The sequence below is a fragment of the Methylomicrobium album BG8 genome, from assembly GCF_000214275.2.
In the GTDB taxonomy this organism is placed as follows: domain Bacteria; phylum Pseudomonadota; class Gammaproteobacteria; order Methylococcales; family Methylomonadaceae; genus Methylomicrobium; species Methylomicrobium agile.
Genome location: NZ_CM001475.1, coordinates 2,827,217 through 2,884,887, shown reverse-complemented (window position 1 = coordinate 2,884,887; position 57,671 = coordinate 2,827,217). Strand labels below are relative to the sequence as shown.

Annotated in this window: 54 protein-coding genes and 1 pseudogene (2 of these 55 running past the window's edge); 24 read left to right on the top strand and 31 right to left on the bottom strand. The window is 56.5% G+C overall.

Translation table 11 applies throughout. The features are described 5' to 3' along the window. Positions 1–1,530: the 3' portion of a cation:proton antiporter domain-containing protein gene (locus tag METAL_RS12320; protein ID WP_005372809.1), read on the top strand. 18 nt of this gene lie to the left of the window's left edge; the window shows 1,530 of its 1,548 coding nt (coding positions 19–1,548); its start codon lies beyond the left edge, outside the window; it ends in the stop codon at positions 1,528–1,530. 37 nt (positions 1,531–1,567) lie between these two features. On the opposite strand, the gene METAL_RS12315 is transcribed toward METAL_RS12320, so the two are convergent. From METAL_RS12315 to hslV, 8 genes are all read right to left on the bottom strand, one after another. Further along, on the bottom strand, positions 1,568–1,957 hold the full coding sequence (locus tag METAL_RS12315; protein WP_031431938.1) for a glycine zipper family protein: 390 nt from the start codon (positions 1,955–1,957) through the stop codon (positions 1,568–1,570). Between the two features lie 260 nt (positions 1,958–2,217). Continuing rightward, a complete protein-coding gene (locus METAL_RS20930) occupies positions 2,218–2,391 on the bottom strand; it encodes a hypothetical protein (protein ID WP_005372805.1) in 174 nt (57 codons plus the stop codon). Between the two features lie 3 nt (positions 2,392–2,394). Further along, positions 2,395–3,945, bottom strand: a complete 1,551-nt coding sequence (ubiB, locus tag METAL_RS12310; protein ID WP_005372803.1) for a ubiquinone biosynthesis regulatory protein kinase UbiB — start codon at positions 3,943–3,945, stop codon at positions 2,395–2,397. A gap of 33 nt (positions 3,946–3,978) precedes the next feature. Next, positions 3,979–4,614, bottom strand: coding sequence for a ubiquinone biosynthesis accessory factor UbiJ (locus METAL_RS12305; RefSeq protein WP_005372801.1), 636 nt, complete (start codon positions 4,612–4,614; stop codon positions 3,979–3,981). A 1-nt stretch (position 4,615) separates the two neighbouring features. After that, a complete protein-coding gene (ubiE, locus tag METAL_RS12300) occupies positions 4,616–5,365 on the bottom strand; it encodes a bifunctional demethylmenaquinone methyltransferase/2-methoxy-6-polyprenyl-1,4-benzoquinol methylase UbiE (RefSeq protein WP_005372800.1) in 750 nt (249 codons plus the stop codon). 4 nt (positions 5,366–5,369) lie between these two features. Next, positions 5,370–5,762, bottom strand: a complete 393-nt coding sequence (locus METAL_RS12295; RefSeq protein ID WP_005372797.1) for a gamma-butyrobetaine hydroxylase family protein — start codon at positions 5,760–5,762, stop codon at positions 5,370–5,372. Between the two features lie 76 nt (positions 5,763–5,838). Next, a complete protein-coding gene (gene hslU, locus METAL_RS12290; RefSeq protein ID WP_005372795.1) occupies positions 5,839–7,164 on the bottom strand; it encodes an ATP-dependent protease ATPase subunit HslU in 1,326 nt (441 codons plus the stop codon). 4 nt (positions 7,165–7,168) lie between these two features. Next, the gene (gene hslV, locus METAL_RS12285) at positions 7,169–7,717 is read right to left on the bottom strand and encodes an ATP-dependent protease subunit HslV (protein ID WP_005372792.1); all 549 of its coding nucleotides are present in this window, start codon (positions 7,715–7,717) and stop codon (positions 7,169–7,171) included. A gap of 209 nt (positions 7,718–7,926) precedes the next feature. On the opposite strand from hslV, the gene METAL_RS12280 reads away from it, so the two are divergent. After that, positions 7,927–8,565, top strand: a complete 639-nt coding sequence (locus METAL_RS12280; protein WP_005372790.1) for a DUF4126 domain-containing protein — start codon at positions 7,927–7,929, stop codon at positions 8,563–8,565. A 551-nt stretch (positions 8,566–9,116) separates the two neighbouring features. Further along, positions 9,117–9,722 (top strand): NAD(P)H:quinone oxidoreductase, encoded by a 606-nt coding sequence (gene wrbA, locus METAL_RS12275; RefSeq protein ID WP_005372789.1) that lies wholly within the window; start codon positions 9,117–9,119, stop codon positions 9,720–9,722. Between the two features lie 286 nt (positions 9,723–10,008). Here the strand turns inward: wrbA and METAL_RS12270 are convergent, their stop codons facing one another. From METAL_RS12270 to METAL_RS12250, 5 genes are all read right to left on the bottom strand, one after another. Continuing rightward, complete coding sequence (locus METAL_RS12270) at positions 10,009–12,816, bottom strand: EAL domain-containing protein (protein WP_005372787.1); 2,808 nt, start codon at positions 12,814–12,816, stop codon at positions 10,009–10,011. Between the two features lie 6 nt (positions 12,817–12,822). Beyond that, on the bottom strand, positions 12,823–14,022 hold the full coding sequence (locus tag METAL_RS12265; protein ID WP_005372785.1) for a TonB-dependent receptor: 1,200 nt from the start codon (positions 14,020–14,022) through the stop codon (positions 12,823–12,825). Beyond that, complete coding sequence (locus METAL_RS12260; protein WP_005372783.1) at positions 13,991–14,422, bottom strand: type 2 periplasmic-binding domain-containing protein; 432 nt, start codon at positions 14,420–14,422, stop codon at positions 13,991–13,993. The genes METAL_RS12265 and METAL_RS12260 overlap by 32 nt, the downstream gene beginning before the upstream one ends. Before the next feature lie 111 nt (positions 14,423–14,533). Continuing rightward, on the bottom strand, positions 14,534–16,765 hold the full coding sequence (locus METAL_RS12255) for a heavy metal translocating P-type ATPase (protein WP_005372781.1): 2,232 nt from the start codon (positions 16,763–16,765) through the stop codon (positions 14,534–14,536). Between the two features lie 33 nt (positions 16,766–16,798). After that, positions 16,799–17,008: a heavy-metal-associated domain-containing protein gene (locus tag METAL_RS12250; RefSeq protein ID WP_005372780.1), complete on the bottom strand. Its 210-nt coding sequence runs from the start codon at positions 17,006–17,008 to the stop codon at positions 16,799–16,801. Between the two features lie 135 nt (positions 17,009–17,143). On the opposite strand from METAL_RS12250, the gene hflD reads away from it, so the two are divergent. The 4 genes from hflD to METAL_RS12230 are packed head-to-tail and all read left to right on the top strand — an operon-like array spanning position 17,144 to position 20,808. Continuing rightward, complete coding sequence (gene hflD, locus METAL_RS12245) at positions 17,144–17,767, top strand: high frequency lysogenization protein HflD (protein ID WP_005372778.1); 624 nt, start codon at positions 17,144–17,146, stop codon at positions 17,765–17,767. 7 nt (positions 17,768–17,774) lie between these two features. Beyond that, positions 17,775–18,710 (top strand): ABC transporter ATP-binding protein, encoded by a 936-nt coding sequence (locus tag METAL_RS12240; RefSeq protein ID WP_005372776.1) that lies wholly within the window; start codon positions 17,775–17,777, stop codon positions 18,708–18,710. Next, a complete protein-coding gene (locus METAL_RS12235; protein ID WP_005372774.1) occupies positions 18,707–19,465 on the top strand; it encodes an ABC transporter permease subunit in 759 nt (252 codons plus the stop codon). The genes METAL_RS12240 and METAL_RS12235 overlap by 4 nt, the downstream gene beginning before the upstream one ends. Further along, positions 19,462–20,808: a GldG family protein gene (locus METAL_RS12230; protein ID WP_005372770.1), complete on the top strand. Its 1,347-nt coding sequence runs from the start codon at positions 19,462–19,464 to the stop codon at positions 20,806–20,808. The genes METAL_RS12235 and METAL_RS12230 overlap by 4 nt, the downstream gene beginning before the upstream one ends. 243 nt (positions 20,809–21,051) lie before the next feature. On the opposite strand, the gene METAL_RS12225 is transcribed toward METAL_RS12230, so the two are convergent. The 5 genes from METAL_RS12225 to lptF all read right to left on the bottom strand — a co-directional run bounded on the left by METAL_RS12225 (position 21,052) and on the right by lptF (position 25,071). Then, positions 21,052–21,264 (bottom strand): hypothetical protein, encoded by a 213-nt coding sequence (locus METAL_RS12225; protein ID WP_005372768.1) that lies wholly within the window; start codon positions 21,262–21,264, stop codon positions 21,052–21,054. Further along, positions 21,261–21,527 (bottom strand): DUF4177 domain-containing protein, encoded by a 267-nt coding sequence (locus tag METAL_RS12220; RefSeq protein WP_005372766.1) that lies wholly within the window; start codon positions 21,525–21,527, stop codon positions 21,261–21,263. The genes METAL_RS12225 and METAL_RS12220 overlap by 4 nt, the downstream gene beginning before the upstream one ends. Before the next feature lie 44 nt (positions 21,528–21,571). Then, entirely contained in the window at positions 21,572–22,111 is a 540-nt protein-coding gene (locus tag METAL_RS12215; protein WP_157203506.1) for a hypothetical protein, read from the bottom strand. Positions 22,112–22,846: 735 nt separating this feature from the next. Next, entirely contained in the window at positions 22,847–23,917 is a 1,071-nt protein-coding gene (lptG, locus tag METAL_RS12210) for an LPS export ABC transporter permease LptG (protein ID WP_005372762.1), read from the bottom strand. Then, positions 23,914–25,071, bottom strand: coding sequence for an LPS export ABC transporter permease LptF (gene lptF, locus METAL_RS12205; protein WP_005372760.1), 1,158 nt, complete (start codon positions 25,069–25,071; stop codon positions 23,914–23,916). The genes lptG and lptF overlap by 4 nt, the downstream gene beginning before the upstream one ends. Before the next feature lie 105 nt (positions 25,072–25,176). On the opposite strand from lptF, the gene METAL_RS12200 reads away from it, so the two are divergent. The 7 genes from METAL_RS12200 (at position 25,177) to METAL_RS12170 (ending at position 34,154) form a co-directional block, all read left to right on the top strand. Beyond that, the gene (locus METAL_RS12200) at positions 25,177–26,664 is read left to right on the top strand and encodes a leucyl aminopeptidase (RefSeq protein WP_005372759.1); all 1,488 of its coding nucleotides are present in this window, start codon (positions 25,177–25,179) and stop codon (positions 26,662–26,664) included. Between the two features lie 18 nt (positions 26,665–26,682). Next, positions 26,683–27,135 (top strand): DNA polymerase III subunit chi, encoded by a 453-nt coding sequence (locus tag METAL_RS12195; protein WP_005372757.1) that lies wholly within the window; start codon positions 26,683–26,685, stop codon positions 27,133–27,135. Positions 27,136–27,405: 270 nt separating this feature from the next. Continuing rightward, positions 27,406–27,729 (top strand): hypothetical protein, encoded by a 324-nt coding sequence (locus tag METAL_RS12190; RefSeq protein WP_425357669.1) that lies wholly within the window; start codon positions 27,406–27,408, stop codon positions 27,727–27,729. Between the two features lie 3 nt (positions 27,730–27,732). Continuing rightward, a complete protein-coding gene (locus METAL_RS12185; RefSeq protein WP_005372753.1) occupies positions 27,733–28,218 on the top strand; it encodes a PIN domain-containing protein in 486 nt (161 codons plus the stop codon). A 90-nt stretch (positions 28,219–28,308) separates the two neighbouring features. After that, a complete protein-coding gene (locus METAL_RS12180; protein ID WP_005372752.1) occupies positions 28,309–31,104 on the top strand; it encodes a valine--tRNA ligase in 2,796 nt (931 codons plus the stop codon). A 111-nt stretch (positions 31,105–31,215) separates the two neighbouring features. Beyond that, positions 31,216–32,928 carry a type IV-A pilus assembly ATPase PilB gene (pilB, locus tag METAL_RS12175; protein WP_031431933.1) on the top strand — a complete coding sequence of 571 codons (1,713 nt, stop codon included), beginning with the start codon at positions 31,216–31,218 and terminating at the stop codon, positions 32,926–32,928. Between the two features lie 5 nt (positions 32,929–32,933). Next, a complete protein-coding gene (locus tag METAL_RS12170; protein WP_005372748.1) occupies positions 32,934–34,154 on the top strand; it encodes a type II secretion system F family protein in 1,221 nt (406 codons plus the stop codon). Between the two features lie 249 nt (positions 34,155–34,403). Here the strand turns inward: METAL_RS12170 and METAL_RS12165 are convergent, their stop codons facing one another. After that, positions 34,404–34,616 carry a transposase gene (locus METAL_RS12165; protein ID WP_051040375.1) on the bottom strand — a complete coding sequence of 71 codons (213 nt, stop codon included), beginning with the start codon at positions 34,614–34,616 and terminating at the stop codon, positions 34,404–34,406. A gap of 88 nt (positions 34,617–34,704) precedes the next feature. On the opposite strand from METAL_RS12165, the gene METAL_RS12160 reads away from it, so the two are divergent. From METAL_RS12160 to yacG, 5 genes are all read left to right on the top strand, one after another. Next, complete coding sequence (locus METAL_RS12160) at positions 34,705–36,375, top strand: calcium-binding protein (protein WP_005372746.1); 1,671 nt, start codon at positions 34,705–34,707, stop codon at positions 36,373–36,375. Positions 36,376–37,041: 666 nt separating this feature from the next. Then, a complete protein-coding gene (locus METAL_RS12155; RefSeq protein WP_005372744.1) occupies positions 37,042–37,932 on the top strand; it encodes a prepilin peptidase in 891 nt (296 codons plus the stop codon). A 12-nt stretch (positions 37,933–37,944) separates the two neighbouring features. Then, positions 37,945–38,577, top strand: coding sequence for a dephospho-CoA kinase (coaE, locus tag METAL_RS12150; RefSeq protein ID WP_005372734.1), 633 nt, complete (start codon positions 37,945–37,947; stop codon positions 38,575–38,577). Then, positions 38,555–39,325, top strand: a complete 771-nt coding sequence (zapD, locus tag METAL_RS12145) for a cell division protein ZapD (RefSeq protein WP_005372732.1) — start codon at positions 38,555–38,557, stop codon at positions 39,323–39,325. The genes coaE and zapD overlap by 23 nt, the downstream gene beginning before the upstream one ends. Then, complete coding sequence (gene yacG, locus METAL_RS12140) at positions 39,325–39,528, top strand: DNA gyrase inhibitor YacG (RefSeq protein ID WP_005372730.1); 204 nt, start codon at positions 39,325–39,327, stop codon at positions 39,526–39,528. Before zapD ends, yacG begins: the two co-directional genes overlap by 1 nt. Before the next feature lie 263 nt (positions 39,529–39,791). Here the strand turns inward: yacG and METAL_RS21980 are convergent. The 6 genes and pseudogenes from METAL_RS21980 to METAL_RS12110 form a co-directional block, all read right to left on the bottom strand. Next, positions 39,792–40,190, bottom strand: a pseudogene (locus tag METAL_RS21980) (IS5 family transposase); the annotation flags it as partial. Then, positions 40,082–40,558: an IS5 family transposase gene (locus METAL_RS21975; RefSeq protein ID WP_031429487.1), complete on the bottom strand. Its 477-nt coding sequence runs from the start codon at positions 40,556–40,558 to the stop codon at positions 40,082–40,084. The gene METAL_RS21975 and the pseudogene METAL_RS21980, both read right to left, overlap by 109 nt. Positions 40,559–40,631: 73 nt before the next feature. Continuing rightward, a complete protein-coding gene (locus tag METAL_RS12125; protein ID WP_005372728.1) occupies positions 40,632–41,582 on the bottom strand; it encodes a Nudix family hydrolase in 951 nt (316 codons plus the stop codon). 18 nt (positions 41,583–41,600) lie between these two features. Continuing rightward, positions 41,601–42,815: a bifunctional glutamate N-acetyltransferase/amino-acid acetyltransferase ArgJ gene (gene argJ / locus METAL_RS12120; RefSeq protein WP_005372726.1), complete on the bottom strand. Its 1,215-nt coding sequence runs from the start codon at positions 42,813–42,815 to the stop codon at positions 41,601–41,603. A gap of 430 nt (positions 42,816–43,245) precedes the next feature. Beyond that, entirely contained in the window at positions 43,246–43,479 is a 234-nt protein-coding gene (locus tag METAL_RS12115; RefSeq protein WP_005372724.1) for a sulfurtransferase TusA family protein, read from the bottom strand. Next, positions 43,476–44,516: a tRNA (5-methylaminomethyl-2-thiouridylate)-methyltransferase gene (locus METAL_RS12110; RefSeq protein WP_005372722.1), complete on the bottom strand. Its 1,041-nt coding sequence runs from the start codon at positions 44,514–44,516 to the stop codon at positions 43,476–43,478. Before METAL_RS12110 ends, METAL_RS12115 begins: the two co-directional genes overlap by 4 nt. A 120-nt stretch (positions 44,517–44,636) precedes the next feature. Between METAL_RS12110 and METAL_RS12105 the strand changes: the two genes are divergently transcribed. Next, positions 44,637–45,806 (top strand): PilT/PilU family type 4a pilus ATPase, encoded by a 1,170-nt coding sequence (locus METAL_RS12105; protein ID WP_005372720.1) that lies wholly within the window; start codon positions 44,637–44,639, stop codon positions 45,804–45,806. On the opposite strand, the gene putA is transcribed toward METAL_RS12105, so the two are convergent. Then, positions 45,803–48,883, bottom strand: coding sequence for a bifunctional proline dehydrogenase/L-glutamate gamma-semialdehyde dehydrogenase PutA (putA, locus tag METAL_RS12100; protein WP_005372718.1), 3,081 nt, complete (start codon positions 48,881–48,883; stop codon positions 45,803–45,805). The genes METAL_RS12105 and putA overlap by 4 nt on opposite strands. A gap of 112 nt (positions 48,884–48,995) precedes the next feature. Here putA and METAL_RS12095 point away from each other — a divergent pair, with 112 nt between their 5' ends. Continuing rightward, on the top strand, positions 48,996–49,331 hold the full coding sequence (locus METAL_RS12095) for an ASCH domain-containing protein (RefSeq protein WP_005372716.1): 336 nt from the start codon (positions 48,996–48,998) through the stop codon (positions 49,329–49,331). Between the two features lie 29 nt (positions 49,332–49,360). Here METAL_RS12095 and METAL_RS12090 read toward each other — a convergent pair whose 3' ends face one another. Beyond that, the gene (locus tag METAL_RS12090) at positions 49,361–50,413 is read right to left on the bottom strand and encodes a GGDEF domain-containing protein (protein ID WP_005372714.1); all 1,053 of its coding nucleotides are present in this window, start codon (positions 50,411–50,413) and stop codon (positions 49,361–49,363) included. Between the two features lie 159 nt (positions 50,414–50,572). Then, a complete protein-coding gene (gene hemF, locus METAL_RS12085) occupies positions 50,573–51,490 on the bottom strand; it encodes an oxygen-dependent coproporphyrinogen oxidase (protein ID WP_005372712.1) in 918 nt (305 codons plus the stop codon). 120 nt (positions 51,491–51,610) lie between these two features. Between hemF and METAL_RS12080 the strand changes: the two genes are divergently transcribed. Both METAL_RS12080 and METAL_RS12075 read left to right on the top strand, forming a co-directional pair. Beyond that, positions 51,611–52,117 (top strand): transcriptional repressor, encoded by a 507-nt coding sequence (locus METAL_RS12080; RefSeq protein WP_005372711.1) that lies wholly within the window; start codon positions 51,611–51,613, stop codon positions 52,115–52,117. Between the two features lie 89 nt (positions 52,118–52,206). Next, a complete protein-coding gene (locus METAL_RS12075) occupies positions 52,207–52,875 on the top strand; it encodes an alpha/beta fold hydrolase (RefSeq protein WP_157203564.1) in 669 nt (222 codons plus the stop codon). A gap of 8 nt (positions 52,876–52,883) precedes the next feature. Here METAL_RS12075 and METAL_RS12070 read toward each other — a convergent pair whose 3' ends face one another. Next, the gene (locus METAL_RS12070) at positions 52,884–53,546 is read right to left on the bottom strand and encodes a lytic transglycosylase domain-containing protein (protein ID WP_005372709.1); all 663 of its coding nucleotides are present in this window, start codon (positions 53,544–53,546) and stop codon (positions 52,884–52,886) included. 337 nt (positions 53,547–53,883) lie between these two features. Next, on the bottom strand, positions 53,884–56,199 hold the full coding sequence (locus tag METAL_RS20005; protein WP_084675403.1) for a M20/M25/M40 family metallo-hydrolase: 2,316 nt from the start codon (positions 56,197–56,199) through the stop codon (positions 53,884–53,886). Positions 56,200–56,379: 180 nt separating this feature from the next. Here METAL_RS20005 and smbP point away from each other — a divergent pair, with 180 nt between their 5' ends. Continuing rightward, the gene (smbP, locus tag METAL_RS12060) at positions 56,380–56,727 is read left to right on the top strand and encodes a small metal-binding protein SmbP (protein WP_005372705.1); all 348 of its coding nucleotides are present in this window, start codon (positions 56,380–56,382) and stop codon (positions 56,725–56,727) included. Positions 56,728–56,779: 52 nt separating this feature from the next. Here smbP and METAL_RS12055 read toward each other — a convergent pair whose 3' ends face one another. Continuing rightward, positions 56,780–57,671 carry the 3' end of a class I adenylate cyclase gene (locus METAL_RS12055; RefSeq protein WP_005372703.1) on the bottom strand. It continues 1,925 nt past the right edge of the window, so the window shows 892 of its 2,817 coding nt (coding positions 1,926–2,817); its start codon lies beyond the right edge, outside the window; its stop codon occupies positions 56,780–56,782.

The window sequence follows — 57,671 nt, the reverse complement described above, 5'->3', positions numbered from 1 at the left end:
GTCGGTACGGCCTATCTCGTCGGTCTGCTCGCCAGCCGTCTGTCTTTTCCGCCGCTGGTCGGCTATCTGGCCGCCGGCTATATCCTGCATACGTTCGGGATTGAATCGGAGAGCAGCTTGACGCATCTGGCCGATATCGGTATCGAGTTATTGCTGTTTACGGTCGGCCTGAAGCTTAAATTGCGCTCCCTGCTGCGGCAGGAAGTGCTGAGCGTCGGCGGCTGGCACCTGTTTTTGGTGACCGGCGTTGCCGGCATCGTTTTTCTGCTGCAGGGCGAGCAGACCGCAGGTGGTCTGGTATTGGGCGCGAGCCTGGCTTTTTCCAGTACCGTGCTGGCGATCAAGGTGCTGGAAGACAACGGCGAATTATCCACCCTGCACGGGCGGGACGTGCTCAGCATCCTGATCCTGCAGGACATCGTGGCGATCGCCCTGCTGGCTTACGCCGACGGCAGGCAGCCGTCGTATTGGGCCTTCGCGTTGCTGCTGCTGCCGATGCTGCGCCCCTTGGCGCACCGCCTGCTTACGTTCAGCGAAGCCGACGAGCTCAAACTGCTGCTGGGCGTCTCTTTGGCGCTGGCGGGCGGCTTGTCCGCCCAGAATGTCGGTGTTTCTCCCGATATCGGCGCCTTGCTGATGGGCGTGATGCTGTCGGCGCATCCTCAAATCGAGGAGCTTTCCGATAAACTCTGGAGCCTCAAGGAAGTCTTCCTGGTCGCTTTTTTCCTGCAGATCGGCCTGGCCGAATTGCCGAACCGCGATCAGATTTTCGATGCGCTCGGCCTGTTGGGACTGCTGCCGTTGCAAGGCATTTTGTTCTTCGCTTTGTTCTTACTGGCCGGCATGCGCGCCCGCACCGCCTTTATCTCGTCGCTGGCCTTGATGACCTACAGCGAATTCGCCCTGATCACTACCGGGGCGATGGTCAAGGCGGATCTGCTGTCGCCGGCATGGAATTCCACCGTCGCCCTGGCAGTCGCCGGATCGCTGGCCATCGCTGCGCCGCTGAACCGCTACTCGCATGAGCTGTTTTCGAGGTTCGAACCGTTCCTGGTCCGTTTCGAAAAAAGCGCCTGGCATCCGGACCGTTTGCCCGAATCCATCGGCGTGGCGGAATGGCTGGTCGTGGGGATGGGCCGCACCGGCCTGTCCGCTTATCAAACGCTGTATCGCATGGAAAAACGGGCCGTCGGCCTGGACGCCGACCCGACCGTGCTGGAAAGCCTGCTGGCCGAGGGGCGACGGGTGATTTACGGGGATGCGGAAGATCCCGAGCTGTGGTCCGGACTGCCGCTGGACCGGGTAAAAGGGGTCATTCTGACGCTGCCCGAATTCGATGCACGCTGTTCGGCGGTACGTCAGCTCAGAAAAAGAGGATATCGGGGGCTGATCGGTACGATCTGGTATTTTCCGGAAGAGCAGCAGCAACTGGAACTGCTCGGTACGGATTTCATGATTCATCCGCTGGTCGAAGCCGGTAATCAGCTGGCTTTGCAGCTCATGCAGAATCCGGCCGGGCCTCGGGCATAACCCTGGCTTTAAAGCCGATAACCCAATCTATTGGGTTTTAGTTGACCAGTTTATGGCCGCGCTGACGCATACAGGTTTTGAATGCCCGTTTAAAATCCTCGTTGGCTTCATAACCTTTCCACAATCCGGCGGGAATCGCTAACAGAGCACCGCCCGCAGCTCCTGTGGCCGCACTGCCCGCTATCGCGCCAACCGCTGCGCCGCCCGCGGCACCCGTAACGGCACCCACGCCGGCGCCCATGCCAACTTCTTTGGTGATATCCGACGCTTGTTTTGCCAGCTCCTTACACTCACCCATGTCGCGCTGCACGGTTTCCGGATGCGGGTCCATGCGAGGATCCACAATCGGATGCCAGCCACTCACAGAGGCACATCCAGTGGCCAATACGGAAAGCACCAAAATTGTCGGTAAATTATTTCTTTTCAAGTTTTTCTCCAAAAAGCATATTTTTTAAATCATGCAATAGAATTTTATAATTTTAGAATTAACTAAAAGTTAACAACGTGCCGTTTTACAGGACAAATTTTTCTCAGCGTTCCAAATTTTCCGCAGAATGCGGCATTAAATAGCCGCTTTCAAGCCCTGTGACGGCGGTATTGAAGGGGGTTTGTCGATAGGCTGCTTAGGCCCCCCATGGCGGAAGCATGTTGAGCCGGAAGGTACGCATTGCGTACATTCGGAAGCCGTCAAGCCGGGCAGACGTGGATGTCCGTGCGTCCCGGTTTTTCGAACAGGGTACGCAGGGCGTCGAGCTGCCGGTATGGGGTTTCGGTGACGGACAGCAGCCGGTCGAGCGGATCGAAGCGGCGGAAGTCGCGGTAGGTCGGTTGCACGGCCGCGCCGAAGCGGTGCTGGATCATCTTTTACCTGAAAAAAATCGCCGCGCCGATCAGGGCCGCGCCGACTAGGATCGTCCACAGCGTGGTTTGATGGTTCGCTTCGATCTGCTTGCGCAGCTCGGCGATTTCACGGATTTGCGCCTCGCTGGTCTGTTTCGCGTAGGCCGCATTGTCGAGCGCCTTGTAAAGCAGCGACGGTACTTCCGGAAGCTGTTCGGCGAGCTCCGGAAAGTGGGACATGAACTGGTTCAGCTTGGCTTTCGGCCCCATCCGCTCCCGGAACCACTTTTCGAGGAACGGCTTGGCGGTTTGCCACAGGTCCAGTTCGGGATAAAGCTGTCGGCCCAGGCCCTCGATATTCAGCAGGGTTTTCTGCAACAGAACCAGCTGCGGCTGCACGTGCATGTCGAAGCGGCGGGCGGTCTGGAACAGGCGCAGCAGCAGCTGGCCGAACGAAATGTCGCGCAGCGGTTTTTCGAAGATCGGCTCGCAGACGCCCCGGATCGCCGATTCGAATTCCTCGATTCTTGTCGTGCTCGGCACCCAGCCCGATTCGACGTGCATCTTGGCGACCTTGCGGTAGTCGCGATTGAAGAAGGCCAGGAAATTTTCGGCTAGGTAGTGCTGGTCGGACAGCGACAAGGAACCGACGATGCCGAAGTCGACCGCGATGTATTTGGCGGGCAGGTTGACGAAGATATTGCCGGGATGCATGTCCGCGTGGAAGAAATTGTCCCGGAACACCTGCGTGAAGAAGATTTCGACGCCGCGTTCGGCGAGCAGCTTGAAGTCGGCGCCGCCGGCCTTCAGCTGTTCGATCTCGCCGACCGGAATGCCCTGGATCCGTTCCATCACCATCACCTTTTGCCGGGACAGCGGCCAGTGGACTTCGGGCACGTAGATGATCTCGGAGTTTTCGAAATTGCGCCGCAGTTTGGCCGCGTTTGCGGCCTCGCGGATCAGGTCGAGTTCGTCGAGCGTGGTCTTTTCGAATTCGGCGACCACTTCCAGCGGGCGCAGGCGCCGCGCGTCCGACCAGAAACGTTCGGCGAAACGGGCCAGTTCGTAGAGCAGGGCGATATCGGAATGGATCCGGTCTTCGATGTCGGGCCGGAGCACCTTGACCACGACGGCTTCGCCACTGTGCAGCTTCGCGGTGTGCACCTGCGCGACCGAGGCCGAAGCCAAAGGACTCGGGTCGAATTCGGCGAATGCCTCGCCGATCGGCATGCCCAGTTCCTGTTCGATGATCCGGCGGGCGACTTCGTTCGGGAACGGCGGCACGCGGTCCTGCAGTTTGACCAGTTCGTCGGCGATGTCTTCCGGCAGGAGATCCTTGCGCGTGGACAGCGCCTGGCCGAATTTGACGTAGATCGGACCCAGGTCTTCGAGCGTTTTGCGGATGCGCACGCCGCGCGATTCGTTGCGCCGCCGCAGCCAGTAATAAGGCGAGAGCGCGGCCAGAAACCGGATCGGACGGAACAGGTGCGTTTTCAGCACGATTTCGTCGAGGCCGTGGAATACCAGCACCCAATTGATATGGATCAAGCGGAGTAAGGTTCTAGGATTGATCACGTTGAATGAGTCGCGTGAAGATAAGGGCGGGGCTTATTCGATCGGCTCCGGCGGTTTGCAGTTCAAGGCGCTTTCCAGGCGTTCGATCCGGCTGTTCAGGCGGTCGAAATCGGCGCGCAGTGCGTCGACCTGGCGGTAAAAAATCTCCGCCTCGGGGCCGGCGGGCAGATCGCGCGTTTCTTCCTGCAGAAATTCGCCAAGGTCCAGTTCGAAAGTCCGGATCGACTCGCGCGTCCAGCGCATGCCGGTACGAAAGAAGTTGCCGATTTGATGCGCGATGATATCGCCGGTGAAACGGGACAGTTGTTCTTCAAGATCGATGTTCAGTCTGTCGAACAGAACCTGGAAAAGGTGGCCGGTCGCGATGTCGCCTTCGATTTTGACTTCGCCTGAAAACACCGAGCGCATCGGTTTGGCGCTGATGCCCATCATGCTCAAGGCCGACAGCGAACCGCTGATCCGGCTATCGGGCAATTCGGGATAGGCGTCGAGCACCTGGACCGCGCTTTCGGTCGGGCAAAGATAGACCGTTTCGCCGAACGGTTCGACCGTCAGCGCGATGACTTTGCCGGCCAGGGGCGCGAGCAGTTCGCCGACGTCCGGGTCGAGATGAATGTAACGGTTCAGCGCGCTTTCGAGCGCAACGGTCAAAAACGGTTTGAACGCCATCTCAGATCTTGTAGCCGCGATGCACCGCGACGATGCCTTGCGTCATGTTGAAAAATTCGCAGCGTTCGAAGCCGGCGTTTTCCATCATCGTTTTCAATTCGGCCTGCTTCGGGTGCATGCGGATCGATTCGGCCAGATAGCGGTAGCTGTCCTCGTCCTTCGCGACGAACTTGCCGATTTTGGGCAGCAGGCTGAACGAATAGAAATCGTAGACTTTCTCGGTGACCGGGTCGGTCGGATGCGAAAACTCCAGCACCAAGCCGCGCCCGCCCGGTTTCAATACCTGGTGCATCGAGCGCAGGGCGGCGTCCTTGTCGGTCACGTTGCGCAGGCCGAAGCCGATGATCACGCAGTCGAAGGTATTGTCTTCGAACGGGAGGCATTCGGCGTTTACCTGGGCGTATTCGATGTTGCCGGTCAGCCCCCGGTCGATCAGCCGGTTGCGCCCGGTGCGCAGCATTTCCGAATTGATGTCGGCCAGTACGCACAGGCCGTCCTTGCCGGCGCGCTTTTCGAGCAGCGTGGTCAAGTCGCCGGTGCCGCCCGCGAGGTCGAGCACTTTTTCGCCACTGCGCACGTTGCAAAGCTGCACCGCGATCCGTTTCCAGATCCGGTGAATGCCGAGCGACATCAGGTCGTTCATGATGTCGTATTTTTCGGCGACCGAATCGAAAACGCCGCGCACCAGTTTGACCTTGTCTTCGGTAGCGACTTGCTTGAAGCCGAAATGGGTCGTTTTGTGATGAGTCATGTTTTTACTGTAAGGGTTGAGGTTCCTGGCGGTCGTAGCCGGCGGTCTTCAGCCGTTCGAGATAGTCGGTCCATAAGCTGTCGTATTCGGCGCCGAGTTGGTAAAGCAGATCCCAGGTATAAATGCCGCTATTGTGGCCGTCGCTGAATACCGGGCAGATGCCGTAATTGCCGACTGGCCGAATCTCCCGGATCGTAACCGATTCCTTGCCGACCTGCAGGATTTCCTGTCCCGGCGCATGGCCCAGGGCTTCCGCCGACGGTGTGTAGACGCGCAGATATTCGCACGGCAGCCTGAAAATCCGGCCGTCGTCGAAACGGATTTCCAGGATTCGGGAAACCTGGTGCAGTTTGATTTCGGTCGGCAAAGCGTTGCAGGGTTGGGTAGAGAGTCGCATATAAAAATCGGGTGCAAGGCGAAAGGCGAAAGGCGAAAGGCTGAACTCTTTTGGCTTTTACCCTTGCGCCTTTTACCTACAATATATACCGGCTCAAGTCCTCGTCGTGGACGAATTCGCCCAGGTGCCGGTCGACATAAGCCGCATCGATCACGACGTCTTTTTCGGGCATGTCCGGGGCGCTGAACGAAATCTCTTCGAGCAGGCGTTCCAGGATCGTATGCAGACGCCGGGCGCCGATGTTTTCGGTTTTCTCGTTGACTTCCCAGCCCAGTTCGGCAATCCGGCGGATGCCGTCGGTCGCGAAGGCCAGATTGACACCCTCGGTCGCCAGGAGCGCCGCGTATTGCTCGGTCAGCGAGGCATCCGGTTCGGTCAGAATCCGGAAGAAATCGTCCGCGGACAAGGCATCGAGTTCGACCCGGATCGGGAAGCGGCCCTGCAATTCCGGAATCAGGTCGGACGGCTTGGTCAGATGGAACGCGCCCGAGGCAATGAACAGGATGTGGTCGGTCTTGATCGCGCCGTACTTGGTGCTGACCGTGCTGCCTTCGACGATCGGCAACAGGTCGCGCTGCACGCCTTCGCGCGAGACTTCGCCGCCGCTGCCGCCGACATCCGAGCGTTTGCAGATCTTGTCGATTTCGTCCAGAAACACGATGCCGTTCTGCTCGACCGCTTCGACCGCCTTCAGTTTGATCTCCTCGTCGTTGACCAGGCGCGCGGCTTCTTCTTCCTGCAGCACTTTGAAGGCTTTTTTGATCTTCATCTTGCGGCTGCGGGTGCGGCCGGTGCCCATGTTCTGGAACAAGCCCTGCAACTGATTGGTCATTTCTTCCATGCCGGGCGGCGCCATGATTTCGACGCCCATCGGCGCCATCTGCACGTCGATTTCGATCTCCTTGTCGTCGAGATCGCCTTCGCGCAGTTTTTTGCGCATTTTCTGGCGGGTCGACTCGCGCGTATCGGACAGCATGCCGGCATCCGCCTCGGGCAGCAGGATGTCGAGAATCCGGTCTTCGGCGGCGTCGTAAGCTTTGATCTGCACTTTTTCCATCTCGGACTGGCGCATCATTTTGATCGCGGTATCGGCCAGATCGCGGATGATCGATTCGACGTCGCGGCCGACATAGCCGACTTCGGTAAATTTGGTCGCTTCGATCTTGATGAACGGCGCGTTCGCAAGCCGCGCCAGACGGCGCGCGATTTCGGTTTTGCCGACGCCGGTCGGGCCGATCATCAGGATGTTTTTCGGGGTGATTTCGTCGCGCAGCGCAGGATCCACCTGCTGCCGGCGCCAGCGGTTGCGGAGCGCGATCGCGACCGAGCGCTTCGCGCTGGCCTGGCCGACGATGTGCTTGTCCAGTTCGTGAACGATTTCTTTAGGGGTCATCTGGGTCATTACTTTACTCGCTCGGTTCTGCGTCCAATTCTTCGATGCGCAAGTTATGATTCGTGTAAATGCAGATATCGGCGGCGATCGCCAAGGCTCTCTCGACGATCTCGCGGGCGCTCAGATCGGTATTTTCGAGCAGCGCGCGCGCGGCCGCCTGGGCGAAAGCACCACCCGAGCCGATGGCCATCAGGTCGTTTTCCGGCTCGATCACGTCGCCGTTGCCGGAGATGATCAGCGAGGTTTTGGCGTCGGCGATCGTCAGCATCGCCTCCATGCGGCGCAGGGTGCGATCGGTGCGCCAGTCCTTCGCCATCTCGACCGCCGCGCGCATCAGATGGCCGCGGTGTTTTTCGAGTTTGCCTTCGAAATGTTCGAACAGGGTAAAGGCGTCCGCGGTCGAACCGGCAAAGCCGGCGATCACCTTGTCATGGTACAGGCGGCGGACCTTGCGGGCATTGCCTTTCATGACCGTATTGCCCAGGGTGACCTGGCCGTCTCCGCCGATCACGACTTTATTGCCGCGGCGCACGGATAATATGGTGGTTCCTCTCAAATTCACGTTTAAAGTCCAAAGTTAAAACGGTGCGTTAACGGCAGCATTTTACATGGTCTGACGCCCGGACGTGCGAAAAAATGCACCAGCAGCCCCCTTTAGAAACGGGAGCCGGACGGCAATGGATGGGCTGGACATGAAGGTTCGGTTAAGGTCGGCGTCCCTCCCGTTGTGCTACCATGCGACATTATTCAATCCACAATCGGCTGACTTCTATGGATTCACTGAACCAGATAACCGCGACTTTGGCGATGACGATGGGTCTGGCGTGGGCCAGCGGTATCAATCTCTATGCGACGCTGCTGGCGCTCGGCTTTCTCGCCAACAGCGGCAACATCGCGTTGCCGCCGGATTTGCAGGTCGTCGCGAACCCGGCCGTGATGCTGGCGGCGGGCCTGATGTATTGCGTCGAATTTTTTGCCGACAAGACGCCGGGTGTGGATACCGGCTGGGATGCGATCCATACCTTCATCCGGATACCGGCCGGCGCGATGCTGGCTGCTGGCGCGGTCGGCGAGCTGAACCCGGCGGTCGAGCTGGCCGCCGCGATCGTCGGCGGCGGCATGGCGGCCGGTTCCCATATGACCAAGGCCGGCAGCCGGGTGTTGATCAATACGTCGCCGGAGCCGTTCAGCAACTGGGCCGCCTCGGTCGGCGAGGACATGGCGGTGGTGGCCGGCGTCTGGGCGGCGCTTCGGCATCCGTTGGTGTTTCTGGTCGCGCTTGTGCTGTTTATTGCGCTGATGGTCTGGCTGTTGCCGAAGCTTTGGAACGGCATCAAGAAGGTTTTCCGGGCGATTGCGCGGTTTTTCGGCTCGGGGCCGGAGCAGCGATCCGGTTCGAATTCGCCTTAATTGCTCCGCTATAGTGCGAGGAGATCGATGTTGGTGCGTTTCTGCAATATCAATGATTTTGCCGTTTCTTCTCGATTCGTACTTAAAGAATATGAAAATTGCGCACATGAGTTTTCGTCGATTCCGGCACATATGCCGTAATGAGAAGACGAACTCTTGCGGTTGCTTCCAATCCCTTTCGGATGATTCTATCGATTGGCGCGCATCTTGCTTAACCTTGGGGCGTCATTAAAGGCGATAAACGATGGCGCTATAATTTTTATGTTAGCGCCAATTGACGAAGAATCATGAAAATGAGATTTAATGGACCCCGCACAACCAATGTCACTCACTTCGCCGGCTTTCCCGAAAAGGAAGGACAGCGTCTCTGGACGAGCAGCGCATTTTGCTGGTCGACATTACTGCCGAATATTGACCCGAAGTGAGAAAAAAGCTCCATAGGTAACCGAATCCGGTGATGATGGAAAGTTTTCATCGGCGGCGTGGTCGAAGGTGTTGCGGCCAAATCCGCGTCATGAAAGAGTTGCGAACTTTACCGTAAGGAGGTAACTATGACGACCCGTATTCTCGTTTTGTATTACAGCATGTATGGCCATGTGGAAACGCTGGCGAAGGCGGTTGCCGAAGGGGCCCGATCCGTCGAAGGGGTTGAAGTCGCCGTCAAGCGGGTACCCGAACTGGTACCGGAAGAGGCGGCCCGCAAGGCCGGTGCCAAGCTGGATCAAGAAGCGCCGATTGCGACGATCGAGGAATTGCCCGATTACGACGCGATCATTTTCGGAACTCCCACCCGTTTCGGGAACATGTGCGCGCAGATGCGCAATTTTTTGGACCAGACGGGCAAACATTGGCTGAGCGGCGCTTTGATCGGGAAGGTCGGCAGCGTCTTTACCTCCACCGCAACCCAGCACGGCGGCCAGGAAACCACCGTCACCTCGTTTCATACGACCCTGCTGCACCACGGGATGGTCATCGTCGGCGTGCCTTATTCCTGCCAGGGCATTCTGAACATGGAAGAGATTACCGGGGGTTCGCCTTACGGCGCGGCGACGCTGGCCGGCGGAGATAATCGCCGGCAGCCGTCGGATAACGAATTGGGCATCGCCCGGTTCCAGGGTAAGCATGTGGCGAAAATCGCCAAAAAATTGTCCGCTTGAACGGGTTCCGGAAATGCCCGTTTTTGAAGTGGGGCGGTTGCGGACCGGAGCGGTTTTCAATGTAAGGCAGAGCTGGAAAAATGAGGCGTTTTCCGTAACGGACCGGCGTCTTCCCGCTTTGGCCGTGTAAACGAATGGCCCGGCTTTGTCGTGCTCGGGCGTTCGCCGGGTTCGGCCTTCGGCCGCTAAGGATTTGGCCGATATTAACTTCCCGGTATGGGGGTAGACCTGCCAGGTTTTTAAAACCTGGCAGGCCTTGAGCCGGGAAGTTATTTGGAGCCAAATCCTAAATCGACGATTCGGGGTTGCCGATCAGGGTGCCCTGAACCAGATCGATGCCGAGCTCCTGGAGCGTTTTCAGTGCGCCGCCGCTTTCGACCGATTTGGCGATCGTGAGTTTGCCGAACGTATGGGCGACGTCCGACAAGGATTTGACGAACATCCGATCGTCGAGAGTCTGATCGATCTGGCGGATTAGCGGGGCGCTGATTTTTACGTAATCGATCGGCAGGTTTTTCAGGTAATAGAACGAGGAAAAGCTGACGCCGAAATTATCCAGCGCAACGCCGCAGCCCAGCCTCTTGAATTGTTGAATGAGCGTTTTTGCCTGCGTATAGTGCGATTCGACGGCCGCTTCGGGAATTTCGAAAATGATTTTTTCCGGGCCGATATCGTAGAGGTCGAACAAATAAGCCATGTCGTCGTAAAAGCCGGAATCTTCGAAAACCTTGCCGGACAGATTGATCGACAGGCGAACCGCCTTTCCTTGCCGGCCGGTTTCGTTCAGGGCGCGCAGCGCCTGCTTGAACGCGATGCAGTCGATTTTTCCGGCCAGTCCGAGTTCTTCCGCGTGATTCAGGAAAACTTCCGGAAGCAGCTGCCCGCCGCCGTCCTGCGGCAGGCGCAGCAGGCATTCGTAATGATGAAGTTCGGACGAACGGCTGTCCCGCACCGGCTGGTATTCCAGCACGAACCGGTCTTTCATGATCGCCTGTTCGAGCATCTGCCGGAAGTTCAGCAATTGCTCAATTTTCAACTGGCCGTCCCGGCTCAGTCGGCAGCAGTGGAAGCTGCCCGGGCCGATCTGCCTGGCGTGCAGCCGCGCCGCATCCGCATTCGCGTAGAGATCGTTCGGCGTCAGTCCATGCTCGGGATACACCGCGATGCCGATATGGGCGTCGAGTCGGTAGTTTTTTCCGGCATGGATAAACGGCGCAGCGCCGATGTCCTGGATCAGTTTTTTCGCGAAGTCGCCGAGGCGATCCGTTTTGACGTGCGAAATCAACAGCGCAAAAACGTTTCTGTTGATCCGGCTGAGCCTGTCGATCGAGCGAAGGCTGTCTTTCAGTCGGCGCGCCACCCAGGTCAGCATCATTTCGCCCGCCCGCGGGCCGTGAAGATCGTGGATCTCTTCGTAGGGATCGATATCGAACAGGAACACCGCGATCAAATAATCGTAACGCCGCGCGGTTGCCAGCGCGATCGTCAGTTCGTCGCGGAATTGCTGATAGCTGGCGAGGCCGGTGACCGGATCCTGGCTCGGCTGGGTCAGCATTTTCTGCTGATACTGCGACCTTTCGCTGTTATCGACGCCGAGGGTTAGAATTACCGCTTCGTCCGGATTGTTCGGCGGGTTGAACAGCGAGTGCAGCCAGGAGATGTCGCGGGTCTTGCCGGTTTCGGAAATCAGTTGCCCGTCGACCTGGAACTGCCCGGTAATTTCTCCCGATCTGAGCATGCTCAGTTTTTTGTGGTGCTCCCACTCGGTTTCGGGGATTAAAAGATCGAAAATCTTGCCCTTGATCGAATGTTCTTCCGGGCCCAGTTCCTGTACCCCGGCCTGATTGATCGTCAGGATAATCCCGTTCAGTTTTTGCGTCAGGATGATAATCGGCGCGGTGTCGATCAATTGCCGGATGAAGTCGCGCTCGATCGCCAGTTCCCGGCTTTTCTTGATCAACGTCAAGGTATTGCTGTGCACTTCCTGTTCCAGGGATTGCAGTTGCTGGGCCAGCGTCAAGGCGGTCTGGTGCAGTTGATCGACCTCGTCATAATCGGTCGAAGCGATTTTCTTGAATCCGACCCGTTCGCGGAACTTGTCGTACTGGTGTGCCGCCAGCAGCGGCAGCGCTCCCGAAAGGCGTGCAACGCGCGAAAAGGTGTAATGCAGCAGAACCGGCAGCAGCGTCAGGGATCCCAGCAGGCTGATCACGCCGTAGAGCCAGACTTTCTGCAGGTCTTTTTGCAGGTTTTCTTCGATTTCGGTGGTATCGTTGATGAACAAAAACAGCGGCGAATGCTTTTTATCCTCCTGGATCGGCGCAATTCCGATTTCGTATGTGGCGCCGGCGAGATGGATCGTTTTGGTTTGATTGTTCAGTTCGGACAACGCGACATGCGCGGTGATGTATTGATACAGCCCTTTATTGTCGGACAGGGTCAACCCTGCCAGTTGATACGGCCAGGGATGCTCGGGCGCGCCGGATAAGGTGGTGTCGGCGGAAAGAATGCCGATATCCGCGCCAGTGGCCTGTTTGTATTTAATCATGATGTCCGCGAACGACCGGGTCACGCCGTAGGCGCCGACGGTTTGGGACCGGCCGATAACAGGCACCACGGCCTGCTGAAAACAGATAGTGTCGCAAATGGTGCGGTGTCCGGGTATTTCGGAATGGATCACTTTGTGGATGGTGGCGTCGTCGGTCGGCATCGGGCTTCCCCAGGATTTGATCGTGGCGCCGTTTCTGTCGAAAAAAACGATGTTTTCGATGCCCCAGCTGAGCTGCCATCGCGACCATTTTTCGTCCAGCATCGTGAATGAGGTTTGTCCCCGGTTTGTGGCGGAATGGGAACGTTGTTCCACGAATATGGACAGCATTTCCGCGAGCTGTTCGAGTACCAGAAACGAATCTTCGGTCAGGGCCCGGGCGATATGGAGATGATTCCGATGCTCCTTGAGACGGTCGAGGTAGAAGCTTTCGATCGCATGGCGATAGGCGAAATAGGAAAAAATGCTGTGCATCAGTAGAAACACGCTGCCGAATAAAATGGCGAGCTTCCATCTCAGGCTGAAAAAGAACGGCGATCTCGGCATGACGGGTCAGAAACGGAAAGAGATTTGTACACCGAATAGGTCCCAGTCTTCCTGGGTAGTATGCAACCGGTCCGGGTTATCGGCCTGCGGCAGCCACATCGTGCCATGCACGCGGTGATATTCGCCGCGCACCATCCAGCTCCGGTTGATGTCCCAACGCAGACCGAGCGTCCAGTCCTGGGCATAGGCGGCATGGCTGGGCAGTCCGATCCGTTCGAAGCCGATGCCGTTGCGGTTGTCGGTGTTGGCGTAAATCGTATCGTAGCGTACAGTGATTTGCCAGTTCGGTAGAAACCGGTAACTGCTTTCGACATACCAGCTTTCGGTCGCAAAACGGCTATCGGGGAGAATGCCGTAGCCTTTGACCACGTTCCGGCGGTAATTGTACTCTCCGGTCAGCGTCAATTTTTCGCCGTTGTACTGCGCGGACAGCATCAAGGGGCGTACGAACGAAGTGCCCGGCCCGAATCGGTCACCCGCCAGCGGATGGTAATCCAGTTGCAGGTCCGCATAGCTGACCGCGAAGACGTATTCGCCGCCGTTCAGTTCGTAGCTCAGTTGGGTGACGACGGTGGGTTGGGCCGCAAATTCGCCGCGCGCGAAAGGCCCCAGCTGGATCGACCGGATTTCCTGGTTGTTGCCCAGCGGAACGACATAGTTGAACTTAAAGTTGAAATCGCCGTACCCGGTATGCTGTTCGGCATAAAATTGGCCGCCGTCGCCGGAAGTCAGCAGCGAACGCGAGCGTTCGAAATAATTGCCCTGCGGTAACAGGATCGTCGGATGCGTGAAGGCGACGTCGCGGGTTTCGTTGTATAACCCCAGCGGCACTTTGACGCGTCCGCCGCGCAGCCCGGTCCGTCCCGACTCGTGCTCCCACAGGGCCAGATCGGCAAGTCCGTAGTCGACCCGGACGCTGCCGCGGTCGATGTTTCCGGCCCGGCGGTAGAGGCCCTGAATCGCAAAGCTCAAGCGGTTGGACGGTTTATAGGACGAATTGAGGCCGATTTCGGTGATGCCGAGGCTGACGCCGTCGTCGCTTTGCCCGAACAGGTTGTTGTCCGAGGTGTGGAACAGGCTTTGCGCGAGAAAACCGTGCATCTGGATTTCGTCGGGCAAGTCGCCGGCCCGGCCCGCCAACGGCAGGCTCCACAGGATGCCCAGGCACAGTCCGCTATTGATAATCGAACAGACGAATTTGCGCATTGCCGTCGGGTTTCTTGCTGACATAGCCGATTGCATTCGGCGTGTTCGTGACTTTTTCGATCATCTCCCGTTCCGAGTCGAGCTGGATCGGAGCGATGCCGGTACCGGAGTAGATCATTCGGTCCCAGACGCGCCGGAACTGGTGCGGAAACATGTTCAGGCTGTTCTTGACGAAGTCTTTATGGACCGGGTTGTCGTCGGTTAGCGTAAAGACCTTGATCGGTTCGCCGTTAGGCCAGATCCTCAGATGCATCGCGAAGATTGCCCGGGTATCGGCGCGTGAGTAATGCGCGGACGGGACCGAGACGTTGACGATGATTTCCGCCGCCCCGGCGAAAACCGGGCACAAGCCCAGGCAGCCGCCGACGATTGCCGAAGTGATCGCTTTCCGATGGGGCAATTTAGCCGGTCCTTGCGCAGGAGCGTCTAGTCACCGGAATCGTCGGATGATGAATCGAAGACGGTCCTGGCTCTGCGCGCACGGGCCCGTCTCGGGGGAAGAAATGCGGGGTCAAAGTTTTTGCCAGCGCAGGCGATTGGCATTGCTGACCACGGTCAGCGAAGACATCGCCATCGCCGCGCCCGCGATCATCGGATTCAGCAGGATGCCGGCGAAAGGATACAAAAGGCCGGCGGCGACCGGAATGCTGATCGTGTTGTAGAAAAAGGCGCCGAACAGGTTTTGTTTGATATTGGCCACGGTAAGCTGCGACAGTCGGATCACTTCCGGCACTTTCATCAGCGAACCTTGCAGGATCACCACGTCCGCGCTTTCGATGGCGACGTCGGTGCCGGTCCCGATGGCGAGGCCGACATCGGCCTGCGCGAGCGCCGGCGCATCGTTGATGCCGTCGCCGACCATGCCGACCGTTTCGCCTTGGGCCTGCAGTTCCCTGACCACGGCCGCCTTATCCTGCGGCAGCACTTGCGCCCTGACTTCGGCAATGCCGGCTTCCCGGGCGATCGCCCGGGCCGTGATCGGATTGTCGCCGGTCACCATCAGTACGCGGATGCCCAGGTTGCGCAGCCGCTGTACCGCGGCGGCCGAATCGGGCTTGATCGGATCGGCGACGGCAACGATCCCGGCGAACTGCCGGTCGACCGCGAGCAGCATCGGCGTTTTGCCTTCGGCGCTGAGTCTGGCGAGGTTGTCCTGATGGCTTGCGAGATCGATGCCTTCCTTCTCCAGGAGCGCCCGGTTGCCGAATACGACGCGGCGGCCGTCCTGCGTCGCTTCGACGCCGTGGCCGGTGATCGCCTTGAATTGGGCCATTTTTTTCGGTTGGACCGCGTGTTCCCGCGCCGCCGTCAACACGGCCGCCGCCAGCGGATGCTCGGAGCCGGCTTCGAGGCTGGACGCGAGTTGCAGCACTTCGGTTTCGGAAAAACCGCCGGCGCCTTCGATCGACACGACCTTCGGCTTGCCCTGAGTGACGGTGCCGGTCTTGTCCAGCACCAGGCAGGTCAGTTTGCCGGCTGTTTGCAAGGCGTCGCCTTGGCGGATCAGTATGCCGGTTTGCGCGGCCTTCCCGACCGAAACCATCACCGAAATCGGGGTGGCAAGGCCCAGCGCGCAAGGGCAGGCGATTACCAGCACGGTCATCGAAGTGACGAACGCATAACCCAGGGACGGTTCGGGGCCAAAGCCGTACCAGACCAGAAAGGTGAAGACCGCGAGGCCGATCACGGCCGGCACGAAGACGGCGGAAACCCGGTCGGCCAGCCGCGCGATTTCCGGTTTGCTGTTCTGCGCCTGGCGCACGCTGTGAATGATCTGGGCGAGCGCGGTATCGCGGCCGATGCGGGTCGCCTTGAACAGGAAACTGCCGCTTTGATTGATCGTACCGGCGGCGACCGTGGAGCCTTCGATTTTTTCGGCCGGCATCGGTTCGCCGGTCAGCATCGATTCGTCGACGGACGAGTGGCCTTCGATCAGTACGCCGTCGACCGCGATTTTTTCGCCGGGGCGGACCCTGAGCGTTTCGCCGAGGCCGACTTCCTCGATCGGCACGTCGAGTTCCGCGCCGTTCCGAACGACCCGGGCCGTACGCGGCTGCAGGCCGATCAATTGGCGGATCGCGGATGAAGTCTTGCCGCGCGCCCGGGTTTCGAGGCCCGAACCCAGGTTGATGAACGCCAGGATCACGACTGCGGCTTCGAAATAAGCGTGCTTGGCCAGGGACGGCAGGCTGCCGTAATACTCGATCACGATGCAGGAATAGAGCCAGGCGGCGCCGGTGCCGACCGCGATCAGGGTATCCATGTTCGCCTGCCCGGACAGCAGGGCCTTCAGCGCGCCCCGGTAAATGTGCGCGCCCGAATAGACCAGTACCGCCAGGGTCAATATCGCGACTTCCGGCCAGAACCAGCGTCCGGTGGCGGAGCCCATGTCCGGCAGCCAGTTCGCCATTTCCAGCAGCATCAGCAAGGCGCCGGCGCCACCGGCGACCGCCGCTTTTTTCAGCAGTATCCGGTAACGCGCCAGCTCCTGTTCTTCCTGTTCCGCCGGATTTTCGAAACCTTCCATTACCGCCGCTTCGTAGCCCGCATCCTTGACGGCCCGGATCAACCGTTCCGGATCGGTCTCGCCTTTGACGGTCGCGGAATGGTCCGCAAAGTTGACGCTGACTTCGGTAACGCCGGGCACGCCGTTCAGCGCGCTTTCGACGACGCTGACGCAGCCGGCGCAGCTCATCCCTAAAATCGACAAGCGCAGTTCGTTCGATGTTTCTTCTTTGCTCATGAGGTCTCTCCGGCGATTACCATCGGATTCGGATCATTCGACCGAAAAACCGGCCTCGGCGATCGCCGCCTCGATCGCTGCCAGGTCGGTTTTTGCGGCATCATAGTCGACGCCGACCTTTTTTTCCTTGCTCGACGCGGTCACCGACAGCACGCCGTCGATCGCGCCCAGTTTGCTTTTGACGTTGGCTTCGCAGCCTCCGCATTTCATTCCGGTCACTGTCAATTCAACGAATTCAGCCATATTCATTCTCCTCGTATGCGTAATTTCCCGAAGTTATATCATACTCGACTGAAACCGGATAATCATGATATAAATGCAAAGTAAGGAGGAGCTGGCGCTGCTTGCTTTGCCTGGTGAATCACCTTTGCGCGAATCATGGAATTAAAAACACTAACCAATCAAACCATCGCATTGGCAGGGGTCGCGCAGGCGGCGGCGCTGGTGCAGCAATTGGCGACGCGGGGTACCTGCGATCAGGAGGCGCTGAACGCCAGCATCGGCAGCGTGCTGAAAATCGATTCGGAAAGTGTGCTGGATGTTTACGGCGGGCTGAACGGCCTGAAGCTCGGCCTCGGACAATTGAAGTCGCAAATGACCGGCTACCGGGTCGACAATCCGGAACAGGCCCGCTATGCGGCAACCCTGGTGTTTCTGGAGAACCAGCTCTCGTCGCGGAAGGATTTGCTCGATGCGATCCGGGTCGGCGTCGAGAAGGCCCAGGCGCAGAGCGAACATTTCGGCCTTCTGCACGAAAACGTGCTGGCCAATCTCGGCGAAGTCTATCACAGTACGGTCAGTACGCTGCAGCCCCGCATCATGGTCAACGGCGAGCAAACCTACCTGTCGCGGCCCGATACCGTCAACAAGATCAGAGCGCTGCTGCTGGCCGGCATCCGCTCGGTGATTCTGTGGAAACAATGCGGCGGCGCCCGCTGGAAATTCATTTTTTACCGCAAAAAAATCCAGAAAGAGCTGGAAAATCTGCTGCGGCAGGTTTGACCCGATAATGACCGTTCTTGTCGAGGTCAATCATCTGTCCCGGTATTATGGAAGCCAGTGCGCGGTCGACGATATCAGTTTTACGCTGCATCGGGGCGAAGTGCTGGGCCTTTTGGGACCGAATGGCGCCGGCAAGACCACCACGATGCAGATGCTCTGCGGCAACCTCGCGCCCAGCGCCGGGCAGATCCTGATCGACGGCGTCGACCTGCTCGACCGCCCGAAAGAAGCCAAGCGTCATCTGGGCTATCTGCCCGATACGCCGCCTTTATACCGGGATTTGACGGTCAACGAATTTTTGGCCTATTGCGCCGAACTGCACGGGGTTGATAAAAAATCGATTCCCGACACAGTCAAACGGGCGCGGGAACGTTGCGGGCTGGACGAGATGCAGGAGCGGCTGATCGGTAATCTTTCGAAAGGCTTCCTGCAACGCACCGGCATCGCCCAGGCGATCCTGCACAATCCGAAAGTGATCGTTCTGGACGAACCGACGGTCGGCCTCGATCCCTTGCAGATCCGCGATATCCGGGCGCTGATCCGCGAGCTTGGCCGGGAACACGGGATCATTTTGTCGACTCACATCCTGACCGAAGTCGAAGAGTCCTGCACCCATGTCCAGATTATCCATCAAGGCCGCCTGGTCCTGCACGAGACGATCGCCGGTTTGCAGCGGCACATGCACAACTGTAGGCTGGAGGTGATTACCCGTATCCCGCCGGATCTGAAGGCGTTGTCGGCCTTGCCCGGCGTCTTGTCGGTCGAGTCTCTGGCCGGCAACCGTCTGCTCGTGCACCACGGCGTCGACGACAATCCGGCCAAGCAGATTGCCGAACTGATCGTGGCGTCCGGCTGGGGGCTGGAGGAACTGGTGCCGGTCAAAAAATCGCTCGAAGACGTATTCATTCAGTTGACCTGGGAAGCGGAGGGAGATACGGAATGAAAATGGCATTCACGATCGCCGCCCGCGAATTCAAATCGCTGTTCCTGTCGCCCTTGGCCTGGACGCTGCTGGCGATTCTGCAGGCGATCCTGGCCTTTCTGTTTCTGACCCAGGTCGAAGCGTTCAACATGCTGCAGCCGAAACTGGCGGGACTCGACAATGCCCCCGGGTTGACCGATATCGTGGTGACGCCGCTGTTCGGCAATGCGGGGATCATCTTCTTGCTGGTCACGCCGCTGTTGACGATGCGCCTGATTACCGAAGAGCGCCGGAACAAGACAATCGCGCTGCTGTTGTCCGCGCCGGTTTCCAATGCCGAGATCGTGCTCGGGAAATATTTCGGCGTGGTCGGCCTGTTATGGGCGATGGTCGTGCTGACCGCGCTGATGCCCTTGTCCCTGCTGGCCGGCGGCGACCTGGACCTGGGCAAGCTCGCCGCAAACCTGTTCGCGCTGGCCCTTTTGGCCGCGGCGTTCGCGGCGACCGGCCTCTACACTTCCTGCATCGTGAGTCATCCGACAATCGCCGCGATGACCGCCTTCGGCCTGCTGCTTTTGCTGTGGATTTTGGACTGGACCGCCGGCATGGGCGAACAGCGGGCTTATATCTTTGAGTATCTGTCGATACTGCGCCATTTCCAGAATCTGCAAAGCGGCCTGGTCAGCACCGCCGATGCCGCCTATTTCCTGCTGTTTACCGCCGTTTTTCTCGTACTGAGCATTCGCCGCCTCGATTACGACCGTCTGCAAAAATGAAATTGACGCGCCATGTGCATCGACAAATCCGCCTGAAAAACCGGCTTTTGACGTTGCTGTTTCTGTGCGCGGTCGGGGGCGCGGCCTGGCTGAGTGCGCGCCATTCGTATCAGGCCGACTGGACGGAGGCTCGTTCGAATACGTTGTCGCCGGCCACCCGGAAGCTGTTGCAGGCAATGTCCGGCAAGGTCAGCGTGACCGCCTACATCAAGACCGGTTTGCCGATACGCCTGCAGATCGCGCATTTGGTCGACCGCTATACCCATCTGAAGCCCGATCTGAAGCTGGACTTCGTCGACCCGAACAACGATCCGCAAAAGGCCCGTGCGCTGAATATCGGCGAGGAAGGGCTGGTCGTGGTCGAATATCAGGGCCGCAGCGAAAAACTGAATTTCATCGACGAAGCGGCGCTGACCAATGCCTTGCTGCAATTGACGCATGCGGAAGACCGCTGGGTGTCTTTCCTGGCCGGACACGGCGAACGTTCGCCCGACGGCGAGGCGAATTTCGATTTGAACCGTTTCAATAAGGAACTGCGGCGGCGCAGGATCAATGCGCAAACGGTCAATCTGGCGAAGCTGCCGGCGATACCGGACAATTCGTCGCTGCTGGTGATCGCTTCGCCCTCGGTTGCGCTGCTGCCCGGCGAAGCCGAGATCGTCAAGCAGTACGTGCAACGCGGCGGTAATCTGTTGCTCCTGACCGATCCGGGCGACAAGACGCTCGATTTCATCTGGCCTCTGCTCGGCCTGCATCCCTTGCCGGGCCGGATAGTCGACAAGGCGGCCAAACTGGCCGGAATCAACGATCCGAGCTTCGTGATCGTCGGCGAATACAACCGCCATCCGGTCACCCGCAATTTCCGGACGCTGACCGTGTATCCCGCGGCGGCCGGTTTCGACATCGCTGCCGATATCGACTTCGAGAGCGCCCCTTTGCTGAACAGCGGCCCCGAGTCCTGGACCGAAACCGGACCGTTGGCCGGAACGATACGTTTCCATCCGGACAGCGCCGAAAAGCAAGGGCCGATTACGTTGGCCTATGCCTTGACGCGGAATCTGGAAAACGGCAGCGAACAGCGCGTCATCGTGGTCGGCGACGGCGATTTTCTCGCGAACACCTATATCGATAACGCCGGCAATCTGGACATGGGGCTGCGGATGATCAATTGGCTGGTCCATGACGACCGTTTCATCGATATTCCCGCCAAAACCGCCCCCGACCGGACTCTGAAGCTGACCTTGACCGGCATTGCGGTGATCGGCTTCGGCTTTTTGATCGTGCTGCCGCTTGGCTTGCTCGGCACCGGTTTCGTGGTCTGGCGCCGGCGCAGGCGGCGTTAAGCGTCGACGGACTGTTGCGAGTTTCCGGAAGCCGTTTGCAGCCTCAATCTGGAAGAGGGGGCGATTCCGTTGCTGGAGATCGCCTGGCGTGCGCAGGACGCCTGCTTGCGGCGACGGATTGAAACAGGGAATCGGGTGTTTTGACGCAAAGGCCGGCGCGAGCCGTAGTCGAGGCCGGGAGGCAATGTCCGCGACTCCGTAGCCGACTACGAGCGGCTGCCGGCCGGGCGTTTCGGGGGCGAATCAGTCGATATAGCCGTCATCCTTCATTTTTTTCTCGTCGACGTACTCGCGCACCACCAGGGCCACTCCCAGGACGACCGCAAACAGCGCGGCGGCGGTAATGGTCAGCTTCATGAAGACCTCCCCGCTCAACAGATCGAACCATAATTGCAGCAGCGCAATGGCGACCCAGAGGACGAAAATGGTCAGGCAGACAATCGCGCCGGTTCTCATAGGTCTCGCTCCATGATGACCAGATAGGCCTCCCGCCGCCAGAAGAGCAGCATGCGGCGAATATCCTTTTCCATCGTGACCACTCTCCAGCCCTGCCTGGCATTGCCGTTCAAAAATTCGCTGAAGCGGAGCGGGTCGACTTTGGATGCGCCGAGCAGCAGGGAGCCGAGCAGGCCTTCCTGATAAATCACGACTTTATATTCTTTCATGCCGATTCCGGTCGGGTGTTCAAATATCGGTTCATTATAGAGCAGGTTGGGCATGAGATACGTTTCAACACGAAAGAGGAAGATGGGGGGAGAGGGGATTAACGGCTAGGCCGGTTGGTTTTGAGTTCTTTATCGGATCGGCCGCGGCGTTCCAGGTCGAAGAACAGGTTGAGTGAAGCCAGCAGGATAAAAAAATAACCGTCCAGTTCCGAAAGCTCTTCGTACAACTGATAAGCAACTACACCGAAAACGCCATCTTCAAATAGATCGCCAACAATCAGTAAAAGTCCTCCGATGATCATAAAACGGGCGGATCGGGTCTTCAAAAGGTACGCGGCAATCTCCAGGTAATGTTTATAGTTGCGTAGAAACAATGCGGTTGTCAGCAGCCATAAACCGGCCAGCAGGATATTGCGGCCCAGGCCATGCCCGAGCAGAATGACCGCTTGCGGCAAATCAAATTTTTCAATATCGAGCTCGCGCAGAATGAACGAGAGGCAAAGCAAAGCGCCCGCACACGGGAATAATTTATGGCCTTTTCGAACGTAAAAGAATGTCCGCAGGTAAACCAATCCCGAAATGAAAAGCAGAATAACCTGATCATTTTCGAGGGAATGATCTTCTTTAACGATTTCCATGTTTGCATTTATCCGGGCTTCATAAAAAAACAATCCATCGATCAAAGCAAGCGTCGATAAAAGCACCAGCGTAGGGCATATTTTCAAATGCAATGTGTAGGGTTTCGAGACGATCATTGGCGGTAGTTATTTCAGTGGTCCTTTCAGTCAAGGTGCCTGCATGACTTCGGCAGCCATTGGCGGAAGGCTTTATGGTCCAGATGTGGCATATTACCATTATTTATTGATGGGACAGGCATGCCTATACTCACTTTGCCGGTTTGGATCACACTCCAAAGAGCCGCCGTAGGGTACGCTGCGCGTACCTTTTCACCCATAGGCACTAACTTAAAAATTAGCAAATTCCAATAAAAATCATTAATTTTTAATATGTTATGGTTTTTTGAACGGAAAATCAAAGTAAAACTTTAAGGTGAAATGCCTTTTATTTTCAATATTTTATATTTCAGGTTGGCGCCTATGACCTTTTCATCCCATGGTACGCACAGCGTACCCTACAACTGTAAAGCACGCCTTTACCCCGTTGTCGCCCTACGCGGTGTCCGATGACGCGCATCGCGGCGGGATCATCCGGCGGCATGCCGAGGTTGTTTTTAGCCACATCCTTGGCTGAATTTGGAGAATCAAAGCGTGTGAAGCGCTCGTATTTCCTTGACGGGATGAGGGTACGGCTCCGCCTCGAAGGATCAAGGCGGAATATATCGATTATTCCCGGTTGGATACACCGGCCAACCCTCAGGCGTAACTGCGGCGTAATGCCCAATAAGCCGCCAGGAAGGTGAGCAGGCTCGGAAGCAGGGCGGTCAGCGGTGCGTTCAGTTCGTATATGAGTCCTAAATGCCCGATGATTTTATCGATAATATTGAATCCCAATCCGATCACCACGCCGATGATCATCCGCGCGCCGACGCTGATCCCGCGCCTGACGCCGATTACGAAAGGCGCCGAAATCATTAGCATCACGAAAGTCACGAAGGGATTGACCAGACGGCTCCACAAGGCCAGTTCGAAGACTTGGGATTTTTGATGGTTTCGCTTCAGAAAATCGACATATCTGGCCAGTTCGAGAACCGATAGGTTGTCCGGGCTGACCACGGTAATGTCCAGAATCTCCGGCGCGATCGAAGAATTCATTCGCTGTTCCGGGAAAGCCGCGGCCCGCATCTTTTCTTTGGAAATGTCCGACTGCCTGATTTGCTGCAGCTGCCATTGCTCCTTCCCTAAAAAACGGGCGCGGTCGGCATGCAGGGCGCTTTGCAAGCGCCGATTGTTATCCAGTTCGTAAATGCTGATGTTGGCCAGGTCGCCGTTGTCCTCGATTTTTCTTACATTGATGAACTTGTTTTTTTCGCGCAGCCAGATTCCGTACAATGTATGGGTTTGAACCGTATCGTGCTTGGCGACCGATTTGATCAGCTGTGCCTGGCGTTCGGCAACCGGCGCGACGTATTCGCCGACGCCGATCGAAACGATTACCAGCACTGCGCCGGCGGCCATCACCCCGCGAATGATGCCGGGGACCGACAGGCCGGCCGCCTGCATGGCGGTCAGCTCCCGGTTATTGGCCATCGCGCCGAGGATGAACAGGCTGCCGAGCAGGGCCGAGGCGGGCACCAGTTCATAGAATACGCGCGGCGAAGTCAAAGCCAGGTACAGGGCGATTTCTTTGAGCCCGTAGCTGCCTTTGCCCAGATCCTTCATCTCGTCGGTAAAAGTGAACAGGTTGAACAGGGTCAACAGGAACAGGATCGAAATCAGCGAGCCTTTCAGGATTTCCTTGACCAGATAGCGGGTTAATACATTCATTGGGTTCCCGATGCCTTGATTTTAAGCATTAACCATTTCCAGCCGAAGAAGCGGGCGAGATAGACCAGGCCGATCGTGAGCAGCAAACCATATACGCTGACCGGGCCGAGCCAGGGGGGCATGACCGCTTTTGCGACCCACCCCTGGCTGACGCGTTCGAGATTACCGTAAATGAAAAAAATCAGGAAACCGGTCAGGACATTGCCGTAAACGCCGCCGCGGGGAGACAACTGTGCCAGCGGCACCGCAATGAAGCTCAGGAGCAGGGCGCCGAACGGAATCCCCAGACGCCGCTGCAGCTCGGCGATTTCAGGCGGGTTGTCCGAGTTCCACAAGCGTTCGCTGGGCACCGCTTCCCGCAGTTCGCGCACGAAAGCTTCCTTGCTGTCGATCCGGACCGCATACTCGTCAAATTCTTCGATCACATAATCCAGTTCGCCGGGTCGACCCTGAATCCGCTCCCCCTGCCGCAGCACGATATAACGGCCGTCCGGCAGATCTTGCAGGCGGCCGGTTTCGGCATTGACAATGGCGAGGGCGCCTCTTTTTTGCCGATGCTGCACAAAAACCTTGTGCATGGTTTTATCCTTGCCGATATCTTCGACGTAAAATACCAGATCGCCGCCGCTGTATTCACTGAATTTGCCGGGAGCGATGCCTCGAATGTCCGCAGATTGCCTGTCCTTGCTGATCAGCTGTTCCGTCGTGGCTTCCGCCCACGGCGCGACATAAAGCGACAGACCGGCCGCCGCGAGGCTCAGCGGGACCACGAACTGAAAAACCGACCGGTAAATCGCGCCCGCCCCGGCCCCTGCGGATTGGAGCGCCGACATTTCCTGGTCGCGGTACATGCGCCCCAGCACCATCAGCACTGCCATGAAAGTGGCGGCCGGTAAAAACGTGACTCCGGCGATGATCGTCCTGAGGCCGAGAATCGTCAGCAGCACATCGTTCGATATCTCTCCCGCGATGGCCTGGTCGAGCACTTTGATGAATTTGCGGCTGACGATGATCACCACGATGACCGACCAGACCGACAGCATCGTTTTGAAAAGGTCCGACGCGATCATCCTATCCAGGACGCCGAACAGCGGCCTTTTTGCCGCATAAGTGCCTTGCGGCCAGTTTGCCTCCAAGCGCGTCTCCTCAATCATATTCGTAACAAGTGGTGTATAATCGCCGCAAATTGTTCATTCGCCCGGCCTAATTTCCGGTGCGGATGAATCTACCGAGAGCGATTAGACAGAAAGTAAAAAGCAATGGATTATTTTATAGAAAGTGCGCCCATAGAAAAACTGCAATCTGATTGCATCATCGTCGGCATTTACCAGGAAGGCCCGCTGACGCCTGCCGCGGCGGCACTCGACGGGCTGACCCGGGGGCTTGTCAAGAAAATCGTCGAACGCGGCGATTTGAGCGGCAAGAACGGCGAAACGGTGCTGGTCAATGCGCTGCCCGAGGGCGGCATCGAGCGCGCGCTGCTGGTCGGGCTCGGGAAAAAGGATGCTCTGAACGCCAAAACGTACCGTAAGGCTTTGGCTGCTTCCATCAATAGCCTCAAAAAGACGATCGTGAGGTCGGCCGTCTGCTGCCTCGGCGAGGCGGAGGTCAAAGACGCCGATTCGGCCTGGAAAACTCGCCAGATCGTGGAAGTCTTCAATGATGCGGTTTACCAGTTTACTCAGTTGAAAGCGGAAAAGGAGCCCGATTCCAAACTGCAAAGCGTTGCGATCGGCGCGCCGGAAAGCGAGCGGGCAGTTGTAGAGAAGGGGCTCGCGCAGGGCAAGGCGATCGCGGCGGCGATGGCGTTGACCAAGACGCTCGGCGATTTGCCCGGCAACATCTGCACTCCTTCCTATCTGGCCGAACAGGCTTTGGAGCTGGGGCGCTTCGATAAATTGACCGTGAACATTCTCGAAGAAGCCGAAATGGCGGCGCTCGGCATGGGGTCCTTGCTGTCCGTTTCGCGCGGCAGCCGCCAGCCGGCGAAACTGATCGCACTCGACTATCAGGGCGGCGAGCGCAACGACAAGCCGATCGTACTGATCGGCAAAGGCCTGACCTTCGATGCGGGCGGCATTTCGCTGAAGCCGGCGCAGGGTATGGACGAAATGAAATACGACATGTGCGGCGGCGCGACCGTGCTGGGCGTACTGCAGGCCGTCGCCGAAATGAATTTGCCGCTGAACGTGATCGGCCTGGTGCCGTCTTCCGAAAATCTGCCCGACGGCGATGCGAACAAGCCGGGCGACATCGTGACCAGTATGTCCGGCAAGACGATCGAAATCCTCAATACCGACGCGGAAGGGCGCCTGATCCTTTGCGATACGCTGACCTATGCCGAGCGCTACAATCCCGACGTGGTGATCGACATGGCGACCCTGACCGGCGCCTGCCTGGTTGCGCTGGGCCGCGTACCGAGCGGCTTGCTCGGCAATGACGACGCCCTGTGCAACGATCTCGTCGCGGCGAGCGAAACCGCGGTCGACAGCGTCTGGCGCTTGCCGCTCTGGGAAGAGTACCAGGAGCAGCTGAAATCGCCTTTTGCGGACATGGCCAACGTCGGCGGCAAGGACGCGGGCACGATTACCGCCGCCTGCTTCCTGGCTCGCTTTGCCGAAAACTTCCGCTGGGCGCATCTGGATATCGCCGGCACCGCCTGGCGCACCGGCTCCAACAAAGGCGCGACCGGCCGCCCGGTGCCGCTGTTGTGCCAGTACCTGATCAACCGCAGCCAAAAGGCTTAAGCCGCCGTTTCAGGATCGATGCCCGAGGTTGCGTTCTATGTCCTGGCTTCCGAAGACGAACAGCAGCGGCTGCTGTTCGTCTGCAAACTCGTCGAAAAGGCTTACCGGAGCGGCAGCTTTTGCTATGTGCTGGCCGATACCGACGAGCAGGCCCGAAAGCTCGACGATTTGCTCTGGACTTTCCGGCGCGGCAGTTTCATTCCCCATCAACTCTATACGGAATCCCTTCCGCCCTTAGAGCACGTCATTTTGATCGGCGCCTCGGAGCCGCCGGAATCCTGGCGAAAGGTGATCGTAAACTTGTCCTGCCAATGCCCTTCCAATATCGAACAAGCCGAGCGTATTCTGGAAGTCTTACATGACGATGAAGCAACGCTGACAGCAGGAAGGCTTCGTTATCGCCGTTATCAGCAGTTGGGCATAGCTATTAAAAAGCATAAACTAGATCAAAAAGGTAAGCTCTTGGAATAAAATCACGGTGAACCCGTGAATTAAAGCTCAGGATTATTGCTGCTGTCATACTCAAACTAGGTAGGATTGAAAACTCGACAGAGTTGATTTTTTTACCAATGAAGAAAATCCAACTCTGTTGGACCGGTTTAAAACCACATTATCTGATACCCAGTTATTTGATGTCCTGGTCGATTGTTTTAGATCAAGCGGCTTCTATCAACTGTACCCTTCCATTGAGCCGATAGCGAAAACAAGAATAAAGGCGGCAACAGCAAAAAATTGAAATTCATGCTTATCCGTCCAGAAACATCCATGCTACTGTTCTCCGGCAAAGACCCTGTTGCCAAAATATTTTACGCAGAGAATTTTATGCAAGTACAACTTCAACCCGAATTTGACGAGATACTACAGCCCTTGGGAAGTCATGCGCTGGAATTTTTCCTGGCCGCCAGCTTGTATCACGCTCGGAAAATCAGCTTTGCGAGTGCCGCGCATATGGCGGGGTTGGACTTTGAGGCGTTTAAAACCCGTTTATCCGAACACTTTGAACAAGGGTATATCATTGCGGATGAATGCGTTTTGGAAGATTTGCGCACAATAGAAAACCTCTGAGTCGTGAAAATCGTACTCAATACCAGTCCTATCATTTTTCTCGGTAAAATTGAGAGTCTTGGCTTATTGCAAGATTGCGTTGATGATATCTTTGCGCCAAAAGCGGTGATTGACGAACTGTGCGATTACACTTTGCCATATTTTATAAAAGTACGCCCTTTGTCCGACATTGGCGCTGCGTATGTTCAAGGCGCGCTTGGGCAATTACATCAAGGGGAGTTGGAAGCAATGGTTCTAGCTAAAGAATTATCCGCCGATTTTGTGGTTCTGGATGATTTGCTGGCAAGACGAAAAGCGCAACGTTTAGCGCTTAATGTTATCGGTACGCTGGGCCTTCTGCTTCTATTTGAAAAACGCAGTTTGTTATCCGCAGACCAGGTTTGGCAAAAAATAAATCTGTTGATACAGCAACATGGCTTCTATGTGTCCTCAAATATACTCAATCAAATTCAGATAAAAATTCTGGGCGACAGAACTGAAGAGTCTTGAAACGGCGATCATTTCTTCATTGCCTCGTCCTTAAATCAAAAGTTACAACCAATAGCAATTAATAAAGAACTAGAACAAGCACATAATTTCATGGATAAAACATACGCCCCGCACGCCATCGAACAACGCTGGTACAACACCTGGGAAGAAAACGGCTATTTTGCCGCCAAAGCCGAAGGCGACTCCTACTGCATCATGATTCCGCCGCCCAACGTGACCGGCAGCCTGCACATGGGGCATGCGTTCCAGGATACGGTCATGGACGCCTTGATCCGCTATCACCGGATGCAGGGACACAGCACGTTGTGGCAGGTCGGCACCGACCATGCCGGGATCGCGACGCAGATGGTCGTCGAGCGCCTGTGCAACGCCGAAGGCAAAACCCGCCACGATTACGGGCGCGAGAAATTCGTCGAACGGGTCTGGCAATGGAAGGAAGAGTCCGGCGGGATGATCACCAAGCAACTCAGGCGAATGGGGTCGTCGGTGGACTGGAGCCGCGAACGCTTTACGATGGATAAGGGCATGTCCGACGCGGTGCAGGAAGTCTTCGTCCGCCTCTATGAAGAAGGCCTGATCTACCGCGGCAAGCGGCTGGTCAACTGGGATCCGGTGCTGCATACCGCGGTTTCCGATCTCGAAGTGCTGTCCGAGGAAGAAAACGGCTCGATGTGGCACATCCGCTATCCGCTGTCGAACGGGCAGGGGCATCTGATCGTCGCGACCACGCGGCCCGAAACCCTGCTCGGCGACGCGGCGGTCGCGATTCATTCCGGCGACGAGCGCTACAGGCACCTGCTCGGCGAGTTTCTGGAACTGCCGTTGACCGGGCGCAAAATTCCGGTGATTGCGGACGATTACGTCGATCCGGAATTCGGCACCGGCTGCGTGAAGATCACCCCGGCGCATGATTTCAACGATTACGAGGTCTGGACCCGGCACCGTGCCAATGCGGTGATTCAGGATCTGCCGCACGGCGGCTTGATCAACATCTTTACCCGCGACGCGAGCGTGGCGGACGACGAACTGATTCCGGAACAATACCGCGGGCTCGACCGCTTCGAGGCGCGCAAACGGATCGTCGCCGATCTCGAAGCGGCGGGCCTGCTCGAAAAAATCGCCGACCACAAACTGATGGTGCCGCGCGGCGACCGCACCGGCGCGGTAATCGAACCGTTCCTGACCGATCAATGGTATGTGAAGGTGGCGCCGCTGGCCAAGCCCGCGATCGAGGCGGTCGAGAACGGCGACATCAAGTTCGTGCCGGACAATTGGAAAAACACTTATTTCGAATGGATGCGCAACATCCAGGATTGGTGCATTTCCCGGCAGATCTGGTGGGGGCACCGGATTCCGGCCTGGTACGACGAGGCCGGCAATACTTATGTCGGCCGTTCGGAACAGGCGGTCCGCGAGCGTCACCACCTGCCGGCGGATTATCCGCTGCGCCAGGACGAAGACGTGCTCGACACCTGGTTTTCGTCCGCGTTGTGGCCGTTTTCGACGCTCGGCTGGCCGGACCGGACGCCGGAGCTGGCTCGCCATTATCCGACCAGCGTGCTGGTGACCGGCTTCGACATCATCTTTTTCTGGGTGGCCCGGATGATTATGATGGGGCTGAAATTCCAGGGCGACGTGCCGTTTAAAGAGGTGTACATTCACGGCCTGGTGCGCGATGCGGAAGGCCAGAAAATGTCCAAGTCGAAAGGCAACGTGCTCGATCCGATCGACATCATCGACGGGATCGACCTCGAAAGTCTGGTCGCGAAACGGATTTCGGGGATGATGCAGCCGCATCTGGCGAAAAAAATCGAACAGGCGACCCGCAAACAGTTCCCAGACGGCATACCCTCGTTCGGGACCGATGCGTTGCGCTTCACCTTTGCCTCATTAGCTTCGACTGGGCGCGACATTCGCTTCGATCTGGCGCGCACCGAAGGCTACCGGAACTTCTGCAACAAGCTCTGGAATGCGGCGCGTTATGTATTGATGAATACCGAAGGCCATGATAATGGACTGTCGGGTGAGCCTATGACTTTAACCCAGGTCGACCGCTGGATCCTGGCGCGGTTGAATCAGGTGATCGGCTCGACCCGCCAGGCCATCGACCATTACCGTTTCGATCTGGCCGCCCAGTCGATCTACGAATTCATCTGGAACGAGTTTTGCGACTGGTATCTGGAACTTGCGAAAATTTCGCTGCAGGCCGACGGCGACGCTTTGCAGCGCGGCACCCGCAATACCCTGGTGACTGTGCTCGAAACCGCGCTGCGGCTCGCGCATCCGATCATTCCGTTCATCACCGAGGAAATCTGGCAGCGGGTGGCTCCCCTAGCGGGCATTCAGGGCGAAACGATCATGCTGCAACCGTATCCGGCGGCCGATCCTGCGCTGGACGATCCGGAGGCGGTCGCCGAAACCGAGTGGGTGATGAACTTCATTCTGGGCGTGCGCCGGATACGCGGCGAGATGAATATCGCGCCGGGCAAGCCACTGTCGATATTACTGCAGAACGGCAGCGAGAAGGATCGTGTTTATTTCGAGAGCAGCCGGATGTATTTGTACCGGCTGGGCCGTCTGGAGTCGGCTACCTGGCTGGCCGACGAAGAGGCCGCGCCGGAATCGGCGATTGCCCTGGTCGGCGCATTGAAAATCCTGATCCCGATGGCGGGCTTGATCGACAAGGATGCCGAATTGGCCCGCCTGGACAAGGAAATCCAAAAGATTCGGAAGGAACTGCCGCGCGTCGAAGGCAAATTGAACAATTCCGACTTCGTGAACAAGGCGCCGCCCGAAGTGCTGAAGAAAGAAGAGCAAAAGCTGGCCGAATTGCGTTCGTCGCTGGATAATCTCGAACAGCAGCGCCGAAAAATCCAGAGTCTGTAACGGCAGGCGAAGCATGAGATAAATCCGCTTTCTTTTGTGGATCCGTCTTGTAGTTGCCGGCCGATCATCTATATTTAGTATCGAACTCTCTATCTGATGCTCAATATAGCGATGTCTACGCCAACGACCGAATTTCTTTTTAATGGTATTGCCAAGTGCCTCATTCAGAAAGGCTTTCTTTCTGAAAACGAGGTACGGACTCATTCGCAGGAAGCGGTAAAGAAAAACGTTTCTCTGGTGAGTTATCTTGTCGCCAATAAACTGGTTAGCGCCAGAACGATCGCGTCTGTCGCTTCGGCCGAGTTCGGAGTGCCTTTTCTCGAACTCGATGCGCTCGATTTAAAGTCGCTGCCGGTCAAATTGATCAACGAAAAATTGATCGTCAAGTATCAGATCTTGCCGCTGTTCGTGCGCGGCAAGACGATCTTTGTCGCAATGGCCGACCCGACGAACCATCAGCCGTTCGACGAAATCAAGTTTCAAACCCGCCTGCATCCCGAATGCATCATTGTCGAAGAAGATAAGTTGCACAAGGCGATTGAGGCCGCTCTCGAAGCGCCGGAGGCGTCGATCGCGACCTTACTCGACGAAGATCTCGGCAACCTCGCGGTTTCCAGCGCCGAAGAGGAGGCGGCCAAGAATGAAGTCAATTCGGACGTGGACGATGCGCCGATCGTCCGCTTCGTGAATAAAATCCTGCTCGACTCGGTCAAGAAAGGCGCTTCCGATATCCATTTTGAACCTTACGAAAAAAACTTCCGTATCCGTTTTCGTACCGATGGCATGCTGCACGAGGTCGCAAGTCCCCCATCGTCGGTCGCCACCCGAGTGATTTCCCGGATCAAGGTGATGGCCCGGCTGGACATCGCCGAACGCCGGGTGCCCCAGGACGGACGGATCAAGTTGATCGTTTCCAAAAACCGTACGCTGGATTTTCGGGTCAATACCTGCCCAACCCTGTTCGGCGAAAAAGTCGTCATGCGTTTGCTCGATCCGACCAGCGCGCAATTGGGCATCGAGAAACTGGGTTTCGAGCCTGACCAACAGAAACTTTTTCTGGATGCGATCAACCGGCCCTATGGTTTGGTGTTGGTCACGGGGCCGACCGGCAGCGGTAAAACCGTATCGCTTTATACCGGACTGAATATCCTGAACACGATCGAACGCAACATCTCGACGGCCGAAGATCCGGTCGAAATCACCGTGGAAGGCATCAATCAGGTCAACATGAACGTGAAGGCCGGCCTGACCTTCGCCGGCGCCTTGCGCGCTTTTTTACGGCAGGATCCGGATGTGATCATGGTCGGTGAAATTCGCGACCTCGAAACGGCCGAAATTGCGATCAAAGCCGCCCAAACCGGCCACTTGGTGCTTTCCACCCTGCATACGAACGATGCGCCGCAGACGTTGAACCGGCTGATGCAAATGGGCATTCCGGCCTTCAACATCGTCTCGTCGATCAATCTGATCATGGCCCAGCGTCTGGCGCGCCGTTTATGCCAGCATTGCAAGGAACCCGCCGACTATCCGGATAGTGTATTGATTTCGACCGGTTTTAAACCGGAAGAATTGAAAGAGCTGCGCATTTACAAGTCTGTCGGCTGCGAACATTGTACGAACGGATACAAAGGCCGGGTCGGCATTTATCAGGTGATGACGCTGAGCGAGGATATGCGCCGGCTCATTCTTGAAGGAGGCAACGCGATGCAGTTGGCCGATCAGGCGAAAGCCGAGGGGATCAACGATCTGCGCGCCTCCGGCCTGAACAAGGTGCGCCAGGGCGTGACGAGCATTGAAGAAATTGACAGGGTGACAAAGGAATAAGCGATATGGCACAACAAGCTGAACAAATCGATTTTATCTGGGACGGAGTCGACAAGGCCGGCAATAAAATCAAGAATCGCCCTATTTCGGCGCTCAGCGAGACAATCGCCAAAGCCGACCTGAAAAGGCAGGGATTCCGCGTCATCCGAATCAAGAAAAAACCGAAACCCTTATTTAAAAAGGTCCAGAAAATCACGGCCGGCGATATCGCGGTTTTTGCACGGCAACTGGCGACCATGCTTCAGGCCGGCGTTCCTTTGGTCCAGTCTTTCGATATTATCGGCAAGGGCCACGAGAATCCGAGCATGCAGACCATGCTGTTGTCGATCAAGGCCAGTATTGAAGGCGGCAACACGCTGGCGCAGTCTTTGCGCGAACATTCGATCTATTTCGACGAATTGTTTTGCAATCTGGTCGAGGCGGGCGAACAGGCAGGGGTCTTGGAGGCTTTGCTCGACAAAATTGCGACCTATAAGGAAAAGACCGAGTCGATCAAGAAGAAGATCAAAAAAGCGCTAACCTATCCTGTGGCGGTAATCATTGTCGCCGTGATCGTGACCGTGATTCTATTGATGTTCGTCGTACCGGTGTTCGAAGAGTTGTTTCAAAGCTTCGGCGCGGATTTGCCGGCTTTTACGCAAATGTTCATCAACATGTCAAAATGGATGAGAGACTGGTGGTGGATATTGTTCGGCTCGATCGGCGGCGCTGTTTATACCTTTTCTTATTTCAAGAAACGGTCCTATGAGTTCAATCACGCACTGGACAGAATCTTGCTGAAGGTGCCGGTGGTGGGGATGATTTTGAATAAATCCTCCATCGCGCGTTTTGCCAGAACCTTATCCACCATGTCGGCGGCCGGGGTGCCGCTGGTCGAAGCGCTGGAATCGGTCGCCGGCGCATGTGGTAACATAGTCTATGCCGAAGTGGTCCTGAAGATGCGTGAAGAGGTCGCCACCGGGCAAAGGCTGCAGTTTGCGATGCAGCAGAGTAATCTGTTTCCGCATATGGTTCAGCAAATGGTCGCGATCGGCGAAGAGTCCGGTTCGATGGACGCGATGCTCGCCAAGGTCGCGGACTTTTACGAGGAAGAGGTCGACAATTTGATCGACAATTTGAGCAGCCTAATGGAACCGATGATCATGGCTATCCTCGGCATTATGGTCGGCAGCCTGTTGATCGCGATGTATCTGCCTATTTTCAAACTCGGCGCGGCCGTAGGTTGATTTGAAATGTTGACAATCAAGGTGTGGCCTTGTAATGCTGGCAAGGCGACTGTGGTTCGACCTTGTCAGGACGAGTTTGTCTCTTACGTATGATCCTGTAAGCCGCAAAAAATTACTGTTTCGGAATGTGCGTCAATAAATTTGATGCGGGAATATGGAGAGAAGGTCTTGCGATGAGAGTTTGCTTTCGCAAAAGCGATGCTCACAAGTTTTTCCAACTTGGAGTTACAGTAATTTGGATGCAAAGGATTAAGCGCCTATCAAAAAGTCGGCCTGTATAGAGCCGAACCCTTCCCCGATTTCGTCGATGACCCGTTCCGGTTCGTCCGGCGTATATAGTTTGAATTTGAGCCATTCGTATTTCATCTTGCGCCAAAGCGGTTTAATCCGGTTCAATTCGGGGCTGTAAGGCGGCAGAAAATAAAACCGTATCCCTTTTTCTTCCAGGAGGCCCCGCCCCAATACGGTTTCAGTTTTTTGGCGGTGTGAATGGAAGCATCCAAAATCGCCCCACTTTCCAACACCATCTGGCAATTTTGCAGACGAATCATTGATTCGTCCGAATAATACCCATACACATGAGACAAGTGTTAACGGCAATCTTTTTATGCAAACGGGGCCGGGACGATTTGCTTTGCCTGTCCTATGGGATGTGGTAAATGAATTTTTTAATCTTAACAGAGGAATAAAAGCTGGTAATTATACAGAACAGCAGCTTAGAACTCTATTTGGAATAGATGCCCGGAATGATGCTACACAGGTTATTCAGCAATACAATTATGACGATGGTTTGGATAATTACGCTGAGCGAACATACATCTGGAATTCCGGTTCTTACGAAATTGATGATAGTGCTGTGTCTATTGTAGATGCCAATGGTAATCGCCATATTGAACATTTTGCTGTTAAGCCACTTGGAATACTCAATGGTCCCACAGGAGCTAATGGCGGCATCCTCGACAATTTTGATTTTGAAGGTGGTGGGTTAGCCCAAACTGGTAATGCCCCACTTGAAACTTGGGTAGATCCTTCTGGCATTGGAATTAAAGTCAATATTGAAATTACCAATATTACTAACTTTAGAAGTTATACAATCGCCAATTATGCTGCCGACGTGCAAAAATATAACGATTCATTCATTAATACTGCATTGGCAGGTGTTAGGCTATCAACCGAGATGCATGAATTGGCAGAGCGAATATTTGATAATGGGGTGACAAAGTTTCTAGATGCAGACAATAAACCTATCCTGTATGGAACGGATCAGGATGATAGTATTTTTGGAACGCTTTCACGTGCAGGAATTGATAGGAATACTGGTGGCACTAAGACAATCGTTGATATCGGGCGTTTTGATAACCCTGTAAGCGGATGGATACAAAATGGGATTCATTGCATCGGTGGTCCCGGTAATGACAATCTGACAGGAACCGATAACCCTGACAAATTGGTCGGCGGCACCGACGACGACACCCTGGATGGCAACGGCGGTGATGATTACCTCGAAGGCGGCGATGGCTTTGACCTCTACTTTGCCAATGATGGCGACCGTATTTTCGATAGCGATGGCCGAGGTGTGGTGTATTTCAATGGCCAAGAGCTGAAAACAGCGACCAAGCGGCTGATGACGAACGATGATTTTTACCAGGATGCTGCCGGAAATCGCTACTACCATCAGGGGGATGACCTGTTGGTTGTCAGTGGCGATCAAAGCGCTTCCCTCGTTATTGAAAATTTCCAGAACCAGAACCTGGGTATCAAACTCAAGGTGATGGGGGGTTCCTCTCGGGTGTCTTCCTGGCGCGAGGTCACCGAGACCCCGATAACGGACGATATCGACAATGTTTTCAACGTCGCCCAACGCACTCCACCGCCCGACCTTCGTGACCCGTTAACGCTTGATCTGGATGGCGACGGCCTGGAAACGACGGCATTCAGTACCCACCCCATCTACTTCGACCATGACGTCAACGGCATCAAAGAAGGCACCGGCTGGGTATTGCCGGATGATGGTCTGCTGGTATTGGATAGAAACGGCAACGGCGTGATCGATGACGGCACGGAACTGTTCGGCGATCATACGCCTTTGGCGGGTAGCGGCTTTGCGGTCGATGGTTTTGCGGCCATAGCCCAGGAAGATAGCCCTGTAGGTCGGGCAACCGCTTTATCGTTGCCCGAAGCCCATGTGGCGATCATGCTTCGGACTATGGCGCGGGCCTGAAATCTTGTCACCTTTCAATGCATTGGAAAGGTCGGGCACAAAAAGCGCGTGCCCGACCTACACGACTACGTCTTAGCATCCTGAGGTCGGTGATCGAGAGCCAGTGGCAGTTGCTTTAGGGGGTCAAGCATCGCCGCACCGGTTTTGCCTCGTGGAGAGTCTGCCGACTCGGCCGTTTGGCCCATTGAGACTGTCGTAATGACTTGAGCGTGCAGTATTTTGCGGATCGAGCCGGGTAGCCGAGCAGCCGTTACCCCTGAGCGGGACGGGATTTATAACCCCGTTCCCCACGTTTGAAGACCTACCGCCAGCATAAAATCATCGTCTGTATTTGCGCGGTGCTAAACGTTACGGATGGGATAACTATCCCGTCCGGCACCGGTATCTTACGGGTTCAACCCCGTAGGGTACGCTGTGCGTACCTCTCGACATAGAGGGTACGCACAGCGTACCCTACGGGGGGCTGGACTTAACGATGGCACCTTTCAGAAGGTGAGGAGCTTCCCTACACGCGATATGAAAATGCTCTAGCCAGCATTCTATGAGGTTATGAGAAACTGAATAAATGTTAAGGCCAACATATGAAACTACACTTTGGCGCAGGCGTAGGTTAAAATTCGACCGGATGCGTATCATTCCCATCAATTTAAGGGTATTTTTTATTACATGACTGTTCTGAGCGATTTTTTGCCTTACATCGTTTTTGTGGTCGGGTTGATGGTCGGCAGTTTTTTAAACGTGGTGATCTATCGCCTGCCGATCATGATGTACGGAGGCTGGCGCAAGGAATGCATCGAATTTTTGGAGCTGGCGCCGGAGGCCGTGCCGCTTCCGCAAAGCGGCCGCCCTATTTCTTTAACCGAAGAAGAGCCTTTCAATCTGGCGCTTCCCTTGTCGCGCTGTCCGTCCTGTAAGGCGCCGATCAAGCCTTATCAAAATATTCCGGTATTGAGCTACCTGTTTTTAAAAGGCAAATGCGCGCACTGCGGTGCCCGGATTTCCGGGCGTTATCCCGCGATCGAACTGTTGACCGCGGTGCTCTCCGCCGCAGTCGCCTGGCATTTCGGCTATACTCTGCAAACCTTGTTTGCACTGTTGTTGACCTGGTCGCTGATCGCCTTGACTTTTATCGACATCGACCATCACCTGCTGCCCGACTCGATTACCCTACCGATGCTGTGGATCGGGCTGATCCTGAGTTTGGGCGGGGTTTTCACCGATGCGCATTCCAGCATTGTCGGCGCGGCAGCCGGCTATGGTTCGCTTTGGCTGGTATACCACTTGTTCAAGCTGGCTACCGGCAAGGAAGGGATGGGCTTTGGGGATTTCAAGCTGCTGGCGCTGTTCGGTGCCTGGCTCGGATGGCAGAGTCTGCCGTTGATCGTTTTGCTGTCCACGCTGACCGGAGCGGTTTTGGGCGTTGCCTCGATCGTTTTCGCCAAGCGCGACCATGCCGCACCGATTCCTTTCGGCCCTTATCTGGCGTTTGCCGGCTGGATTGCGCTGATCTGGGGGGAATCGATCAACCGGCTTTATCTTGCCTCGATCGGTTTTTGAGCGTTTTAACCGATGCTGAAAGTGGGTTTGACAGGGGGGATTGGCTGCGGCAAAACGACGGTTTCCAATCTGTTTGCGGAGATGGGCGTTCCGATCCTGGATGCCGACCAGACCGCCCGCGAACTGACCGAGAAAGGGCAGCCCGCGCTGGATCGGATTCGCGAGGCATTCGGCCAGCAGGTCTTTAACCCGGACGGTTCCCTGAACCGCCTGCAATTGAAAAAACTGATTTTTTCCGATGACCGCAAAAAACGGCAGCTCGAAGCGATCCTGCATCCGATGATTCTGGCCGCCTTGGCCGCGAAAGCCGAACGGCTCGACGTCCCGTATTGCATTCTGAGCATCCCGTTGTTGTTCGAATCCAAGCTGGAACCGCTCGTCGACCGGATCCTGGTGGTCGATTGCCCGCTCGAACTCCAGATCGAACGCATCAGCCGACGGGACAAGTTAGACTTCAAAGTCATCCGTTCGATCATCGGCAGCCAGGTTTCACGGGACTATCGGCGAAAGCATGCGGACGATCTTTTGGACAACTCACAGGCCGACAATCCACTTGCAGAACAAGTCAAAAAACTGCACAATTTATACATTTCTTTAAGTCCCTGTCAGCATAAACTTACCTGTGACCAACAAAATCACTTATGAATTTCCTCTCAACGAACGCATCCGGGTTTTCATCAGGCTGGAACAACTTTTCGAACAATTCAATCATTTTCTGAACGGCGCCTCCGTTTGGGACAAACGCGCCGCACTGAACGTATTGCTCGACATCATGACGATTTTCAGCCGCAACGATTTGAAATCGGAACTGCTTAAAGAACTGGACCGCAATGGCAAGGCCCTGAACAGGATTGCCCATAGTCAGGGCGTAGACGCGGAAAAACTGAACCAACTGCTCGGCGAGGTGAGCCAAACCAGCAAGAAACTTTACGCGTCAAGCGGCAAGATCGGAATTCATGTGCTGGAGAGCGATCTGTTTCAAAGCATCGCCCAGCGCAGTTCGATCCCCGGCGGTACCTGTTCTTTCGATCTGCCGGAGTTTCATTATTGGCTTGAACAGGAGGAACCGATCCGCCTGAGAGATCTCCAGCAATGGAGCAGTCCTTTCAACGATATCAGAAACGCGATCGACCTGATCCTGAATCTGATCCGCAACAGCAGCGACGAAACCCGGGAAATCGCCAAAGCCGGTTTTTTTCAAATTTCCCTGGACCGCAGCCAGCCTTACCAGCTGATAAAAGTCAGCCTGGACAAATCGTTGCGCTATTTTGCCGAAATCAGCGGCGGCAAGCACCGCTGCACCGTGCGTTTCATGGTGCCTTCCCACGACGAAAAACGCCCCCTGCAAAGCAGCGACGACGTATCTTTCACTTTATCCTGTTGCCAATTTTAATGCCGGAGAAACAGGTTGCATTGAAAGTCAAATGCCCCGTCTGCCAGCGTCCGCTGGAATGGACGGCGGACTATCCGTTCCGGCCGTTCTGTTCCGAACGCTGCAAATTGATCGATCTCGGCGCCTGGGCGGCCGAAGAAAACCGGATTTCCGAAGAGCTTCCCGATTCGGGCGACACGGAAGACGGTCTTCCGTATCACTGATCCGTTGCCGAGCCGCTAGAGTATTCGAAGACCTACCGCCAGCATAAAATCATCGTCTGTGTTCGCTCGATGCTAAACGTTACGGACGGGATAAATATTCCGTCCGGCATCGGTATCTTACGGGTTCAGCCCGTAGGGTACGCCGTGCGTACCTTTCGACATCGAGGGTACGCACAGCGTACCCTACGGGGGTAACGGCAGGGCACCCTTCAGATTGGTGAGGACTTCCCTCACGCGATATAAAAATGCTCTAGATAGTGTCGTCATAAGATAGCTGTCCACAGGGCGATGCACCGGATCTGCACAGCGGCCAGGAACGATGCGGTGTTCTTGGCATAGCGTGTGGCAATACCTCGCCAGCGCTTGAGGTGCAAGAACGCGTTTTCTACTAAATGCCGCAGTTTGTACAGGTCGCGATCGTAGTCGCGGGGTTGTTTTCGATTGCGGCGTGGCGGAATGACCACCGTCATCTGATTTGCTTCGGCTTGGGCTACGATAGCATCGCTATCGTAGCCTTTGTCCGCCAATAAGTACTGAGCATCCACGCCTTCGATCAAGGCTGAAGCCTGCGAACAATCTGCTGTGGTACCTGCTGTAATAAGGATTCTGACCGGCATACCATGCGCATCCACGGCCAGATGTATCTTACTGTTGAGCCCCCTTTTGTGACCGCCATGCCCTGATTGCCGCCTTGCGCGCCGGTCGCATGCGGATGGACTTTGATGTGGCTGGCATCAATCATCAACCATTCATAGTCGGGTTCGGTGACCAACTGTTCCAACAGGGCTTCCCAGACGCCGTGATCTCGCCAACGGCAAAACCGGCGATGGGTGTTCTTCCAATCGCCATAGTCAGGTGGCAGGTCGCGCCATGGCGCACCGGTACGCAAAATCCAGAAGACCGCATTGATAAACAAGCGGTTGTCTCGCGCTTTTCCGCCCCAGGCCCCGGCACGGCCGGGCAGATGGGGTTCCAGTAAGCTCCAAACCGTATCGGAAATGTCATGGCGGCGGTGGGCAGGTTGGGACATGGCTCTTTAATCTCATCAGCAACGACAATCTCCGTATTATACCTGACAAAGACTTATCTTGTGACGACACTATCTAGCCTAGAAACGCGCTGATGCCGGCAATGCCCTGCGCGCCGGCATCGCGGGCGGCGCTTAAATCTTTTTTCGTCAAACCGCCCAGCGCATACACGGGGATATTGCTCCCTTCGGCGAGCGCGGCAAACCGCTTCCATCCCAATGCAGCCGTTTCGGGGTGGGTAAGGGTCGGCAGCACGGGGGCCAGAACCGCGAAGTCGGCGCCGATCTTTTGGGCATGTTCGAGTTCTTGCAGGTTATGGCACGAGGCGCCGATCCAGCGGTAACCGGAAGGCCGTTCGCTTAAAGCGAGCAAGTCGCGGGCGGTCAGGTGCAGGCCGTGAGTGCGATGCTGCCCGAAATCCACGGCGGAATTGATCAGCAGCGCGGCGCCATGCTTCGAGCATAGCGGAGACGCGATTGCCAGGAATTCGTCAATCCGGTCGTGCGGCGAAGTTTTCAGGCGCGCCTGGATCAGATCGATCCCTTGCGCCAGTAGTTTATGCAGATCCTCCATCGGATTGCTGCTGACCTGATCGTCGAGGATGGCATAAAAAGGCGGGAGCTGGGCGGCGGCGATGATCGGCCGGTTGGCGGCCGGAAAGGCGAACCGATTCAATTCGTTCGGTTCGACCCAGCGGATCGGCTGCTCCTGGCATCCTTTCGCCGTGCCGGAAAATCGGTCGACCAGAAACACCCGCAAGGTCACGTCCCGGTCGGGATAACGGTGATGGATCGTGATCAGCGGTGCTGCAGAAAGGGTGTCGATATCCAGTTCTTCCTTGAGTTCTCTGAATAGCGCCTGTTCCGGCGTTTCTCCGGCTTCGATCTTGCCGCCCGGAAATTCCCACAGCCCGCCCTGATGCAACGATTCGTCGCGGCGGGCGATCAATATCCTGCCGTCCGCGTTTTTGATTACGCCGGCCGCGACCTGCAGGAACTTTTGCGCTGTCGTTCGAAAATGATTCACCTGGGTTTCCGCTCCGGATCAGGTCCGATATTCCGCATTGATCTTGACGTAGTCGTAGGAAAAATCGCAGGTCAAGACTTCCTGACGGGCATCGCCCCGGCCGAGTTTGACCGTTACGCGGATTTCCTCGCGGTCCATCACTGCCTGTCCCGCTTCTTCGGTATAATCGTCGGCGCGCCCGCCTTCCCGCACGATGCAGACGTCGTCCAGGAAAATCCGGATGTTTTCCAGCACCATGTTGTCCACGCCGGCGCGCCCGACCGCCGCCAGGATGCGCCCCCAGTTCGGATCGCTCGCGAAAAAAGCGGTCTTGACCAACGGCGAATGCGCGATCGTTTTCGCAACGCGGACCGCTTCTTCGTCGCTTTGCGCTTCTTCGACCACGATCCGCATCAGTTTGGTGGCGCCTTCGCCGTCGCGGACGATCGCTTCGGCCAGACTTTTGCAGACCTCCAGCAGCGCCTCGGCGAAGCCGGTGTAATGTTCGGAGTCCGGCAGGATTTCCGGCGCCTCCGAAAGCCCGCTGGCCATCACGACCAGCGCGTCGTTGGTCGAGGTGTCGCCGTCGACGGTGATCCGGTTGAAGGACAGTTCGGCGGCGCGTGCCAGGCATTGCTGCAATAAGTCTCGGCCGATTTTCGCATCGGTCGCGATGAACGACAGCATTGTCGCCATGTTCGGCTGGATCATGCCCGCGCCTTTGGCGATGCCGTTGAAAGTGATCGTCCGGCCATCGAGTTCGAGCGTTTTCGTGACGCCTTTCGGAAAGGTGTCGGTCGTCATGATCGCGCGGGCGGCCTTGTCCCAGTGGCCGGAATGCAGATTGCGCACAGCCTCGGGGAGCGCGGCGGCGATCTTGTCGATCGGCAGCGGCATGCCGATCACCCCGGTCGAAAAGGGCAGCACCCGTTCGGTCGAGCCGCCGGTCAGCCGTGCCAACTCTTCGCATGTCGCGAACGCATCCTGAAGCCCTTGTTTGCCGGTGCCCGCGTTCGCGTTGCCCGAATTGATCAGCAGCCAGCGCGGCGCGGCCGTCAAGTGTTGTCTGGCGACCAGCACCGGGGCGGCGCAGAAGGCGTTCTGCGTAAAAACGGCCGCGCAGCTGCCGTGTTCGGCCATTTCGAATACCAAAAGATCGTCCCGGACGTTTTGCTTGATGCCGGCACACGCGGTGCCCAAACGAATGCCCGGAATTTCCGGCATGATCGGAAAATCGCAGCGACCTACCGCCATCGTGGATTCCTCATAAATTCAACGTGAAAAAGTGGGATAAAAAGTGAGTGTAGGGCGGTTTCGCGTCAGCAAACCGCCTAGAACATTTTCGTTTCGGGTTTACGTTCATAAGCCATGCCGCTAAGTTAAGGGAAACTCGTCATTCCGGCAAGGATTGCCGGACGACTGCAGGGATGCAGGAGATAGAGCAACGCAGGGAGCGGTTGCCGAATCCAGAAGCCAAGGATGGCGGGTTCTCATACATCCCTGTCATCTGGATCTCGGCACAAATCTGTCTGGAACAGATTTGCATTGACCCGAAGGGGCCAGGCAGGAAAGCCTGGCATGAATCCCTGCCGAGATGACGGCTTGACTTAACGGTATTGTGCCCCTACACGCGAGATGAAAATGCTCTAGTCGGATTGGCGGATTGCCTGACGGCGAATCCGCCCTACACCGCTCCGCCGACTTCGATCACGATCACATATTCGTGATCGCCGCTGCGCGTTTCGAGCACGGTATGGCCGTGAATCCGGCACCAAGCCGGAATGTCCTGCATGACGCCGGGGTCGGTGCAGATGACTTCCAAACGGGCGCCGGGGCGCATTTCTTTGATCTTGTTCTGGGTGCGGATCACCGGCAGCGGGCATAACAACCGCCGCGCATTCAGGATTTCCCGAGTCATAGGTACCATTCCTGCGGCAGTTCTTTCGCAAACGGTTTGACCTGGATCGTCCGCTCCGCGCCGTCCTTGTCTGTGATCTTCACGTCGACCTGTTCGGCTTCGCGGCCCTGGCCGTAGCGTGCGGTAATGCCGGCCGCGAGATACAAATCCTCGGCGGACGGCGTGCCGTCGATCAACACCAGCGGGCCGTTATGGCTGGTGGCCGCCATGCTGACGAATTCTTTCCGGTAGCCCTGCAGGAAGCGGCCTTCGCCTTCCTCGCGCGCGACGATCAGCTTGAAATGGTGGGCAGGGCGGATATGGCGGCCGACCTTCAACAGCATCACGTCATCGAGTTCATAATCCTTATGGCCGTGCGATTGCCACAAATCGACCAGTTTCGCCGAATAGTTCTTGTCGGTCAAAAAGCAGCAGCCGCCGGCCGGCTGCGAATACTCGCGAAAACCATAGCGTGCGGCCATTTCCATTTGCGGCTTGCGCGAACGGCCGCTAAAGTCGTGCAGTTTTTCACGGTCGACCCAGCCTTCGCGCTCGGGCAGCGTCGGCGCCAGGTTTTTTGCGCACAGGGGCCGGAGCAGCAAATCATCGGCGCCCGATTCGCGGGCCACCACCGGCATCGTATCCTTGCGCTGCGACATTGGCCGTTGGCCGATCACTTCGCCGGTGATGATGAAGTCGAAACCGTTTTCGGCGATCCATTGCCTGGCCTTGTTGACCATGAAGATCTTGCAGTCCAGGCAGGGGTTCAGATGCGCGCCGTAGCCGTGCTTCGGGTTGATCAGCACGTTCTTGTATTCTTCGATCACGTCGACGATGTGCAGCTTGATGCCGAGCTGTTCGGCCACCCAGAGCGAATTGTTGCGCTTCGGTTTGGCGCGGTCTTTTTCGCGGATCGCATGGGTATGGCCTTCCACGCAAAAACCGGTGAAGAAATTGATGCCTTCGACATGGATGCTTTGATCCATCACCGTTTTCGCGGCCAGCATCGAATCCAGGCCGCCGGAAATCAGCGCGACGGCTTTGCGTTGTATGTTCATCTCGGGTAAATCAAAAAAGCGGCTATTATAACCGGTAATTTTTCAAGTTGGCTTCACTTCTCTACGGGTTGACCTAAACTGAATGCGAATCAGAACCCAACTTGTGATCGATAGAAGACGATGGAATTCAATGATTATTTAAGAATACTGGTGCAGCACGACGGTTCCGATCTTTACCTGACGACCGATGCGCCGCCTGCCGCGAAATTCCAGGGTGCGTTGAAGCCTCTGGAGAATATCAAACTGACCAAGGAGCGGATCAGGGAAATCGCTTACGGTTTGATGGACGAAGACCAGCAGAAAGCCTTCGAACATCAGCCCGAGCTGAATCTGGCGCTGTCGGAGCCCGGCATCGGCCGTTTCCGGGTCAATATTTTCAAGCAGCGCAACTGCTTCGCGCTGGTGATCCGCAACATCAAGGTCGACATTCCGAATGCGGATAAACTGGGGCTGCCGGAAGTCCTGAAAAAAGTGATCATGGAAAAGCGCGGCCTGATTCTGTTCGTCGGCGGCACCGGTTCCGGCAAATCGACTTCGCTGGCCGCGTTGATCGACCACCGCAACGCCAATTCGTCGGGCCATATCATCACGATCGAGGACCCGATCGAATACATCCATCCGCATAAAAAATCGCTGGTCAACCAGCGCGAGGTCGGCGTCGATACGCTGAGCTATGAAGATGCGCTGAAAAACACGCTGCGCCAGGCGCCTGACGTAATTCTGATCGGCGAAATCCGTAGCCAGGAAACGATGGAGCACGCGCTGGCTTTCGCCGAAACCGGCCATCTGTGTCTGTCCACGCTGCATGCGAACAACGCGAATCAGGCATTGGACCGGATCATCATTTTCTTCCCCGAAGAACGCCGGAACCAGTTGCTGCTCGACCTGTCGCTGAATCTGAAAGCCTTCGTTTCGCAGCGCCTGGTGCCGACCGTCGACGGCAAACGCACCGCCGCGATCGAGATTCTGCTGGGGACGCAACTGGTTCGCGACCTGATTCAAAAAGGCGATATCCACAGCATCAAGGAAGCGATGGAAAAATCCGAAAATGTCGGGATGCAGACTTTCGATAGCCATTTGCTGCGCCTTTACAAATCGGGGGTGATCTCGCTGGAGGAGGCGCTGCAGAATTCCGATTCGCCTAACAATCTGAAACTGAAGATCAACCTGAGCGAAGGCAAGGGCTCGGCGACGGCCAAAACCGGCGATACGGCGAAACAAGGCGGCGGGCTTGGCTCCCTGTCGCTGCAGGAGATCAAGAAAGAGGACGAAGAGGAAGAGGGCACCTAAAACAAGGCTTCGGACAACAGCGCCGCGTTGCCCCCGATCGCCGCGCTGTTGATCGTGACCGTCTGTTCGGAAGCCAGTCGGCGCAGATAATCCGGGCCGCCGGCTTTCGGGCCGGTTCCGGACAATCCCATCCCGCCGAACGGCTGTACACCGACCACCGCGCCGATCATGTTTCGATTGATATAGATATTGCCGACCCGCGCCCTTTCGACGATGAACCGGATATGGCTCTGGATCCGGCTTTGGATGCCCAGGGTCAGGCCGTAGCCGGTTCCGTTGATTTGCTCGATGACTTCGGCTAATTTGTTCGCGCGATAGCGTACCAAATGGAGGACAGGGCCGAACACTTCCTGTTCGAGCCGGCCGATATGGTCGATTTCGATCAGCGTCGGCGGAAAGAAGCTGCCATGTTTCAATTCGGGGGATAAGGGCGTCTGATACAGAACGTTCGCCTGGCGTCGCATTTTTTCGACATGACTTGCCAGTTGATTTGCGGCCTGGGCATTGATCACCGGCCCGATGTCGGTCGCCAGAAGCCCCGGATCGCCGACGTTCAACTCTTGCATCGCGCCGGTCAAAAGCCCGATCACCCGATCCGCGATTTCTTCCTGCATATACAGGACCCGCAGCGCGGAACACCGCTGCCCCGCGCTGTTGAAGGCTGACAGGAGCGCGTCCATCACCAGTTGCTCTATATGGGCCGAACTGTCCGCTATCATCGCGTTTTGGCCGCCGGTTTCGGCGATCAGCGGCACGATCGCAGGCTGATGCTGTGCAAGCGTCCGGTTGATCGAGCGTGCGGTGGCGGTGGAGCCGGTAAAGACGACGCCGCCGAGGCCCGGAACGGTCAATAAATGGCTGCCGATCAGGCCGCCCTCGGCCGGCAGGAATTGCAGGACTTCGGCCGGGATGCCGGCCTGATGCATAAGCCGGATGCAGCGCATCGCGGTCAAGGAAGTCTGCGCGGCGGGCTTGGCGATCACCGTATTGCCGGCGGCCAGCGCCCCGGCGATCTGGCCGAGAAAAATCGCGATCGGGAAATTCCACGGACTGATGCAGACCACCGCGCCGCGCCCGGTTTGCGACAGGTAATTTTCTTCGCCGGTGGGGCCCGGCATCCGCGCCGGCTTTCCGAACAGTTGATCGGCCTCGGCCGCATAATAGCGGCAGAAATCGACCGCTTCGCGCACTTCGTCCAGCGCGTCCCGGATCGAGCGGCCGCCTTCTCGGACGCACAGCGAAACCAGTTCGAGCCGGTGCGCTTCCAATAGCCCGGCCGCTCGGTTCAGATAGGCGATCCGTTCGGCGACCGGAACCTGCCGCCATTCTGGAAAAGCCTGCAAGGCGGAGGCGCCGGCCTTGCCGATTGTTTCCGGGCCTGCGTAAGTTACTTCGCCGATTTGCAGGCGTCGATCGCAGGGATTGAATACCGGCTGTTTGGAGCCATGGCCGGGCCTGCCGTCGATCAGCGGATGCGCTTCCCATACTCGTTCGGCCAGCGCATCGAACTCGACTTGAAGCTGCTCGGCGATCCGGGAATCGCTGAGATTGATTCCGGCCGAATTCAGGCGTTCCGGTCCGAAAAGGCCGGCCGGCCGAGCTATCCGTAGGGTCGCCTCCCGCAATTTAACGAGCGGATCCTCGACGATCTGTTCCAGGCCGATGGCGGGGTTTTCGACCCGGTTCAGGAACGAGGTGTTGGCCCCGTTTTCGAGCAGGCGCCGGACCAGATACGGCAGCAGATCGTCGAAATTGCCGACCGGCGCGTAAATCCTGCAGGGTCGTGGATAATGTTTCGCCAGTTCCGCATAAAACGCTTCGCCCATCCCATGCAGCCGCTGAAATTCGAAATCCGCATCCGGTTTCGCCATCGTCAGAATCGCGGCGGCGGTCTGGGCGTTATGGGTGGCGAATTGCGGGTAAAACGCTTCGGGACGAGCGAGCATCGCTTCCGCGCAGGCCAGGTAAGAGACATCGGTCGCGCTTTTGCGGGTAAACACCGGATAGCCTTCAAGGCCGAGTTCCTGCGCGCGTTTGATTTCGCCGTCCCAGTAGGCGCCCTTGACCAGTCTGAGCGGAATCCGGCGCCGCTGCCTGCCTGCCAGCGCGGCCAGCCAGCGAATCACGGGCAGCGCGCGTTTTTGATACGCCTGCACGGCCAGCCCGAAGCCCTCCCATCCTTCAAGGCCGGGTTGGGCGAATACCCACGCGAAAATATCCAGCGACATGTCCAGCCGTTCCGATTCTTCCGCATCGACGGTCAGGCCGATATTCGCGGCGCGCGCCAGCCGGCTCAAATCGAGCAGCTTGCGGTTCAGTTCGCCGACCGCACGTTGTTCTTGTAGGGGTTCGTAGCGGGGGCAGAGCGCCGACAATTTGACCGATATGCCGGAATTTACGAGAGGATCGTTAAACGCTGCAATTTCGGCCAGCTGTTCGATCGCCTGCCGGTAGGACTCAAAGTAGCGCTCGGCATCCGCCGCCGTCAATGCCGCCTCCCCAAGCATGTCGAACGAATAGCGCGCACCGGGCTCTGCAGCCAACTTTTCCACGGCACCTTCGATCGTTTCATCGAACACGAACTGGTCTGCGAGAAACTGCATCCCTTGTTTGACCGCAGTGCGGATCAACGGCGCGCTCAGTTTTCCCAGCCAGTCGCCGCCGTCCTCCGGACTTTCGATCCTTCCGGTTATCGACAGGGCGCCATTCAGCAATTTGACCAGCAGCGTATCGTGCGTTGCCCGGTGCCGGCCCCAATCCACCGAGCTTAATTTGTCCCGCAGGAAGGTGTCCTGGGTGGCGGAATCGGGGATACGCAGCAAGGCTTCGGCAATCTCCATCAGCACGATGCCCTCTTGAGTGTTCAATTGATATTCATGCAGCAGCGTATTGACCAGGGATGGGCGGCCGCTTCTTTCGGTTCGGACCGCGGCGACGAGCTCGCCCGCCAATCGGGCGGAGACGGATGGATCATAGTTTTTTAAACTTTCGGCAAGCGACGTCGCTTGCCGCTCTTCATCGGCCAGATAAGCTTCGTCAATGGCGGCGCGCAGGCTAGGTAAAGGATCGGCGTTCATTTTGAGTTGAATCGGGCGGGCATGAATTTTGGAAGCTGTGGGAATGAAAAATTTCTGATTCGGACTATCATGTACACCTTTCCCACAACTTGCAACCGTTAGAGTAAAGCTCATGGAAATGTATCCGAAAAAAACTTGTTCGATCGATCGGCTGGTGACCCATCCGAAACTTGTCGAGGCCGCTAAAACCGGCATCAAAACCCAGCAGCGGCGGGACGGCGTGTACGGCTGGCCGGGAGAAACTTTTACCCTGGACGGCCGGGAGTTCGTGATGACCGATCTGGTCCGTCAACGCCTGGGCGATCTGACCGACCGGGACGCCCGGGCGGAAGGTTTTCCGGACCTGGAAACTTATAAAGGGTTGCTCATCCGAATGCATCCCGGCATGGAGTGGAACCCGGACAGCTTGATTTGGGTACACAGTTTCGCCGCACTGGCAGACGCTTGAGGAATGCGTGTTACCGGCTTTGCCGGCGATCAGGAATAACACATCACCCGGTTGCGCCCGGCCTGTTTACCCCGATAGAGCGCAATATCCGCCAATTTGATGCTTTTCTCTATCGGGTGTTCCGTTCGATGTTCGCAAAGACCGATCGTCAGGGTCACCGAATAGTCTTTACCGTCTATCTGGAAAACGTGTTCGGCCACTGTTCCGCAGATCTTTTCGGCCAGCACCCGTGCTCCGTCGAGGTCCGTGTGCGGCAACAACAGCAGGAATTCCTCTCCGCCCCAGCGGGCAAGCGTATCGCCCTTGCGCAACTGCCGTTTGACGAATTCGGCAACTTCTCTGAGAACTTGGTCGCCCGTCCCATGCCCATAGTTATCGTTGATTTTTTTGAAATGGTCGATGTCGACGAACGCGACCGACAGCGCGGCCTGTTCTCTCTCCGCCAATTTTCCTTGTTGAAGCAGAAAATCGAGCATTCGGCGCCGATTGTACAGACCGGTCAACGGATCGGTATGAGCCTGCTTTTCGAGCTCCTGCTCCAGGTAAATCGATGCCAGGCGGAAGTAGTAGCTGATCACGCCCTGCGCGGTAAACGCAATCACGATATTGGCGCGGCCGAACAGTTTGACCAGATTGTCCGGAAGGGAGGGATTGGGCGGATGATCGGAGGTATAGATGCTGAGCAGCAGAAATTCCATGCAAAACGCGATCGAAATGAATATGATCGCTTTTCCCTCGAATCGGTTATTGAACAACGTGAACGGGACGGCGGCGAACAGGTAATACTGAAAACCCGCTTGCCAGCCTACCGTTGGCACGACAAGCAGGGTATGCGAAATCACTTCGACCGTCATCAGCAGGATGGCCGTATTGTAACGGCCTTGGTGATTCACTGACCACGCACCGATCCAAAGGACCGAACCGGCGATGTTCAAAAAAGCCAATCCGGGGAAGCCGAGGCAGTAAAACACCGGTATGAGGGCCAGATGAACCAGAATGCCGATATAGCCGACCGAATTGATCACCATAAAAATACGGTAATTATGCCGGCTATGGCTACCGTTTCCCGCAATCCTGTTCATGCCGCCTCTACCTTTATGCCCGAAAAGCTTCGCCGATGACAAACGCGAAGCTCTCATCCAGCAGATTGATTTCGAATGACGGGGTTAATGTGGGGTTATCTTAAGTTGCCTATAATCCTTGTGCAAGTTTAAAATGTAATAACCATTAAATAGTTAAGGTTAATTTTCTAGCCAGTCTTGCGGCTTCAAATACTGGTCGTAAAGTACCGCTTCCTGGCTGCCGGGTTCGGGCCGCCAATTGTAGCGCCAGTGCGCCACCGGAGGCATCGACATCAAAATCGATTCGGTCCGTCCGCCCGACTGCAGGCCGAACAGCGTGCCCCGGTCGTAGACCAGGTTGAATTCGACATAGCGCCCGCGCCGGTAGAGTTGGAATTCGCGCTCCCGCTCGCCGTAAGGTGTTGACTTGCGCTTCTGCACGATCGGCAGATAGGCCGGAAGATAATGGTTGCCGACGCTTTGCATGAATGCGAACGAACGATCGAAACCCCCTTCGTTCAGATCGTCGAAAAACAGCCCTCCGGCGCCACGGGTTTCGTTGCGGTGCTTCAGGTAGAAATACTCGTCGCACCATTTCTTATAAGCGGGATACACCGTTTCTCCGAACGGCTCGCAAGCGGCTTTGGCTGTTTGGTGCCAATGGATCACGTCTTCCCGGAACGGATAAAAAGGCGTCAGATCGAAGCCGCCGCCGAACCACCACACGTCCGGTTCTCCAGCCTTTTCGGCAATCAAAAAACGCACGTTCGCATGCGAGGTCGGTACATAAGGATTGTTCGGATGAATGACCAAGGAGACGCCCATTGCTTGAAACTGCCGATCGGCCAGTTCCGGGCGCTTGGCCGTGGCCGACGGCGGCAGCTTGAAGCCGGAGACATGCGAGAAATTGACGCCGCCCTGTTCGAAAACGGAACCGCCTGCCAGGACCCTCGTTCTGCCTCCGCCGCCTTCGGCACGCTCCCAAAGATCCTCGGCAAAGTGCGCGGCGCCATCCTCTTCCTGCTCAAGCGCGGCGCAGATTCGATCCTGGAGGTTTAGCAAATAGTCTTTTACGGCTTCAATTCGGCGAATTTTCATGCTTATTTTTAGGGTAGGACGAGGTGAATTACGGCTGACAGGTTATCGTACTCAGAAAACGGACACTATCTAGTGAATATGTTATATTATCACAATTTTGTTAAGTCCATTCGCCCTCTCATGCGCTCGTCTTCTTCCTCATCCGCCCATGCCTCGGCAAAACACGATCATACTCAATGCGTCAGCGCCGCCCTGGACACCGCCGAGCAGCTTTGCGTGGTGCGCGGCGTGCAATTGACGCCGATCCGCCTGCAGGTTTTGAAACTGATCTGGGAAAGCCACCAAGCGGTCAAAGCGTATGAGCTGCTGGACCGCCTGAAGCCTTTGAAGCAGGAAGCCAAACCGGCGACGATTTACCGGGCGCTCGATTTTTTGATCGAACAGGGACTGATCCACCGGATCGAAAGCCTGAATGCGTTTATCGGCTGTCATTATTCCGGCCAGCAGCACGAGCAATTATTGCTGATCTGCAAAGAGTGCCACGAAGTCGAAGAGCGCTCCGCGCCCGCGGTGATGGACGCGCTGTCGTCCGAAATCGATCAGGCCGGCTTCATCGCCCACAGCAAAGCGATCGAAATTCACGGAATCTGCGCCAAGTGCTCTAAAGAGACGGAGGCGCAGGGATAGATTACAGACTCGCTTCCGCTTCTTTCGCGATGAACCGGAACTTGTGGGACCGATTGATGGAATCATTCGGGCGGAAGCCAAAGAAAGACATGTTTTTGACGGCGATTGAAAAAGATTCCGAAGCGATTATATTGCTGCACGGACTGAAACGCACCCGCCGCAGCATGGAAAAGGCGGGCAGGCTGCTGGCGGATTTCGGTTACAAAATCGTCAATCTCGACTATCCGTCCACCCGGCAGGCCGTGGAGCCGCTGGCGCTGGCGTGTATCGGGCGGGCGGTGCGGGAATGCGAGGCCGCCGGAGTCGGCAAGATTCATTTCCTGACCCATTCGATGGGCGGGATATTGGTTCGCTACTACCTGTCGGTCGAGCCGATCGAGAAGCTGGGGCGGGTAGTGATGCTGGCGCCGCCGAACGGGGGCAGCGAGATTGTCGATAAACTGGGCGGCTGGCGGCTGTTCTATCTGCTCAATGGTCCGGCCGGGCTACAGCTCGGCACGGGGTATGACAGCCTGCCGAACCGGCTCGGCAGAGTCGATTTCGAAGTCGGCGTGATCGCCGGCGACAGAACGGTCAATCCTTTGCTGTCGCTGCTGTTTCGGGATTCGAACGACGGCAAGGTGGCGGTCGGCCGGACGCAGGTCGAAGGAATGCGCGATTTTATCGTGCTGCCTTATTCCCACACCTTCATCATGTGGCGCGACCCGGTTATCCGCCAGGCGTTGCATTTCATACAGCATGGGCGCTTTGTCAAATAAGCCGCTTGTTAATGAACGGTAATCCGGCTGGCTTGCGCCAACTGGAGTTGTTCGGTCAGGCGGGCCGTCGTTTTCATCTGCTTGTAGATGCGCATTACCTTGTCGGGATAGCGCGAGCCTTTGCTCAGGCTTCCGTTATAACGCAGCAAGGTACGCCGGATATTGCCGTTGCTGACGTCTTTGTACTGCGCCAGGATATGGCTGCCGAGCGAAATATTTTTACGCGGATCGTACAAAGCGGGCAGGCCGCCGAGCCTTTTGACTTTTTTCGGATGAGCCTTGGCCAGAACCTGCATCAGGCCGCGCGCACCGGCCGGACTGACCGCCTTTTCCTTGAATTTCGACTCGACCGCGATTACGGCCAGGATCAACTCGGGCTGCAGCCCTTGTTTCAAACCGTTCCGGAACGCTTCGGAAACGATCGTTGCCGCCTTGTTTTCGGAAATTTTGAAGCGTTCCTTGATGTATCCTGACAATGCCTTGATTTTTAAATTATTCGGATCGATGTTGATCGCTTCTTTCGGAAATTCATGAGCGTCGTTCGCGTCGATTTTTAAGGTTGGTGCAACGATCCGCGAAGGTTGTTGAGTAAGACCTGCGCCGATCAGAAACAGCATCGGGATGGTAACGGTATCGTGGTAAGCGCGCTTCAGCAAGATTTGAGTTCGCATATTCGGCCTCTTGGTTTTAAGGATGCCGTCTCAGCGCCACACCGCTGGACAGCCTCCGGATTGAACGGCAATATCAAGCAAAAGAGTCATGACAATTACTTGAAAAATAAGAAAAAAATAAGTTTCGATAACAGGCTCGCCGGGTTCTCAGGACGAGGCAGCTTATCGCATTACGGTGGCCGGTGCAAACTTCCGAGCCCTGTTCGTGCGGTGAGAAAGAGCAGGGTCGGATTCAATCACGGTATAGAATTGGCATAAAAATTGTCTGTCAAATTATTAAATTTTAAGTACTTATTTTTTAACCGGGCGATACGAATAGGTGTTGGCGAGCCTCTATTCAAAGGGGATAAAATCGGCGCAAAATCACCGCATCCACCGGCAACGACGACCATGCACGTCTCGGAATCGTGCTTTCCGGGCGCGTTTTCCAGTTTTTTTGCCAGATTTCGTCCAGATCGCGACGAATTTCGATAATTTCCAGCATTTTCATTCGCTCATCGGCCGGCAGCACAAATCCAAACTCGGCCTCTTCGGAGCCAAGCCCGTGGAATTCGATAAATTCAAGCGGCGAACCGGAAGCATCTTTTTGATAAATCAATTGACTGTCGGCATAAATTTGAACCGCCTCGTCAAGATTTGGGGACTTTAAGCGGATCAGCGGAGCATCGCGCCGCGACCGAATACGGACGTCCAGATAGTTTTTTTCCTTCAGGAGACGTTCTTCCGCGATGCTGACATCGGGCGCGGCCAGCCGGACGGGAGCGGTTTCCCGGACGAGCAGGCGTTCGGCATGAACGAAATCTTCGAAAATGCCCGTGCGGCTGACTTCAGGCTTCGAACCCAGAAATTGCCGGGTCCAGTCGTCGGGTTCGGCGTCGTAACTGAGCCAGCGCGCCGTGTTCGAGGCGCTGTCCCACGCATAAACGATGCTGTCGGGCTGCGGCCGGTCCGGGCTGAAACCGGCAAGACGGTCCGCCCGGATCAATAAAATCAATGACGCGGCCAGGAATAGGGCCGGCAGTTTCCGGCCGAATGCATGATAAAGCGGCTCCAGGGCGGGGGAAACCAATGCCAGCGTCGCTGCAACGATCGCCATCAGCAGCGGATCGGCGTGGAAGCCGAGCGCATGATGGGCCAGATAAAGCGTCGGTGCGACCATGATCCAGACGGCAGCCGAACACAGGCCGGCGATGAGGGTTATACCCATGCCGGTCAGAAACAGGCCGAACGTCCAGGCGACGGCCATCATAAATCCGGGAACCCCGGTAAAAAACACGCCGCCCGGAAATGCCAGCGCCAGATAAATGCCGGCGGCGAGCCAGATGCACAGCACGGCCGCCGCATATTCGCGCAGCTCGATCCACCGGCGCAGGCCCGCATGCAGCAGCATGAATGAAGCGGTGGTGAGGCCGCAGGCCGCAAAAAAATAGCATTCCGCATTGTACGGTTCCGGCAGCCGGCGATAATTTCCGTAGACCTGCATCAGGCCGGCATGGAAGGCATAATTGATGAGCGCGATCAAACCGATCTGCAGCAGAAAAATGCCCGGCTGCAGAAAATAATGTCCGATCCTGCGCCGGCGATGGACGGCTTCGGCGATGGCGAGCAGTAAAAACGACACCAGGAGCACGACAGTTGCCAGCAACGGAAAATGATCGTCCAGCGAAAAGAGGAATAATTTGCCGAAAGGCAGGTTGAAATAACCGAGGCTGCCTTCTCGGCCCGGAACGGAAAGATCGGCATCGGCGAAATGCCGGGCCAGTTGCAGCATGTTGCGGCCTTGCAGAGCCAAGGTGCGCACGTCCAGGCGTTCCGGATTGTCGAGCCGGGTATGGTAATCGGTCCCGCCTTCGATGAACGCGAAATTCATTCCGGAAATGCCGGCTTCCCGGAACACGCTGAAGTCGGTGTCGTTGTGCAGCAGCTTTTTATAGAACGAAAACATCAGCGACGAGGCGAACGGTTGCACCGCGGCCTCTGCATAGTGTTCGACCAGCCGGGCGTTGGGTTCGCTGGTCTCGAACATCAAAAGCATCCCTTTGTTGCCGCGCGCTTCGAAATTGAGCGCGATCCGGCAATCCTTCGCCCACGGATGCCGTTCGACAAACGCCCGGCTGCCTAAAAGCCCCAATTCTTCGGCATCGGAAAATAAAAAGATCAGGTCGTTTTGGAGAGGAGCGCTCTGCTTCAGGATCCGCAGGACTTCCAGCATCGAGGCGACCGCCGCGCCGTCGTCAGCGGCGCCCGGCGCGCTTTCGGCCGAATCGTAATGTCCCGCGATCAGCACGGCGTCTTGATGGGTTTTTCCGGCTACGCGCACCAGAATGTTTTTGATCCGCGCTGCTTTGACGAATGATTCTGGGCGGTAGAATCGTGCCGAAGCGAGCGTTTCCTGTATCTCGGCCCGATAACCGAGGGCGGCGATTTGTTCGAGCAGATAGCCGGCGACCGCCGCATGCGCCGGGGAGCCGACCGGATGCGGTTCGGCGGCGATATGCCGCACATGCGAAAGCGCACGTTCGGCCGAATAAGCGAAAGCTTCCGGTTCCTGTACGATGTCCGGCGGGGTCAGCATTCGGCTGCATGCCCAAAACGCTAGCGTCCAGGCCAGAACGATAGCAAAAGCTTGTTGTAGGGCAAGTCGTTGGTACATGTCGGATCAGGAGAAGCATGGACGGAGAGTCAAGTTTAAACGGCTGCTTCGGAACTGACAATTTATGAAATTGTCGAACCCGTACGCTTCAGAAGCGTTTGAACGTGTACCAACGAGGTTTTTCCGGCCGTTTTTGACGGAGGCCGGCAGACGGATTGTTTTTACTTTGGGAGGTAAAAAATGAACAGAATAAAGTTGTTGGGCCTTGGGCTATTGATGCTGCTGGGATCTGCCTCGTTCGCAGTTGCCGAGGAGCACGCCGCCGCGGCATTGGATCACGCTCAACAGGCCGTGACTCATGGCAAGGCCGGACATGCATCCGTGTTGGTGGAGCATGCGACAGAGGCCTTGAAACACGCCCGCGCCGCTTCGGAGGTCGCCAAAGGCGAATCCAAGACCCATATCGATGCCGGGGTCAAATCGCTGGAATCGGCGATCGAACACGGAAAGATGGGCGCGGAACATGAGTCGCAAGCCACGAAAGCGGCCGAGGAAGCGGTCGAACACCTGAAACAGGGCAATAAATAAGCGTCTCTATTGAGACAGGGCGGCTGAGGATGCGGCCGCCCTTGAAAAGAGGCTATCGTTTACCGTTAAGCTGCGCCTCGATTTTTTCCTTGTATTCGAGAAAATGCAGCGTTTGTAAGGCATCGCTTCCAGCCAGCCCGAACGCGGAAGGGGACAGGTTGAGCTCGGTAATATAAACAGGATAAGTTTGGCCGTTTTTCCTGAACTCGATGATCCGTTCGCTGACGGTTTGAAACAGGCGGTTGCCGTATTGCCGGGAGTTGAATTCTTCTCCGTTCCAACGTACGGTGACGAGGTCGTCGCTGCCCAGACAGGTGCCGGAAATGCTCAAAGGATTCCGGTCATGGCCCATCGGCAAATGGAACGGTACCGTATGGCATTGCCAGCCGGTCTCATGCCGTTTGTCGATTTGATAAAACTGCATCGCGGCGGCTTCGGTGGTTTTCCTGGAGAGAAGGGAATGCAGGAAGCGGGCGTACTGGTTGACCAGTTGGAGCGTATCCGCATCCGAATGCTTGCGAATATACAGCGAGCCTTTCTCATCCAGTACGTATATCCGGGCGCCGTTGTTTTCCTGCAAGATGAAACATTGCACCGTGTGAGGCAGATTTTCCCGGTAAATGGCCGGAATGGGCGTTTTCTCCAGCACCTCCGCATCGAACGTCACCGACCCGTAAAGCTTTCTCGGACCGTTCAGTATTTCAATGAGCCGGGCTTCATCGTCGGCCTGCTGATACTGCAAAAGACCGTTTTGGCGTGAAAACACGAAATAGCGGTCGCTGCCCGCCATCAGATAACGGGGGGCGGGATTTTCCGGACCGCTGCAATGGAGTTCGCGCAGATCCTCAAACAGCTTTTCGATACGCCGGATGATGCGTCGCCCATGCCGGGGCGTTTCGCAAACGACCGTCAGCCGGTTGCCGGCTCCCGATTGCAGCGTTTCG

Coding starts and splice junctions, on each gene's coding strand:
- METAL_RS12295 (WP_005372797.1), bottom strand. CDS start 5,762: ATGCGACTCTCTACCCAACCCTGCAACGCTTTGCCGACCGAAATCAAA.
- METAL_RS12155 (WP_005372744.1), top strand. CDS start 37,042: ATGACTGTTCTGAGCGATTTTTTGCCTTACATCGTTTTTGTGGTCGGG.
- lptF (WP_005372760.1), bottom strand. CDS start 25,071: ATGATTGAGGAGACGCGCTTGGAGGCAAACTGGCCGCAAGGCACTTAT.
- hflD (WP_005372778.1), top strand. CDS start 17,144: ATGGAATTAAAAACACTAACCAATCAAACCATCGCATTGGCAGGGGTC.
- METAL_RS20005 (WP_084675403.1), bottom strand. CDS start 56,199: ATGTACCAACGACTTGCCCTACAACAAGCTTTTGCTATCGTTCTGGCC.
- coaE (WP_005372734.1), top strand. CDS start 37,945: ATGCTGAAAGTGGGTTTGACAGGGGGGATTGGCTGCGGCAAAACGACG.
- METAL_RS12280 (WP_005372790.1), top strand. CDS start 7,927: ATGGATTCACTGAACCAGATAACCGCGACTTTGGCGATGACGATGGGT.
- METAL_RS12095 (WP_005372716.1), top strand. CDS start 48,996: ATGGAAATGTATCCGAAAAAAACTTGTTCGATCGATCGGCTGGTGACC.
- METAL_RS12105 (WP_005372720.1), top strand. CDS start 44,637: ATGGAATTCAATGATTATTTAAGAATACTGGTGCAGCACGACGGTTCC.
- METAL_RS12110 (WP_005372722.1), bottom strand. CDS start 44,516: ATGAACATACAACGCAAAGCCGTCGCGCTGATTTCCGGCGGCCTGGAT.
- putA (WP_005372718.1), bottom strand. CDS start 48,883: ATGAACGCCGATCCTTTACCTAGCCTGCGCGCCGCCATTGACGAAGCT.
- METAL_RS12265 (WP_005372785.1), bottom strand. CDS start 14,022: ATGCGCAAATTCGTCTGTTCGATTATCAATAGCGGACTGTGCCTGGGC.
- METAL_RS12235 (WP_005372774.1), top strand. CDS start 18,707: ATGAAAATGGCATTCACGATCGCCGCCCGCGAATTCAAATCGCTGTTC.
- METAL_RS12170 (WP_005372748.1), top strand. CDS start 32,934: ATGGCACAACAAGCTGAACAAATCGATTTTATCTGGGACGGAGTCGAC.
- METAL_RS12200 (WP_005372759.1), top strand. CDS start 25,177: ATGGATTATTTTATAGAAAGTGCGCCCATAGAAAAACTGCAATCTGAT.
- METAL_RS12115 (WP_005372724.1), bottom strand. CDS start 43,479: ATGACTCGGGAAATCCTGAATGCGCGGCGGTTGTTATGCCCGCTGCCG.
- lptG (WP_005372762.1), bottom strand. CDS start 23,917: ATGAATGTATTAACCCGCTATCTGGTCAAGGAAATCCTGAAAGGCTCG.
- METAL_RS12305 (WP_005372801.1), bottom strand. CDS start 4,614: ATGGCGTTCAAACCGTTTTTGACCGTTGCGCTCGAAAGCGCGCTGAAC.
- METAL_RS12220 (WP_005372766.1), bottom strand. CDS start 21,527: ATGCCCAACCTGCTCTATAATGAACCGATATTTGAACACCCGACCGGA.
- METAL_RS12070 (WP_005372709.1), bottom strand. CDS start 53,546: ATGCGAACTCAAATCTTGCTGAAGCGCGCTTACCACGATACCGTTACC.
- METAL_RS12075 (WP_157203564.1), top strand. CDS start 52,207: ATGTTTTTGACGGCGATTGAAAAAGATTCCGAAGCGATTATATTGCTG.
- METAL_RS12240 (WP_005372776.1), top strand. CDS start 17,775: ATGACCGTTCTTGTCGAGGTCAATCATCTGTCCCGGTATTATGGAAGC.
- smbP (WP_005372705.1), top strand. CDS start 56,380: ATGAACAGAATAAAGTTGTTGGGCCTTGGGCTATTGATGCTGCTGGGA.
- METAL_RS12225 (WP_005372768.1), bottom strand. CDS start 21,264: ATGAGAACCGGCGCGATTGTCTGCCTGACCATTTTCGTCCTCTGGGTC.
- METAL_RS12215 (WP_157203506.1), bottom strand. CDS start 22,111: ATGGAAATCGTTAAAGAAGATCATTCCCTCGAAAATGATCAGGTTATT.
- METAL_RS12195 (WP_005372757.1), top strand. CDS start 26,683: ATGCCCGAGGTTGCGTTCTATGTCCTGGCTTCCGAAGACGAACAGCAG.
- pilB (WP_031431933.1), top strand. CDS start 31,216: ATGTCTACGCCAACGACCGAATTTCTTTTTAATGGTATTGCCAAGTGC.
- METAL_RS12190 (WP_425357669.1), top strand. CDS start 27,406: ATGCTTATCCGTCCAGAAACATCCATGCTACTGTTCTCCGGCAAAGAC.
- METAL_RS20930 (WP_005372805.1), bottom strand. CDS start 2,391: ATGATCCAGCACCGCTTCGGCGCGGCCGTGCAACCGACCTACCGCGAC.
- METAL_RS12230 (WP_005372770.1), top strand. CDS start 19,462: ATGAAATTGACGCGCCATGTGCATCGACAAATCCGCCTGAAAAACCGG.
- wrbA (WP_005372789.1), top strand. CDS start 9,117: ATGACGACCCGTATTCTCGTTTTGTATTACAGCATGTATGGCCATGTG.
- hslU (WP_005372795.1), bottom strand. CDS start 7,164: ATGACCCAGATGACCCCTAAAGAAATCGTTCACGAACTGGACAAGCAC.
- METAL_RS12180 (WP_005372752.1), top strand. CDS start 28,309: ATGGATAAAACATACGCCCCGCACGCCATCGAACAACGCTGGTACAAC.
- yacG (WP_005372730.1), top strand. CDS start 39,325: ATGCCGGAGAAACAGGTTGCATTGAAAGTCAAATGCCCCGTCTGCCAG.
- METAL_RS12090 (WP_005372714.1), bottom strand. CDS start 50,413: ATGAACAGGATTGCGGGAAACGGTAGCCATAGCCGGCATAATTACCGT.
- METAL_RS12080 (WP_005372711.1), top strand. CDS start 51,611: ATGCGCTCGTCTTCTTCCTCATCCGCCCATGCCTCGGCAAAACACGAT.
- ubiE (WP_005372800.1), bottom strand. CDS start 5,365: ATGACTCATCACAAAACGACCCATTTCGGCTTCAAGCAAGTCGCTACC.
- METAL_RS12270 (WP_005372787.1), bottom strand. CDS start 12,816: ATGCCGAGATCGCCGTTCTTTTTCAGCCTGAGATGGAAGCTCGCCATT.
- METAL_RS21975 (WP_031429487.1), bottom strand. CDS start 40,558: ATGTCCCAACCTGCCCACCGCCGCCATGACATTTCCGATACGGTTTGG.
- argJ (WP_005372726.1), bottom strand. CDS start 42,815: ATGGCGGTAGGTCGCTGCGATTTTCCGATCATGCCGGAAATTCCGGGC.
- hemF (WP_005372712.1), bottom strand. CDS start 51,490: ATGAAAATTCGCCGAATTGAAGCCGTAAAAGACTATTTGCTAAACCTC.
- METAL_RS12255 (WP_005372781.1), bottom strand. CDS start 16,765: ATGAGCAAAGAAGAAACATCGAACGAACTGCGCTTGTCGATTTTAGGG.
- METAL_RS12250 (WP_005372780.1), bottom strand. CDS start 17,008: ATGGCTGAATTCGTTGAATTGACAGTGACCGGAATGAAATGCGGAGGC.